Below are 57,671 nucleotides of genomic sequence, written 5' to 3' on the forward strand. Positions count from 1 at the left end.
GCACGCCGCCGGCGGAATCCTGAATGGCCCAGCGGTAGCCGGTGGTGGGGTTGCTTGGCAGGGTCAGGATCAGGTTTTGTCCGTTTTTGAGCTGGAGCGGGCAGGCGCTCTGTTTTTCCACGCTGACGTTTTGCTGCGGGGCACTGGCGCACGCGGCCAGCAGGGCAAGGCTCAAGGGGAGAAGCAGGCGGGCAGCGGTCATGAAGACTCCGTTGATGTGCGACGAAGGGCGAGCATAACCGAAGATGCGACAGGGTGTGACAAGAGGGCGGCGACGGACGCCATCGCGCGCAAGCCCGCTCCCACATCTTGGCCGCCTTCCAAAGGATGTACTCGGTCAAGTGTGGGAGCGGGCTTGCGCGCGATGACGCCCGCCCAAGCGCTAAAGGACGATCAGAACAGCACCTTGGCCACATCCGCAAAGCGCTTGGCGAAGTGGACGGTCATCCCTTCCTTCAGATACTCCGGCAATTCCTCAAAGCTGCCGCGATTCGGCTCCGGCAAGATCAGCTCGTGAATCTTCTGGCGCCGCGCCGCGATCACCTTCTCACGCACCCCGCCAATCGGCAGGACATGCCCGGTCAGCGTCAGCTCGCCGGTCATGGCCACGCCTTTCTTCGGTGGCTGGTTGCGCGCCAGCGACAACAGCGCACTGGCCATGGTCACGCCAGCGCTGGGGCCGTCCTTCGGCGTGGCGCCTTCGGGGACGTGCAGGTGGACGAAGGCTTCATCGAAGAACTTCGGATCACCGCCAAACGATTTCAGGTTGGAGCTGACGTAGCTGTAGGCGATTTCAGCGGATTCTTTCATCACCTCACCCAACTGCCCGGTGAGCTTGAAGCCGCGGTTGAGCGTGTGGATGCGGGTCGCCTCGATCGGCAGGGTCGCGCCGCCCATGCTGGTCCAGGCCAGGCCGGTGATCACGCCGACGCCAGACAGCACTTGTTCGTTGCGGAACACCGGGATGCCCAGGGAGCTTTCCAGGTCCTTGGTGCCGATCTTGATCACCGCGTCCGGCTCATCCAGCAGCTTGACCACCGCCTTGCGCACCAGCTTGCCCAGTTGTTTCTCCAACTGGCGCACCCCGGCTTCGCGGGCGTAGCCGTCGATCAATGCGCGCAGGGCGCCGTCGCTGATGGTCAGGCTGTTTTTCGACACGCCGGCTTTTTCCAACTGCTTAGGCCACAGGTGGCGCTTGGCGATGGCGACTTTTTCTTCGGTGATATAGCCCGACAGGCGAATCACTTCCATGCGGTCCAGCAGGGGGCCTGGGATCGAGTCGAGGGTGTTGGCGGTACACACGAACAGCACTTTCGACAGGTCCAGGCGCAGGTCCAGGTAGTGGTCGAGGAATTCGACGTTCTGTTCCGGGTCGAGGGTTTCCAGCAGCGCCGAAGCCGGGTCGCCCTGGAAGCTCTGGCCCATCTTGTCGATCTCGTCGAGCATGATCACCGGGTTCATCACTTCCACATCTTTGAGCGCCTGCACCAGCTTGCCGGGCAGGGCGCCGATGTAGGTGCGGCGATGGCCCTTGATCTCGGCCTCGTCGCGCATGCCGCCGACGCTGAAGCGATAGAACGGCCGCCCGAGGGATTCGGCAATCGATTTACCCACGCTGGTCTTGCCCACGCCCGGCGGGCCGACCAGCAGCACGATGGAACCGGCGACTTCGCCTTTATAAGCGCCCACCGCGAGGAATTCGAGGATACGACTCTTGATGTCGTCCAGCCCGGCATGGTGTTTGTCCAGGACCTTGCGCGCATGTTTCAGGTCGAGCTTGTCCTTGCCGTACACGCCCCACGGCACCGAGGTTGCCCAGTCCAGGTAGTTGCGCGTCACCGCGTATTCCGGCGAACCGGTTTCGAGGATCGACAGTTTGTTCAGTTCTTCATCAATGCGTTTCTGCGCCTGGGCTGGCAGCACTTTGCCTTCCAGGCGCTGTTCGAACTGTTCGACGTCGGCGCTGCGGTCGTCCTTGGTCAGGCCCAGCTCCTGCTGGATGACCTTGAGCTGTTCCTTGAGGAAGAATTCGCGCTGGTGCTCGCCGATCTTGCGGTTCACCTCGGCGGAGAGTTCTTTTTGCAGGCGCGCGACTTCGACTTCCTTGCGCAGCATCGGCAGGACTTTTTCCATGCGTTTGAGCATGGGCACGCAGTCCAGCACTTCCTGCAACTCATTGCCGGTGGCGGAGGTGAGGGCGGCGGCGAAGTCGGTCAGCGGCGACGGGTCGTTGGGGCTGAAGCGGTTGAGGTAGTTCTTCAACTCTTCGCTGTACAGCGGGTTGAGCGGCAGCAGTTCCTTGATCGCATTGATCAGCGCCATGCCGTAGGCCTTGACCTCATCGGTCGGCTCGGTCGGCTGGTGCGGGTATTCGACTTCCACCAGGTACGGTGGGCGATGGTGCTTGAGCCAGGTGCGAATCCGCACGCGGGTCAGGCCCTGGGCGACGAATTGCAGTTTGCCGTTTTCGCGGCTGGCGTGGTGGACCTTGACCAGGGTGCCGTACAGCGGCAGCGCGGAGGTGTCGAAATGCCGCGGGTCTTCGGGCGGCGTGTCCATGAAGAACAGGGCCAGGGAGTGATGGTCGGATTTGCTCACCAACTCCAGGGTTTCGGCCCACGGCTCTTCATTGACGATCACCGGCAATACTTGCGCCGGGAAGAACGGTCGATTGTGAATCGGGATGATGTAGACCTTGTCCGGCAGGTTCTGCCCAGGCAGGGCCAGGCCGGTATTGGACGAGTGAACCTCGGCGTTTTCAGGGTCGGCGTATTCGTTGGCGTCGTAATCGGGGGTATCTTGCTGGTCGCTCATGGGGCACCTGCATCAGGAAGTATGCAAGTTAGATGGGGCGGGCCAGCGGCGGTTTCAATGGCGGGGGCTAGATAGCAACATATTGCATGAAATTACTGCAGAGACCCGGTCAAGGTGAGAGGGGGCTTGCTCCCACAAGGTTAACCGCATGCCGTCAGCTGATTTTGTGCAGGTAGGCGGGCAGGGGCTGTTCCGGCAACACCGACAATACCTTCAACCGCTGCAACATCCGCTGCCGCGCTCGTTGCAGGTGCTCGCGCAGGTTCAACGCCGCCGCATCGAACGCGCCGTGCAGCAACAATTCAAGGATCAAGCGGTGTTCGGCGAGCATCGCCGGGTCGGCGCCGATCCCCAGCAAGCGATAGAAAATCCGACTGATGATCATCGGGCTCTGGCCCTGGCGGATCAGCGCGGCGATCTTGCGGTTCTGCAGGCCGGCCAGGCAGCGTTGGTGCAAGTCTTCTTCGATCTGCTCGATGGCTTCGAGGCTGCATTGCGGGCTGTCCTGGGCGTCGAGCACGCGTTGCAACATGGCTTCGAGCAGCGCGCGGTCGAGGTTCGGCGCGCTCTGGCGCAGTGCTTCGGGCTCCAGGCAGGCGCGCAGTTCGTAGTCTTCGGTGACTTCCCGCGCCGTCAACGGCCCGGCCAGCCATTGGGAGTAGGGCTCTTTTTCCACCAGGCCACGGTCGCGCAGGCGCATCAGCGCTTCACGCACCACTGCGCGGCTGACGCCATAGTGGTCGGCGGCGGCTTGCTCATCCAGGCGATAATGGCCAAAGGCTATGCAGGTGGACAGCGCCGCGCCGATTTCCTCGACGATCCGCTCGCCCAACGGCCGTGTATCCACCAACTCGTCCTCGTCGTTCAGGCCCAGGTGCGCAGCGCTCAGCGGCAGGCGCAGCGGTTCCATGGCCACGCCCTCGGGGTTGATCAGGTAACCGCGCCCGTTGAAACGGCAGATCAACCCTTCGGCATGCAGCAGGTCCAGTGCCTTGCGCACCGGCACGCGGCTGGTGCCGAACAATTCGGCCAGCGGCGCTTCGAGCAGGACCAAGCCGTGGCGGGCGGTGCCGTTGACGATCGCGTCACGCAAAAGCTGGTGAATCATCGCGTAACGGGAGGCCGAGGCGGACACTGCTTTCATCGTGTTCTCTGAGGTAAAGAGGTCTGGTGTATGTAGGACGAAGCCGGGGATTCTCTCATAGATGCGCCTGTCACTCCGCGCCACGTCGGTGGCACTTTTTTGGGGCCTTGAATCTAGGACTGTTACTTTTCTGCACTAAAATGTACTTATTAATAAAAGATACATTATTGGCTTGGGCGTGGGTTGCAGAGTCCGCGCCAGGTTTTTTTGCTTCCTACAAAACCATCTAGCCAGGCGCTCTGGTCGATAAAGCGCAACCGCGGGAAAAGCCATCGACACAGACTGGCACGAAAGCTGCCTTTGTTAAATGTACATTTTATTAATATGTACGTTTTGTGAGGGTCAACCTGATGTCAGACGCCACTTCAATGGCCGAGGATTTCGCCAGCGGTCGCAGCGACCCGGTGCAAGCCCTCGAACAGGCGCTCGACCACGCGAGCCGCGCGGCCGCGGTGTTTATCACCCTGACCGCCGACCGCGCCCGCCGCGAAGCCGAAGCCGCCGCCGCCCGGTGGCGCGCCGGCCAGCCCTTGAGTGTGTTCGACGGCGTGCCCCTGGCCTGGAAAGACCTGTTCGACGTGGCCGGCAGCATCACCACCGCCGGCGCCGCCTACCGCCGCGACGCGCCCGCCGCCTTGCTCGATGCGCCGAGCGTGGGCCTGTTGTGCCGCGCCGGGATGGTCAGCGTGGGCAAGACCAACCTCAGCGAGCTGGCCTATTCCGGCCTTGGCCTGAACCCGCATTTCGGCACGCCGCACAACCCCCATGGGCGTGACCAGCCGCGGATTCCCGGCGGTTCGTCGTCCGGTTCGGCGGTGGCCGTCGCCGCTGGCATCGTGCCCATCGCCATGGGCACCGACACCGCTGGTTCGATCCGCATCCCCGCTGCCTTCAACGGCCTGGTCGGTTACCGCAGCAGCAGTCGGCGCTACAGCCGCGACGGTGTGTTCCCGCTGGCCCGCACCCTCGACAGCCTCGGCCCGCTGACCCGCAGCGTGCGTGATGTGCTGGCCATCGACGACCTGCTCAACGGCCGCCGGCAAACCCACCGCGCCCGCAGCCTCAAGGGCCTGCGCCTGGTGCTTGAGCAACGCCTGCTGGATGACGTGCAACCGGCGGTGCGCAACAACCTGCTGCGCGCCGTCGAGCAACTCAACGCCGCCGGCGCGCTGATCGACGTGCGCCCGTGCGCCACCTTCCAGGCCACCCTGGAACTGATCCAGCAGCAAGGCTGGCTCGGCGCGTTCGAAGCCTTCGCCCTGCACGAAGCGCTGCTCGACAGCCCCGACGCCGCTCGGCTCGACCCGCGTGTCCGGCGCCGCCTCGAAGCGGCGCGGTCGCTGCCGGCCAGCCGCCTGCTCCAACTGATCGACGCGCGTCGCCGCCTGCAACAGCAACTGGTCGACGAACTCGACGGCGCCCTGTTGATCACCCCGACCGTCGCCCATGTCGCCCCGGCGCTGGCAGCGCTGGAAGTCGACGACGAACGCTTTGCAAGCACCAACCTCGCCACCCTGCGCCTGACCATGCCCGGCAGTTTTCTCGACATGCCCGGCGTCACCTTGCCCAGCGGCTGCGACGCCCTGGGCTTGCCCACCGGGCTGCTGCTCAGCGCCCCGACGGGGGAAGACGCACGCCTGTTGCGGGCGGCGCTGTCCGTCGAATCCCAACTGACTATCTAAGGAGACACCCCCATGGCTAAAGACATCCTCTGTGCATTCGGCGTCGACGTTGACGCCGTCGCCGGCTGGCTCGGTTCCTACGGCGGCGAAGACTCGCCCGACGACATTTCCCGCGGCCTGTTCGCCGGTGAAATCGGCACGCCGCGCCTGCTCAAACTGTTCGAGCGCTACGGCCTGCGCACCACCTGGTTCATCCCCGGCCACTCGATGGAAACTTTTCCCGCGCAGATGAAGGCGGTGGCCGACGCCGGTCACGAAATCGGCGTACACGGCTACAGCCACGAAAACCCGATCGCGATGACCGCCGAGCAGGAAGAAATCGTGCTCGACAAGTCCATCGAACTGATCACCCAAGTGACGGGCAAACGTCCGACTGGCTACGTCGCACCGTGGTGGGAATTCAGCAAGGTCACCAACGAGCTGCTGCTGAAAAAAGGCATCAAGTACGACCACAGCCTGATGCACAACGACTTCCACCCCTACTACGTGCGCAAGGGCGACAGCTGGACCAAGATCGACTACAGCCAGCACCCCGACACCTGGATGAAACCCCTGGTACGCGGCGAAGAAACCGACCTGGTGGAGATCCCGGCCAACTGGTACCTCGACGACCTGCCGCCGATGATGTTCATCAAAAAGGCGCCCAACAGCCACGGCTTCGTCAACCCGCGTCACCTCGAAGAAATGTGGCGCGACCAGTTCGACTGGGTCTACCGCGAACACGAACACGCGGTGTTCACCATGACCATCCACCCCGACGTGTCCGGCCGCCCGCAAGTGCTGCTGATGCTCGAACGCTTGATCGAACACATTCAGAGCCATGCCGGCGTGCGCTTCGTCACCTTCGACGAAATCGCCGATGACTTTATCCGTCGGCAACCGCGTACCTGATCCCCAGCCCTTGTAGGAGCGAGCTTGCTCGCGAAAAACCTGAGAACACCGCGTGCATCCAGGATGCCCGCGTCATCGTTGATGATTTTCGCGAGCAAGCTCGCTCCTACAAGATGGGTTCAAACCGCGTAGCTGATCCCCCCACCTTTGAGGCGCGATTCATGTCCATCTACAACAAGCTTGACCTGACTGGCTGGAAACCCCGGCAACTGACGTCCCAGGAAGTGCGCTTCGCCACCTGGATCGCGTTTTTCGCCTGGGTGTTTGCGGTGTACGACTTCATCCTGTTCGGCACGTTGCTGCCGGAGATCGGCCGGCACTTCGGCTGGGGCGAGGTGGAGCAAGCTGAAATCGCGACCTGGGTGGCGGTGGGCACGGCGGTGGTGGCGTTTGCCATTGGCCCCGTTGTCGACAAGTTGGGGCGACGCAAAGGGATCATCTTCACCGTGGCCGGTTCCGCAGTGTGCTCGGCGCTGACCGCGATCGGTGGGGCGTGGGGCAAGTCGCCGCTGATTCTGATCCGTTCGTTGGGCGGTCTGGGCTATGCCGAGGAAACCGTCAACGCCACGTATTTGAGCGAGCTGTATGGCGCCTCGGAAGACCCCCGACTGACCAAGCGTCGCGGGTTTATCTACAGCCTGGTGCAGGGCGGCTGGCCGGTCGGTGCATTGATTGCCGCCGGTTTGACCGCGCTGTTGCTGCCGATCATCGGCTGGCAGGGGTGCTTCATTTTTGCTGCGATCCCGGCCATCGTGATTGCGATCATGGCGCGCAAGCTCAAGGAGAGCCCGCAGTTCCAGATCCACCAGCGCATCAGCGAGCTGCGTAAAAGCGGCGCGGTGAGTGAAGCGCAAAACGTTGCCGTGACCTATGGCGTGGACTACGACGAGCACAGCAAAGCCGGCCTCAAAGCCGCCTTCCGAGGCCCGGCCCGCCGCGCCACCCTGGTGATCGGCGCCGCGCTGTTGCTCAACTGGGCGGCGATCCAGGTGTTCAGCGTGCTCGGCACGTCGGTGATCGTCAGCGTTCACCACATCTCGTTCGAGAACTCGCTGATCATCCTCGTGCTGTCGAACCTGGTGGGTTACTGCGGTTACCTCAGCCACGGCTGGATGGGCGACAAGATCGGCCGCCGCAATGTCATCGGCCTGGGCTGGATGCTCGGCGGGCTGTCGTTCGCCGGGATGCTGTTCGGCCCGAGCAACATGGCGATGGTGGTCGGGCTGTACAGCCTGGGCCTGTTCTTCCTGATCGGGCCGTATTCGGCGGCGTTGTTTTTTATCAGCGAAAGTTTCCCCACCAGCATCCGCGCCACCGGCGGCGCGATCATCCATGCCATGGGCCCGATCGGTGCGGTGGTCGCGGGGTTCGGCGCGACGCAAGTGTTGTCCGCCGGCAGCGACTGGCAGACCGCCGCCCTGTGGTTCGGCGCCGTGCCGTGCTTTTTGTCCGGCGTGCTGATGTTCGCCGCACGCCATGTGCGCCCGGAAACCGTGCAGTAAGGAGTGTTCGATGAACCGTAAAGTTGCCTTGATTACCGGTGCCGCCAGCGGCATCGGCCAAGCCCTCGCCGTGGCCTATGCGCGTTGCGGCGTGGCCGTGGTGGGCGGGTATTACCCGGCCGATCCCCATGACCCGCGCACCACCGTGTCCTTGGTGGAGCAAGCGGGCGGCGAGTGCCTGATGCTGCCGCTGGACGTCGGCGACAGTGCCTCGGTGGACGCCTTGGCGGCCCAGGCCGTGCAGCATTTTGGCCGCCTCGATTACGCGGTGGCCAATGCCGGTCTGCTGCGTCGGGCGCCCCTGCTGGAAATGACCGATCAGGTGTGGGACGAAATGCTCAATGTCGACCTGACCGGGGTGATGCGTACCTTCCGCGCAGCGACCCGGCATATGCCCGCAGGCGGTGCGCTGGTGGCGATTTCGTCGATTGCCGGCGGCGTATATGGCTGGCAGGAACACAGCCATTACGCGGCGGCCAAGGCCGGTGTGCCGGGGTTGTGCCGCTCGCTGGCGGTGGAACTGGCGCCGTTGGGGATTCGCTGCAATGCGGTGATCCCGGGCTTGATCGAGACGCCGCAATCGCTGGATGCGCAGAACTCCCTCGGGCCGCAAGGCCTGGCCAAGGCGGCGCGGGCGATTCCGCTGGGCCGGGTGGGCAGGGCGGATGAAGTGGCGTCGCTGGTGCAGTTTTTGACCAGTGACGCGTCGAGCTATTTGACCGGGCAAAGCATCGTCATCGACGGTGGCCTGACCGTGCGCTGGCCCGACTGACCCCACCTGGGTTCTGTGTTTTTTCAGGAGTTTGTGTATGCCCCAACTGACTAACCGCCGCGCCGTGATCACCGGCGCCGGCAGCGGCATCGGTGCCGCCATCGCCCGTGCCTATGCCGCTGAAGGCGCGCGCCTGCTGCTGGCCGACCGCAATGCCGTCAGCCTCGCCGAAACCGCCGTCACCTGCCGCAACCTCGGCGCGCAAGTGTTCGAGTGCCTGGCCGATGTCGGCACCGTCGAAGGCGCCCAGGCCAGTGTCGACCGTTGCGTCGAACATTTCGGCGGCATCGATATCCTGGTCAACAACGCCGGCATGCTCACCCAGGCGCGCTGCGTCGACCTTACGATCGAAATGTGGAACGACATGCTGCGCGTCGACCTCACCAGCGTCTTCGTCGCCAGCCAGCGCGCCTTGCCGCACATGCTGGCGCAGGGCTGGGGACGGATCATCAACGTCGCCTCGCAACTGGGGATCAAGGGCGGCGCCGAGCTGACCCACTACGCCGCGGCCAAGGCCGGGGTGATTGGCTTTACCAAATCCCTGGCGCTGGAAGTCGCCAAGGACAACGTGCTGGTCAACGCCATCGCGCCGGGGCCCATCGAAACGCCGCTGGTGGGCGGCATCAGCGACACCTGGAAGCGCGCCAAGGCCGCCGAACTGCCCCTGGGCCGCTTCGGCCTGGCCGACGAAGTGGCGCCGACCGCCGTGCTGCTGGCCAGCGAGCCGGGCGGCAACCTGTTCGTCGGCCAGACCCTGGGCCCGAACTCCGGCGATGTCATGCCATGAGCGGGGTATAGCCATGTGCGGACTCTGCGGGCTGCTCGGCGAAGACCTGCACTGGAGCGACCCCCTGGGCGACGGGTTGCCCCGGCGCCGCGAACGCCTGCGCCGGATCGCCGCGATCAACCAGGTGCTGGCGGTGTTCCGGCTCAAGGTCGAAGACTTCCAGGGCGCGTCGTACCTGCTGCTCGGCGCGACCGGCAAGCAGGCGTTGGCCAGCGGCCTGGATCAACTCTGGCAAGCGGCCGAAACCATGCTCGGGCGCCAGCTGGACCCCCTCGACCCGCAACTACTCGATCACTTGGAATGCCCCCTGTAGGAGCGAGCTTGCTCGCGAAAAGCCCGAGAGCGCCGCGTGCATCCAGGATGCCCGCGTCATCGTTGACGATTTTCGCGAGCAAGCTCGCTCCTACAAGGGGCGGAGGTAACATATGAGTATTGCCCTCAACGTCATCACCGGCTTCCTCGGCAGCGGCAAGACCAGCTTGCTCACGCGCCTGCTGCAGGGCGAGAGCCTTGGCGACACGGCGCTGCTGATCAATGAGTTCGGCGACGTCGGCATCGACCACCTGCTGGTGGAAGAGGTCGCGCCGGACACGGTGCTGCTGCCCGGCGGCTGCGTGTGCTGCTCGATTCGCGGCGAACTCAAAGACGCATTGCTCAGCCTGCGGCGCCGATCCTCGCGACCCTCAACAACGACGTGCAACTGCGCGGGCGTGTTCATATCGGCCTGGATCAACTCTGGCAAGCGGCCGAAACCATGCTCGGGCGCCAGTTGGATCCCCTCGACCCGCAACTACTCGATCACTTGGAATGCCCCCTGTAGGAGCGAGCTTGCTCGCGAAAAGCCCGAGAACGCCGCGTGCATCCAGGATGCCCGCGTCATCGTTGACGATTTTCGCGAGCAAGCTCGCTCCTACAAGGGGCGGAGGTAACATATGAGTATTGCCCTCAACGTCATCACCGGCTTCCTCGGCAGTGGCAAGACCAGCTTGCTCACGCGCCTGCTGCAGGGCGAAAGCCTCGGCGACACGGCGCTGCTGATCAATGAGTTCGGCGACGTCGGCATCGACCACCTGCTGGTGGAAGAGGTGGCCTTCAAGCGGGTGATCCTGGAAACCACCGGCCTGGCCGACCCGGCGCCGATCCTCGCGACCCTCAACAACGACGTGCAACTGCGCGGACGTGTTCATATCGGCCTGGATCAACTCTGGCAAGCGGCCGAAACCATGCTCGGGCGCCAGCTGGACCCCCTCGACCGCAACTACTCGATCACTTGGAATGCCCCCTGTAGGAGCGAGCTTGCTCGCGAAAAGCCCGAGAACGCCGCGTGCATCCAGGATGCTCGCGTCATCGTTGACGATTTTCGCGAGCGAGCTCGCTCCTACAAGGGGCGGAGGTAACATATGAGTATTGCCCTCAACGTCATCACCGGCTTCCTCGGCAGTGGCAAGACCAGCTTGCTCACGCGCCTGCTGCAGGGCGAGAGCCTTGGCGACACGGCGCTGCTGATCAATGAGTTCGGCGACGTCGGCATCGACCACCTGCTGGTGGAAGAGGTGGCGCCGGACACGGTGCTGCTGCCCGGCGGCTGCGTGTGCTGCTCGATTCGCGGCGAACTCAAAGACGCATTGCTCAGCCTGTTGCAACGCCGCGAGCGCGGCGAGATCCCGGCCTTCAAGCGGGTGATCCTGGAAACCACCGGCCTGGCCGACCCGGCGCCGATCCTCGCGACCCTCAACAACGACGTGCAACTGCGCGGACGTGTTCATATCGGCCTGGTCATCACCCTGGTCGACGCCAGCCACGCGGCCCTGCAGGAACGCCTGCACCCGGAATGGCTGGCCCAGGTGGCGGCGGCGGATCGCTTGCTGCTGAGCAAGACCGACCTTGTGGACGACTGCACGCCGCTGCGCCTGCACCTGCAGGCGCTGAACGCGGGCACGCCGATCCTTGATAGCCGCGACATCCACAGCGGCGATCAACTGCTGCTCGGCGCAGGTCTGCGCAGCGCCGAACCGGCCGCCGAAGTCAGGCGCTGGCAACTGCACCGGACCACCACCGCCCGCCACGGCGCCGCGCAAGTCTGCTGCCTGAGCTTCGACCGGCCGCTGGATTGGGTCGGTTTCGGAGTGTGGTTGTCGATGCTGTTAAGATGCCATGGCGAACGAATCCTTCGCGTCAAAGGACTGCTCAACGTGAACGCAAGCTCGGCCCCCATCGTCATTCATGGTGTGCAGCACTGCCTGCATGCGCCGGTCCACCTGCCAGCGTGGCCGGGCAGCGACCGCCAATCGCGCCTGGTGTTTATCCTGCGCGGCCTCGACCCGGTGCTACTGCGCCGCTCGTTTGAGGCGTTTTCACGGCGGTTCGCGGCATGATCACCTTAAGAGTCCTCGGTACGTCGGTGACCTTGCTCGAATGCTTGCGCGTGCGGGCCGAACAGGAACTGGGCATTCGCCTGGTGTACCAGGTGCATGACGTCGAACAGGCCCAGCGCATCGCCGTGATGCAGCCCGACAGCTACGACCTGTACGACCAGTGGTTCCACAACGTCGACTTCGTATGGCCCGCCCGCGCGATCCAACCCATCGACACGCGGCGCATCGCCTTGTGGCACGAGATCAACGACCTGCCCAAGCGCGGTCGCCTGTCGCCCAGCGACCGCCTGGGCAGTGGCAGCGTGCCCAGCGAGCGGCTGTTTGTGCAGCACGATGGTAGCCTCGGCAGCACGGTCACCGAACGCATCAGCATGTTGCCGCTGACCCACAACGCCGACAGCTTCGCCTACCGCCCCGAGCGCCTGCCCGAGGCGTTCAGCCGCAGCAACGAAAGCTGGGGCTGGCTGCTCGACCCGCTGTTGCGCGCGCGCACCGCGTTGCAAAGTGACGCCGCCATCGGCGCGCTCGATGCCGCGTTGGCGGTGCAGGGCGCCGGGCTGGCGAGGTTCAGGGACATCGGCAACATGAGCATCGAAGAGATCGACGTGCTCGCCGATATCCTGGTGCGCAAGCAGAAGGAAGGGCACTTCGCGGCGTTCTGGTCCGACGATGAAGAAGCCGCGCAATTGATGCTCAGCCCGAACATCGATATCCAGAGCCTGTGGTCGCCGACCCTGATGCGCCTGCATCGCGCCGGGGTGAAGTACCGCCTGGCGGTGCCGCGTGAAGGCTATCGCGCCTGGTTCGGCGGCCTGTCGTTGTCGCGCCATGCCCAGGGCCCGGTGCTCGACGCGGCTTATGCGTACCTCAATTGGTGGTTGTCCGGCTGGCCGGGCGCGGTGATGGCACGCCAGGGTTACTACATCGGCAACCCGGCACGCAGCCGCGATCATTTGACCAGCGCCGAATGGGACTACTGGTACGCCGGCAAGCCCGCGCGCGAAGAGTTACCGGGCAGCGACGGCCTGCCGCTGATCGATATCGGCGAAGTGCGCGACGGCGGCTCCTATGAACAGCGCATGGGGCATATCGCGGTGTGGAATTCGGTGATGGATGAACACAACTACCTGGTGCGGCGCTGGGGGGATTTCATGCGCGCGCGAGGCTGATGCCAACCAAAAAAGGCGGCTACCTGTGAGGGTAGCCGCCTTTGTTTTGCTGCAGGTTTTGCTTAATCCGGCAGTTTGAACGCCATCACATAGTCACCCTGCTTGGTGCCCAGGGAGCCGTGACCGCCGGCCATGACCAGCACGTATTGCTTGCCGTCCTTGCCGGTGTAGGTCATCGGTGTGGTTTGCGCACCGGCTGGCAGGCGACCTTCCCACAGTTGCTTGCCGTTTTTCACGTCATAGGCACGCAGGTACTGGTCGAGGGTGCCGCTGAGGAAGGACACGCCACCGGCGGTGGTGAAAGTGCCGCCCAGGCTAGGCACGCCCATGGTCAGCGGGAGCGGAACCGGCGAGCTGTCGCGCACGGTGCCGTTCTTGTGCATCCAGATGGTTTTGTGGGTGGTCAGGTCGACCGCCGCCACATAACCCCACGCCGGTGCCTGGCACGGCAGGCCCATCGGCGACAGCATCGCTTCGAGGATCACGCCGTAGGGCGCGCCTTTGTTCGGCTGCACGCCTTGGGTTTCGCTGATGCGCGGGCCTTGCTTGGCAATGTCGGCGGCCGGGATCAGTTTCGATTTGAACGCCATGTAGTTCGGGTTCACGAACGCGATCTGGCGCACCGGGTCGACGGAAATGCCACCCCAGTCGAACACGCCGAAGTTACCCGGATAAACGATGGAACCTTGCAGCGAAGGCGGGGTGAACGCACCGTCGTAGCGCATGGATTTGAAATCGATGCGGCACAGCATCTGGTCGAACGGGGTCACGCCCCACATGTCACGCTCTTTGAGCGGCGGTGGCATGAAGTTCAGATCAGACTTCGGTTGCGTCGGCGCGGTGTGATCGCCCGCGACTGCGCCTTGCGGCACGGCCACTTCGTGGATCGGCACCACCGGTTGGCCGGTGGCGCGGTCCAGCACGTAGATGCTGCCTTGTTTGGTCGACGCCATCACCGCTTGTTTCACGCCGGCTTCGGTCTTGATGTCGATCAGCGAAGGCTGGCCGCCCACGTCCATGTCCCACAGGTCATGGTGGGTGAACTGGAAGGTCCACTTCACGTGGCCGCTGTCGATGTCCAGGGCGGTCAGGCCGGCGCTGTATTTTTCCGAGTCTTCGGTACGGTCGCCGCCGTATTGGTCGGGCATCTGGTTGCCCATCGGCAGGTAGAGCATGCCGAGTTTTTCATCCACAGAGAACATGGACCACATGTTCGGCGAGTTGCGGGTGTAGGTCTTGCCTTCGGCCAACGGGGTGGTGTCGTCCGGGTTGCCGCTGTCCCAGTTCCACACCAGCTTGCCGGTGTGGACGTCGAACGCGCGGATCACGCCGCTGGGCTCGTCGGTGGAGACGTTATCGGTGACGTGACCGCCGATCACCACCAGGTTTTTGGTCACCGCCGGTGGCGAAGTGGAGTAGTAACCGCCTGGGGCGAAGCTGCCGATATTGGCACGCAGGTCGACCTGGCCTTTGTCGCCGAAGTCTTCGCACATCTTGCCGGTGTCGGCGTTCAGGGCGATCAGGCGGGTGTCGGCGGTCGGCACGAAGATGCGTTTCGGGCAGGCGTTCGGCGCGGCAGCCGGGCTGGCGCTGCCGGTCGGGCTCTGTTCGGAGGCGTAGGCGGCGTCATCGTGATACGACACGCCACGGCAGGTCATGTGCGCCCAACCCTTGAAGTTTGCGGCACCTTCGGTGCTGATCTTCGGGTCGAAACGCCAGATTTCCTTGCCGGTATCCGGGTCCAGGGCAATCACCTGGCTGTGCGGGGTACACACGTAGAGCATGCCGTTGACTTTCAGCGGGGTGTTTTCCGCGGTGGTCTCGCCCGGGTCGTTCGGGCCTGGGATGTCGCCGGTGCGGTAGGTCCACGCTGGAACCAGTTTGTGGGCGTTTTCCGGGGTGATCTGCGCCAGGGGCGAGTAGCGATCGCCGTAGGCCGAACGGCCGTAGGAATTCCAGTCGCCATCGGCCTGGGTCGGCGCGGCGCTGGCCATGCCCGGTACTGCGTCGCGGTCCAGTTGGCCTTTGATTTCACCCGGGTGGGTGAATTGGCTGGCCACGGCGGCAGCGCCGGCCAGGACCACGGCCACGCTCAGCGCGCCGGTGCCCAGCGGTGCCGATTGGCCACGCAGCAACGGACGGCGAAACCATGGGAGCAGCATGACGATGCCCAGGGCGAACAGCAATGCCAGGCGCGGTACCAACTGCCACCAGTCCAGGCCGACTTCCCACAGTGCCCACACGGTGCTGGCGAACAGTACCAGTGCGTATAGGCCTAGCGCGGCGCGGCGGGTGGCCAGCAGCAGAAGGCCGGTCAGGGTGATGCCGATGCCGGCCAGCAGGTAGTACAGCGACCCGCCGAGCAGGCTCAGCTTGATACCGCCGGCCAGTAAGGCCAGGCCCATGATCAGCAGCAAGACGCCTAGCAGCCTGGGCAGTAGGCGGCTTGGGCTTGAGGCACCATCAGTGCTCATAGTGTGTTTCTCCGTGACGTTGGAATTATGTGTCCCCGTGTGTCTTCACTGTAGATGACGATTTGGCACGGGCTTGGTTCAGCGTGAGTCGGTTTTTCCTGGGGATAGCGGGGGGTATCCACAGGGGGGTGATTTATTTTTAGGCGCGGTCGGGTGTGAGACAGCGCTGTCTTTGTGGCGAGGGGTATTCGGTAAGTTGGGGTTGACCGAGAGTGAATCGTTTCAGGTTATTGCCGCCAAGGATAATGCGGTGGGGCGTTGAGAGAAAGTGAAAATCGCAAGATGCATTATTTCGGATTTGGTAACAGTGACAGAATGTCGCTGTGGGATGAGGGGGTGGGGTTGTTGTTAGGGGGGCTGGTGGATGGCCTTGGGGGAGGGGGCATATCCGTTTCTTCGGTAACGGCGGCTATGGGTTCCGCCCTTACGGCGGGTCACTTTGGAAAAGCCCCAAAGTAACCAAAGGGCTCTTGCCCCACCACTCGGCACCTCGCCTAGGCTCGGTGTGCCCGAACGCAGGCTTGAATCCGTGGGCCGCCGTCATGGGCCATCCCTGGCCCAGGACGGCTAACCCGGCGTCCTGCCGGGTTACCCACGGATTCAAGCCTGCGTTCGGCCAGCGTGGTTTAACGGGGCGCCTCAGATCAAGATCAAGATCAAGAGCCTCGCTTCGCATTGTGGAGTGCTTTGGATCAAAAGCGGATCAAGAGCCTCGCTTCGCATTGTGGAGTGCTTTGGATCAAAAGCGGATCAAGAGCCTCGCTTTGCATTGTGGGGGGCTTTGGATCAAAAGCAGGTCAAGAGCCTCGCTTCGCATTGTGGGGTGCTTTGGATCAAAAGCGGATCAAGAGCCTCGCTTTGCATTGTGGGGGGCTTTGGATCGAAAGCGGATCAAGAGCCTCGCTTTGCATCGTGGGGCGGTTCTTTTTGGATAGTTAGAAGGTGGTGCGCAGGCCCACTTGTACGCTTCTGCCTGCTGCCGGGGCGATGTCGCGCAGGATCGAGCTGGCATAGCGCACGGTTTGGTTGGTCAGGTTTTCGCCATTGACGAATGCCAGCCACTGGCTGCCGCCGACGTTGAAGCGATAGCCGGCGCTGGCGCCCAGTGTGGTGTAGCCGTCGGTGCCGCTTTCGTTGGAGGGCACACGGCCTTGTCCGGCGGCGTGTTCGATGTCGATGCGCGCTTGCCAGCGGTCCAGTTCCCACAGCAAGCCGCTGTTCAGGCGCAGCGGTGCGATGCGCGGCAGGGCTTCGCCGGTGTCGAGGTTGGTGGCGCGGGTGTAGTCGCCCGACAGTTCCAGTGCGAACTTGCCGTAGGCGCCTTCGCCGAGCTTCCAGTGATCCTGGGCTTCAAAGCCGGCGAAACGGGCGCGCACTCCCGAGTATTCGTATTCGGGGATGCCGCCGGCGTCTTCTTCACCTTCGTCGTTCAATGTGCGACCTGTGCCCAGCAGGCCGATGTAGTTGGAGAAACGGCTGTAGAACACGCCGAAGCTGCCCTTGTGCGTGCCGTTGTCAAAGCGCAGTGCGAGGTCGCTGGATACGGCTTTTTCTTTCTTCAGGTTGGCGTTGCCCAACTCGTAGGTGCCGGTGGCGACGTGAGCGCCGTTGGCGTACAGCTCGTAGAAGGTCGGCGCGCGCTCGGTGTAGCCCAGGGTTGCGGCCAGCGACCAGATCGGCGTGAGGGTGTACACCGCGCCGGACGACAGGCTGCCGGCGGTGAAGTCGTTGGTCTTGTCGGCATTGGCGAAGCGCGCGTTGCCTTTGCTGTCCGGGTCGACGCTGGTGTGCTCCAGGCGCCCGCCGAGGCTGAGTTTCAGGCGCTCGGTGGCCTGCATTTCTTCGAGGATGAACAGCGCGCCGGCGTTGGTGTCGGTCTGCGGCACGAAGGCTTCTTCGCCGAGGGCCGAGAACTCGTTGCGGGTCACTTGTGCGCCGACCACGCCGTCGAAGGGGCCGAGCGGCTGGTGGCGCGCTTCAACCCGGGCTTCATAGCCTTTGTTCTTGAAGATCGTGCCGGTTTCGCCGCCTTCGATTTCGCGGTGCTCGTAGTCGGTGTAGCCGGCGTCGAGTTTCACCGAGGTGAACGGGCCCTGCAGGTTGCGTACCTCGGAGGCAAACGCGTAGTGGTCCTGCTTCATGCGGATCCGCACAGCCTGTTCGGCGGGTGAGCCGTAGTTGCTGTCGTAGGTGCTGTAGGACAGCCCGGCATAACCGTCGTCCCAGGTGTAGGAACCGCCCAGCGCACCGCCGTCCTGGCGCCCGTCGCTGTTGCCCAGGCGGCCGTTTTTGCCGGGGCCGTCTTCGGCTTCCGGAGCGTGGCGGCTGCGGGCTTGGCCCGGGATTTTGAGGTCGTTGAATTCCCGCGCATTCGCGTCCAGGTGCAGGGCGAAGGTGCCGTTGCCGGCTTCGAGTTTGCCCGCGCTGCTGCGCGTGGTGTCGGCGCCGCCGTAGCGTAATTCGCCAGCGCCGTGGATGCCTTCGATGGCTTCGGTGGGGATGCGATTGTCGAAGGTGTTGACCACCCCGCCGATGGCGCTGCCGCCGTACAACAGGGCCGCCGGGCCGCGCACGATTTCGATGCGGTCGACGTTGACCGGGTCCAGCGGCACGGCGTGGTCGTAGGACAGCGACGACGCATCCAGCGCGCCCACGCCGTTGCGCAGCAGGCGAATGCGGTCGCCATCCTGGCCGCGGATGATCGGTCGGCTGGCGCCCGGGCCGAAGTAGGACGACGACACGCCCGGTTGCTTGTTCAGGGTTTCGCCGAGGCTGCCTTTTTGCTGCAGGGTCAGCTCATCGCCTTCCAGCACGGTGGTCGGCGAAGCCAGTTGCGCGCTGCCCAGGGGGTTGGCGGTGATGACTTGGGGTTGCAGTTCCAGCGCATGGGCTTCGGAGCAGATCAGCAGGGCGGCGGCGAGGGGCGACAAGCGCCAGGCAGAGGAGAGGGACATCGGACATTCCTTGGCAAACGACAAAAAGAGAAGGCGGCAAACGGTAACGAACAGCTTACGGTTGATAACTATCGTTACAATATAACATCTCTTTTTGCCCTGAAAAGGGCAACTTTTCCCCAGGGGCTATATTCAATGCGGTGCTTCCACCTGTTCGCCCCGTCGGCTAAGGTGCGCGGCTGTATTTCCTCTTTTTGCAAAAGGCCTGGCATGACCGCGACAAGCAACGACCCGCTTCACGGCGTGACTCTGCAACACGTCCTCACCACCCTGGTGGAACACTACGAATGGAGCGGTCTGGCCGAGCGCATCGATGTCCGCTGTTTCAAGAGCGACCCGAGCATCAAGTCGAGCCTGACGTTCCTGCGCAAAACCCCGTGGGCGCGGGAGAAAGTCGAAGGGCTGTACGTGAAACTGATGCGTACCAAACGCCCGTTGGACTGAGCCCATGAAACGCTGTGTGACGGCGGCGGCCCTGGCCGGTTGGGTGGGGTTGGCGATTCAGCAATACCTGATTTTCTATTCGCGCTGGTCGACGGGCGCCAGCCTGTTGGGCGGGCTGGTCAACTTCTTCAGCTTCTTCACCGTGTTGACCAACACCCTGGTGGTGGTGGTGCTGAGCTACGCCGTGGTTGATCGTGATTCAGCGGCGAAGCGGTTTTTCCTGGCGCCCAGGGTCAGCAGCGCGATTGTCGCCAGCATCGTGCTGGTGAGCCTGGCCTATAACCTGTTGCTGCGGCACCTGTGGCAGCCCGAAGGGTTCCAGTTCATCGCCGACGAATTGCTGCACGACGTGATGCCGCTGCTGTTTGTCGTCTACTGGTGGCGCTGTGTGCCCAAGGGCACGTTGCAGTGCAAACACATTGGCCTGTGGGTGTTGTACCCGTTGGTGTACTTCGCCTATGTGCTGCTGCGCGGGGATTTGCTCGGGCAATACCAGTACCCGTTTTTCGACGTCGGCACCCTCGGTTATCCACAGGTGTTCGTGAATGCCGGGGGGATCCTGGCGGGGTTTGTGCTGATTGCTCTGGCGGTGGTGGGGTTGGATAAAAGCATCAAACCCCACGGATGACTCACTCTTCCTCACTGCCCTCGGCGCGCCAGTAGCCGACGGCCTTGAGGAACGCTTCATCGACCTTGTGCGTATCCAGCAGCACCCGGCGCACCTGGCGCGAGAGCTTGGTTTCCATCGCGACGAAGGTGTACAGCGCACCGCTCGGCAGCGTCAGTGCGCGCACGGTGTCGAGCAGGTCGGTCTGGCCGCGCACCACCCAAATCACTTCTACCTCGGCCGCGCTTTGCAGTGCTTGCCGTTCCGCCGCATCGGCGATTTCGATCACCGCCAGCACCGTGCGCCCGGCCGGCAGTTCTTCGAGGCGGCGGGCGATGGCGGGCAGGGCGGTTTCGTCGCCGATCAGCAGGTAGCTGTCGAAGATGTCCGGCACGATCATCGAGCCCCGTGGGCCGCCGATGTACAGGTGCTGGCCGACTTGAGCCTGCTCGGCCCAGGTGGAGGCGGGGCCGTCGCCGTGCAGCACGAAGTCGATGTCCAACTCGCCGAGGCTCAGGTCGAAACGCCGTGGCGTGTAGTCGCGCATGGCCGGCTGCGGGCCATCGCCCTTGATGCTGAAGGTCGGGCTTTGCAGCGCGGCTTGCTCGGCGGCGTTCTGCGGGAACATCAGCTTGATGTGATCGTCACTGCCCAGGCTGACAAACCCCGCCAGTTCGGGGCCGCCGAGGGTGATGCGGCGCATGCGCGGGGTGATATCGACCACCCGCAGCACGTCGAGGCGACGGCGTTTGATCTCGTGGCTGACGCGATGGATGACGGGCGTATTCATTGATTTTCCCCCTGGACAGCTTGAACGGCCGGGCCGTCGACGATGGCTTGTGCGGTGCTATTGAGCAGCGTGGCGACCCGCGCGATTTCTTCGGCGCTCCAGCGTCCGTGGTGCAGTTGCAAGGCATGACGCAGGTTATGCACCGCCTCGTGGATTTCGGGCGGGCGATCATGGCCGCGCAGCGAGCGTTTGCTCACGTCGATACGCATTCGCACGCCTTCCAGTGCAATCGCCTGCTCACTTAAAGAAAGACGACCGGCGTCGGTGATGGTGTAGCGTTTTTTTCCGCCTTCGGCATCGCCGCTGATCAATTCGCTTTCTTCAAGGAAGGTCAGGGTCGGGTAGATCACACCGGGGCTGGGGCTGTAGGCGCCGTCGAACAGGCCTTCGATCTGGCGGATCAGGTCGTAGCCGTGGCACGGCTGCTCGGCGATCAGCGCCAGCAACAGCAACTTCAGGTCGCCGGGGGCGAACACGCGTGGGCCGCGACCGCCGCGTTCACGGCCGGGGCGTTTTTCGAAGCCGTCGCGGCCGTCGCCGTGGGAATGGGGATGATGCTCTCTCATTTTGGGTCTCTCCGTTTTGGTTAAGATATAACTTAAGATATATCTTTATACTGTTCAAGATCAGTCGACCAACGGTCGCGGCCTACTTAACTACCACCGTCCCGCGTGATGCGCCCAGCATGCTGATGGCTCTTCCCATGTGCATGGAGCCAGTGCGATGAGCACATTGATTTCTCCCCCCTACTCGCCAACCTCCTTGGAAATACGCGGTTATCTGCATCAGATCGGTCACCAGTTGCTCGAAACCGACACCCCGTTACTGTCCAAGCGGCCGCTCCCCGTCGAGTTACAACAGCTTGAAAAACTCAACCAGACGCTCACGGCGCACGCGCGCGCTCACTTCGACCGCTGTCGTGCGCTGTATGCCGATGTGGCGCAGGCCGACCTGCACAGTGACGAGGGCAAGCAACGGCTGGCGACGCTCAAGCGCGACCTCACGGCGCACTTGCAGAAACTGGACGAAACCGGGGTGTTGGGCGGCCAAAGCCTGCGCACGTTCATGGCCAACGACGCCGGCCTGGTCGCGTTGGAACTCGAAGCCAGGCTCAACATCCAGGACTCTCTGCTGCATCGTGAAGAGGCCCGCCTGGTGCAGAACCTGGGGCTCGGGCCGAGCTTTCGACCGGGCATCTATGCGCTGACTTTCAGCTATCGAGCCCAGACGATCGAGTTCGCCGGGGCCTTTGTGTTGACCGAAAAAAACACCCCCGTGGTCGCGCAGCTGACCCCGGCCGACGATGCCGGCTACGTCGTGCTGTTCACGCCGGCCCGCGGCTTCGAGTCGTTCAGCTCGCTGGCCGAGATGAACCGCCGACTGCGCGAGACGATGGCGGTCGGCAGTTGGCGCAAGGAGTTCATGCGCCTGCTGCCGCGCCGGTACTGGGGGCTGTCCGTCATGGGCGTCTGGCCGCTGCAGTTGGTCCCCATCAACAGCGAACCGCTGTGCGAACACACCTACGACGCCAGGCTGGCCAAACGCGCGCTGGATATCGATTGGGCCTTGAGCCTGGACGCCAACCCCGACCATAGCGCCCGACAGCTGCTTGCCGAGTTGGACGACGCGATTCGCGCGGCCTTGCCCGACCTCAGCCCGCGCCTGGAATTGCGCGCCCAGCGCCTGCTCGACCGTTGCCTGGAGCACAGCGCCCCGGCCTGGTATCGCAACGCGCCGAGCCACCAGCGCGAGGCCCTGGCGCGGCAGCTGAGCGAGTACGACGAGGCCCGCCAAGCCCTGCTGAACCTGTTCGGCCATGCCGCCTCGCCGCAGGCCCTGGCGCGCTATCAGTTGCTCGAACAACTGGCCGCTGACCTGGAAATCACCGACCTGGACCCCGACCGCCTGCAAGTCCGCACGCGCCGCAGTGTGGCCAGGGTCGGCGCCTACGAGCAGAAACACAACCTGACCGCGCTGGCGCTGCGCGGCCTGCACACCGGCGACGAACTGCCCGGCTCGGCGTTTTTGCTCAATACCACCCTCACGTATGCCGACGCGCCACTGCCCGAGCGCTATCAAGACCTGACCCCGGCCTATCTGGTCAGCCTGCTCGACAGCCTCAAACCGCGTGCGGAGTTTGAGGCCGTGCGCCGCGAGTACTACGCCAAGCCGCAGATCCACGCCGCCATCGAACAGATGCTCGACCGCCGCATCAATGCCCTGGCCTACACGGCTACGCTGCAAAACCACATCACCGAGGCCGACTATCAACGCGTTACCCGCCTGCGTCGCGGCACCGACGCGCAACTGCACGCGAGCAGCGTTGCGCTCAATGGCTGTGTGCTCAAGGACCTCTGGCTGCTGCGCGAGCGCGACGAGCAGGGCGCGATCCAGCGCTTGCTGCTGTGTACCCCCGAAGCGCCGCAGGCCCAGCAGTTTCATGGGTTCGACACGGAAACCGGCTGCCAGGCGCATATCCTCGGCTGGTGCGCGGACGAAACCATGCGCGCTTATCTGCTGGGGCAAGTCGCCCTCAAGTCCCGTGCGGGTCTGGAAACGTTCATGGCTGGCCTGGGCTTCATTCCGGCGCGCCAGGAATATCGCCACGTCACCTTCAGCCAGGCGGCCGACCACGCCGATTGCCTCAAGGCCCTGCGCGCCCAACTGCTGGAGGTGCAGACCGACGATTACCACTGGGGCACCCCGACGTGGTACCGGGCCGCCACCGAGGCCCAGCGTCGACAACTGACTCAACTGGCGGAAAACGCCGAAGGCGCGGCGAACACCTATGCGCAAAACCCGTTATCCGACGCCCGCTTCATCAGCTTCGAGCGCTTCCTGCATGCCCAGGCCAAGACGCAGCTCAACGCCCTGCTGGGGCGCCAGCGGCAAAACGATGTCGACCCCGATACGGTGTGGGTGCATTACCCCAAAGACTTCCCGGCGTTGACGCGCCCCGCGTCGGTGTCCTACACCCGCCTGTATCGCGATGGTTATGAGGATTCGCTGGGGTTTCTCGACGCCAGGTTCGACACCGTCGCCACCTTCATGGGCCCGGCCGGGGTCGACCTGAGCAAGCTCACGCCGCGCAACGTCGCGCTTTCGGTCCGCGGCGTATGGATCGGCCAGCGCTACGCCGATGAAGTCCAGGCCAAACTGCAAAACCCGGCCAGCCCCGGTTATGCCCTGCGCCGCGACGCAACGCTGGCGATCAACCAGTTGCAGTTGCACAGCGCGGCGCTCGAATCGCGCCTCAAAGGCCATATCGCCCAGGTCGATCTGGATTGGTTTGAACGCGCCATCAAGAGCCTGGACGACACCTCGGTCGAGACGCGCAGCATCTACAACGTACATCGCCTGATGATCGACGGCGACTGGGTGATCGACACCTTGCTGTTCAGCCACGGCGCGAATCCGGTGTTGCTCTATACACCGCAGGCGCCGGACGGCGTGTTCTTGCGCGAAGCCCGGCTGTTCAACTACCTGCTGAAAAAAGTCGACGGCATGCTCGATTACTTCAGCGCCCGCGTCGGTGTGCAGTCCCGGGTGCGCGTGCGGCGTTTTCTGCAAACCGCCCAGGCCGGCCTGCCCGCAGACCTCAACAGCACCGACCTGAGCCTGGCGCGCTACGACGCGATCGAGCGCGTGCCGCCCGTGCTCGACCTGCGTCACCTGCTGCACGACATGAAGCTGCAACGCAAGATCGACGACGTTGCCGCCACCACGGTCAATCGCACCGACATGATCATGGGCCTGGTCTGGAGTTGCCTCGAACCGCTGATCGCCATTGCGACCGCACCGTTCCCGGTGTTGAGCCTGAGCCTGGGCCTGCTGCTGGCGCTCAAGGACGGCATGCTGGCCCTGCACGCCTACAACCAGGGCGACACCGATGCGGCGCTGCAACACTTCGTCGGCTACCTGAGCAACAGCCTCGGCGCGGTGTTCACCGACCTGCGCCCGGCACTCAAGTCCATCGGCCCGCTGCTCCGGCCGATGCGCCACCTCATGCGCCCAGCAGCGCCGCGCCAGGCCATGGCGTTGATCCAACAACTGCAGCCGCCGAGCCCCACGCTCGCCGGTATGCAGGCGGTGTGGTTCGAGGGCCGGCCGTTGTGGGCGGGCAAAACCCCCGATGCCCTGGGTCGCTATCTGCTGTTTCGCCAGGACCCGGTGAGCGGCAAACTCGTGTCGACCGCCCGCCTGGTCAACCAGAACGCCGAGGGCCGCTGGGTGCGCTCGGGCCTCACCGGCGGGGCGCCGAAACGCCCCGCGCCAAGCCCCCACGCGTTGCAGCGCTATGAAGTTCCGCCGGAGCTGGCCAAAGACTACGAAAGCGTTCTGAGCGTGGAGTTTCGCAACACCTCCAGCGTCGATGAGTTGTTGGGCGAGGGCACCCGCGACAGCCTGCTGACCTATGAAATGGCCCCGCTCCAGGCCCCTTACCTGCACGCCTACCTGCAGTTGCGCGGCGATGCCGACACGTTCTTCGCCCAGCTCAATCCCATCGTTCCCAGGGCCGATGTACTGGCCTTCGAAGCCAGCGCGAGCCATCGGCACATCCTGGAAAGCGCCTTCAAGGAAAACCCCGGCTTGGTGGTGGGCGCCGTGCCTGGCTCGCTCGCCGCCAAACAGCTGCTGATCGACAATATGCACACCCTCTACGAGCAGGGCGTGCGGCGCCTGTACATCGAGTACCTGCCGGCCGACCTGTTCCGGGGCAAACTGGACAAGTTCAACGCCGGCGGCAGCTACCGGCACATCAGCGAGTACCTGAAAAAAGTCGAGACAGCCCTGGGGATCGCCAACGACTCGCCGCATTCCTATCGCGCCCTGATCCTTGCGGCGCGCCGGCAAAACATCGCCGTCTGTGGGCTGGACGCGTCTACCGGCTACGAGGTGGACAAAGCCTTCAACCTGAAAAACGGCGCGCTGGTCAGCCCTCGGCCCAACGCCCAGCGAAACTTCTACTCCCACACGCTGATCGAGGCCGACATCGGCGCAAAACCCGGCGAAGGGTGGGTCGCCCTGGTCGACAGCCGCCGTCTCAACACGCACACCCAGACCCCGGGCCTGGCCGACCTGCAAAAGACCCTGAGTGTGCGCGTCGAAGACGTCGCCCCCGGCCAACCGGTGGGCATCTGGAACGATACGCCCGGCGCGATCGTCGACGACCCGGCGGCCAAAGCCGACTTCAAGCTGACCCTGCAAACCGCCTACACGGCGCCCCCGGCATTCGTCACCGCGCCTGGCCGCGCAAACGCGTACAGCGAGTTCGACATCGACTCGCGGTTCGTCCCCGAGCTGCATGAAATGGGCAAAGGCGCGCATGCGTTCGACACCCGTTATGGGTCGCTCAACCCGAAAATCGCCGCTGCCGAAAGCGCCTTCCGCAAGACCCGCGAGCGCCTGAACACAGCGGCGCAGGCGTTCTTCAAAACCCCTGAACTGCCCCCCAGGCCGACGTTGCCGGACCTGCCGGCGAACACCACGCCCGCCGACTTTATCGCGCAAAGCTACCAACACGCTCGGGGGCTGATTGTCTGCGAGAGCCACGTCGAGCAATCGAGCAAGGCGCTGCTGATCGATCAGATGAAGGCGCTCAAGCAGCAAGGCGTCAAAACCCTGTACATGGAGCACCTGTTCACCGACCTGCACCAGGCCGACCTGGATACCTTCCAGCGCACGGGCGTATTGCCCCCAGCGCTCAAAGACCGCCTGTGGACCCTCGACCGGGGCCACATGCCCGAGTACCGCGGGCCGCACACCTACACCAGCGTCGTGGAAGTGGCAGGCAAACACGGCCTGCGCATCCGCGCATTGGATTGCGTATCGAGCTACCACACCAAGGGCATGAGCGCGCCGCAGACGTCGCGCATTGCGATGTTCAACTTCTTTGCCGGCGAGGTCATCCGTCAAGACCAGGCTGCCGAGGGCGCGCACAGGTGGGTGGCGCACATGGGCAATGCCCATGTGCATTCGGTCGAAGGGATTGCGGGGGTGGCCCAGACGCAAGGGGCGATCAGCCTGCGGCTCTCAGATGTACCGGCGGGCACGGCCAGCGAGCTGCGCTCAGGGCTGCAATGGACCGTCGCCTACGGATCGTCGTTGTACCCCAACCGGCTGACGGCGATCCGCAGCGACTTCACCCTGGCTGTCGGCGTCCCTGGCATGCGTCCTCCTCGCGCCTATGTTCCCGCCGATCGTTCACGCTTGACGCGACCGGGGCAGTTCATGGTCGAGCAGCTTTCACTCCATGAAGTGAATCTGGTGCATCACTCGCGCAGCGGCGAGATCCTTTCCACGCCGGTGCAGATCGACGATCAAGGCCGCTTCTTCATCGAGCGCTGGGCAGAACTGAAGGACGAGCGGTTCAGCGCGTTCGAACGGCTGCTCTCGGCCCTCGATCAGGTGGTGAAACTCACCCACGTCCAGTAAACCTGACCCCCCCTGCCGGCGCGGGCAGGGGGGTGGAAAAGTCCAGATCCTACGTCAATAACACCGTCGTCAATCTAGGCGGTGGCCGTTGAAGGCGTAGAGTGATGCCCTCGTGTAGTTCCAATACTACAGATGTGAAGTTGTGCGTTAAGTGTCTCCTGATAACTGTACTGCTTTTATTGAATTATCTGTGTGTCATTAACGTCTTACAGTCGTTTTTTTAAAAATCGTATTTATTGCATTTCTTCCTCCAGCGTAATGGCCTATTGGCCTGCATGTTTCTCGGAGCTTGCCTGCTTACTTTTAAAGCGCATTGGTCGAATATTTCCCGGCGTTGAATGTTCAGCCAAACAATGAACATTGCGCCGCGCTGTTAGTTGGAAGTGAGTCTTGACTTGCTTTTTAGTTAACCGCCTTCCTTTAAATGACTACTAGGTATTCAAGCATGATCAAGAAGTTTGCTGTTCTGCTCCCGCTGGCTGTTGCGGTATTGGGTTCTTCGGCTGCCATGGCCGCCAACGATGCAAGCACCACGATCAACATCAAGGCCGACATCCCTACCAAGCAGTTCCACGCCCAGCCCCTGGACCCCAACTTCGGTCGCGACGAAATCATGACCTACAACACCGTGACCGGCGAACTGAGCACGCTGTCCTCGATGTTCACCCTGAAAAACACCGGTGGCTCGATCGACGCCTACCTGCAGGACGGCCCGGCGGCGCTCACCAACGGCACGGACTCGATCCCGCTGACCATCACCCTGGGCACCGTGGCCCTGACCGGTAGCCCGCAAGAAGTGGCCGCCGACGCAGAGTCCAACCCCGGCCTGCAAAAAATGATGACCATCAAGGCCGCCAAACCGGCGGACACCCAGACCGGTCTCTACACCAGCGTCGCCACCGTGATCTTCGACAACGTGCCGCGCACCGCTTTCTAAGCACCCGGCACGCGATAAGGCCGCGCCTTATCGATCACACCCACCGCCCGCAGGTTGTGTTCGCCTGCGGTCGGTTTCCAGATGGTTTGCAGTTCGCCATAGAGTATTAAGTTCATGTTCCCGATGAAACCCATCGCGGCGGCGCTGGCCCTGCTTGCCTGTTCGGCTGCCTGGGCGGCGGCTGATAACAGTTATACGCCACGCAGTTTACTGGCTCAGGCGAAAGGTTTGCCGAGCGAATTCGAAGAGCATTTTTTTGATGTGCCCCTGGCCGTGCGTATCGAACGCGACGAAGTCTTTCTGGGCGAGGCGATGGTGATACTTTCGCGCGATGACCGCCTCACGCTGCTGGACTTTACCGATATCAGCGACAGCCCGATACAACCCGCTGAGCGCGATACCTGGAGCCACTACCTGCAACAAGGCGCGGCCCTGGGAAGTTGCACGCAAACCTGCCCGGAGAAGATGTTGGCGGTGCATTACAACCTGGAAAACTCGCTGGTCTCGATCCTCACGGAGAACGCCGAGCACGACACCGATCATCAGCGTTATTACCACCAGCCCCAGGACGGCAGCACGGGCTTGATTGTCAGCAACCAGTTGAACCTCAACGGCGGCCAAGCGCAGGAACTCGGCGGACGTTTCGGGGTTGAAGCCAGCAGTAGCCTGGGGAACTGGAGCCATGCGCTCAACCTGCAACTGGCACGCCTCGGCGGGCCGGACACCCAGCTTTATCACGCACTGTATTCGCTGTACGCCCAGCGCGAATTCGAAGGCCAGTTCCTGCGCCTGGGCTATTTCACGCCCACCTCCGAGGGGCTCAATCGCCAGCCGCGCGCGTTCGGCGCCGCGCCGGATATCGCCGTGGGTGCGATGCTCGGCAGTTCCGACAGCCTGGCCATCAGCAACCCCAAGCCCAGCGTGTACCCGATCTACGTCACCTCCAACCGCCAGGGCTCGGTGGAGATTTACCGCAACGGCCTGCTGATCAACACCCAGGCGGTGGCCGCCGGTTTGCAGAGCATCGATACGCGGCCGTTGCCCGGTGGCATTTATGAAGTGGAAGTGCGCCTGGTCGAGGACGGCCAGGTCACCGCCACTACCCAGGAGTTGGTATACAAGCCCAACAACTGGCGCAACCATGACGAGCGCTGGCGCTACAACGTGTTCGCCGGCCGCGAAAGCACCTTGTTCAACAACTGGGAGCAACGCGACAAAGGCGACATGACCGCCGGCGCTTCGCTCAATTATTTGCTGCACCCGCGTGTGATCGTCGGCTTGTCCGGGCGCCAGGTGCAGGAGCGCATGCAATACGGCGCTTCCATCGACTGGACGCTGGCGACCCAGGCGAGCCTGTACGCCAACGTCTACCAGACCCAGGACCACGGCACCGGCATGGACGTGCAAGGCCTCTACAGTTATGGCGCCGGCAGCGTGATCGCCAGCCACAACCGCAGTTGGCTGGACACCCGCAACACCTACGACACGCTGCCCGACGGCACGCGGCTGCGCACCCGGCAAACCTTCGTCGGCCAGACCAGTACCTCGTCGCTGTCGATCAATCACCGCCTGATCAACCAGCATTCGCTCAATGCACGCCTGTCCCACAGCCAGGGCAACGTCGAGGGCGTCGGCCTGGACCTGGGTTGGAGCAAGCACGACCGGTTGTTCGGCAGCGATGCCAATTGGCGCCTGTCGCTGTTCGACCGCCCCGCCAGCCGCAGCACCGGCGACCGGCGCAACCGCGGCGTCGACCTGACCCTCAACCTGGCCCTCGGTGGGCCGGGCGAGCAGTGGTCGGGCAGCATCGGCTCGCGCACCTCGCGCGACGGCAAACGTGACAACAATGGCTCGCTGACCTACCGCAAAGACCTCAGCGGCCATGTGCTGCAGAACGTCTCGGCCACCGTGCTGACCGATACCTACGGCGTCGGCCTGTCCGGCATGACCAGCTTCCACGGCGACATGCTCGCAGGCGATGCGTTTGCCCAGCGCTCCTCCTTCAACGGCAACCTCACCGGCGGCCTCAACCTGCACAGCACCTTCGCCGTCGGCGGCCAGAAGGTGGCCCTGACCAGCCAGTACCACGGCGACGGCGCGGGCATGATCGTCGATGTGGAAACCGACCTCGACGACATCACCCTGCGCGCCGACGACCTCAGCGGTGGCAGCACCGAGCTGCGGCCGGGGCGCAACTTCGTGCCGCTCACCGCCTACCGGACCGGCTCGGTGGCGTTCGACTTCGACGGCAACCACCCGCCGGCGGCGAACATCCAGCCGCCGCGCAGCGCCTACCACATCAACAAGGGCGGGGTGGACTACCGCAAGATCCGCGTGATGAAAACCGTCACCGTGCTCGGTCGCCTGCTCGACCCGCAGGGCCGCCCGCTCAAGGGGCATCACGTGATCAACCATGCCAGCCGTGGCGTCAGCGAGGTCGACGGGTTCTTCTCGATGGAAATGAACGCCGGCTCGCCCACCCTGGAAGTGCGCCGGGGCAACCAGTTGCTCTGTCAGTTCCGCCTCGACCCGAGCAAGGCCCGCAGTGAAAACGATGTGCTGATGATCGGCGACCTGCGTTGCACGCCGGATACCTTGGCCGATGGCGCATTCGAGCGGCCGACGTCGGGGTGATTCGCACAGGGTGTAAGCCATGAACATCGATACGGATAGGCCTGTTCGGGCGCGGGTATTTGCGCTTCGCAAGTCGAGTGGGTTGGCTTCAGGCCAACCGTTAATGAGGTGTAAAGCAATGAAAGTATTAGCCGCAATCCTGGGCGTGTGGATGGTTTCCCTGGGGGTCCAGGCGGGCCCGAATATCAACGTCGGCGTGGTCTATGACTACCTGGACGGCAGCAAGAGCAGCTACCTCAAACGCATCTTCAACGGCGGCACCAGCACCGCGTTCGTCAAGGTCGAGATCCTCGAAATCGTCTACGACGCCAGCGGCGTGCCCCAGGAAATTCCCGTGCAATCCCAGGCTGACGCCAGCGCCCGCGATGGCCTGATGGCCAGCCCCGCGCGCCTGATCGTGCCGGCCAACGGCATGCAGGGCACGCGCTTGCTGTACATGGGCGAGCGCGCCAGCGAGCGTTACTTCCGGGTGCGCTACATCCCGGTGGTGCCGGAAAAAGAGGACGCGTTTGCCCTGTCCGAAGAAGAGCGTGAGGAATATCAAAAGACCCTGCAGGCCGGCGTCAGCGTGCTGGCCGGTTATGGCACGGTGTTTTTCGTGCGCCCCAAGGACACCCGCTACGACACCCGCATCAACGATGGCGCCACCCGCTATGAACTGCGCAACAACGGCAACAGCGTGATCGTGGTCGACGAATTCAAGAACTGTGTGGCCGGCAAGCCGACCGATTGCCATCCGACCACCAAGAACCACGTGCTGCCGGGGCGTGCCTTTACCTTCGATAAACAAACCGGGCGCCACTACACCTTCAAGCTGGTGGAAGGCGACACGCAGAAGAATCAAGAGGTGAAAGGATGAGCCGCTGGGCCGTGTTGGCGCTGTTGAGCGCGCTCAGCTTCAGCGCCCTGGCCGCCCGCGAGGAGGCGGTGTTCCAGGTGTCGGTCAAAGTCCCCACCAGTGACTTCTATGTATTGCCGCTCAACCCCGGTTTTCTGGAGCGTGAGCAAACCCTGAGCTGGAACCCGGTGACTGAAACCCTGAGTGCGCTGCGCGAGCCTTTCGATGTGAAAAACGTGTTGGGCGCGGTGGACGCTTACCTCGCCTATGAACCGGTGCTGTTCAACGGCCGCGACAACATTGCGCTCACCGTCACCTTCAATCAGCAGGTGCTGGGGCTCGACGCCATGCGCGTGGTGCCGGAAGCCGAGGCCCGTGTCGGCAAGCGAGTGCTGCTGGAAATTGCCGCGCAGAAGCCTGAGGACGGTTACCTCCCCGGTCAGTACTTCGGCAACGTGCAGATCATTTTCGATGCGTTGCGCCCATGAACCGGGGGCCACGCTTGAGTTTTTTCAGAACGAGTGAACCCATGCAAATCAAAAACAAGGTGTTGGGGCTGTGGTTGGCCGGGCTGCTGGTGGGGCTGCCCGCCGACGTAACGGCGGCCACCGTGGACATCCTGGCCTCGTTCCGGCCGGACCCCAGCCAGCCGGCGCGCAACGTGTTCAAAAACCACACGCCGCCGGGTAACAGCTATTGCACCTGGGCGCCGCAGTACTGCAACGAGACGCGCTACAGCATCGGTCTTCCGATCGATTTTCGGATGAGCGCGCCGATCGTGCCGGGTGGAGACGATCGCAATCATCTGTTGTTTCATGCGCCGACCGAACGCAGAAACATCACCGTCGTGCATGACGAAACGGGAGAGGCCGAAACCCTTCAGTTCCGGATCAGTGGCATTGGCATGGTGTTCCGGTGGCTGCGGCAGGACCCCACTGTGCGTTGGGAACACGATTATCCACCGCCACCGTGTCAATCCAGCGGGGTGAGTGTCGGCAACCAATGGCTTTTCGCGTTCACCTGGTTTTTGCCGGAAGGTGTCAGGGGGTGTGCGCAAAGAGCCGCCAGCCATATCCCCGCCGAGACATTTTGGTTCGATGGCCTCGGTTTCACCTACGAATTGGTCACGCCCGACCCCCTGGGGATGAGGGCCGGGACCTACCGCGGGCAGGTGACGTACAGCGTCGGGCCGCACAAGGACTTCGACCTGGGCAACGTGATGTTACCCAACGATGAGCAGATCACCCTCAATTTCATTCTTTCGGTCGATCACATCCTCAAGGTCGAGATCCCGCCGGGCGGTGAGCGCGTCGAGTTGCTGCCCCAGGGTGGCTGGCAAGGCTGGTTGAGCCAGGGGCGCAAACCGACGCGGCTGTTCAGGGACCAGACCTTCAACTTCTATTCCACCGCGCGCTTCAGGATCGGCATGGAATGCCAGTACGTCGAGGCGGCAGACAACACCTGCCGGATCCGTGACGCCAGGTCGGGGCGCTCGGTGCCGTTGCAGGTCGGCGTGACCATGCCCCACGGCATCGTCGACCCCGAGGGCCAGCCGGTCCAGCGCCGTCCGCTGCGGCTGGACGGCAGCGGCACGCACCTGTTGCTGTCGACGATGTTCGTCGACCGCAAGCCTGGCACCCTGCATTTCGAAGTGGCGCGCGACGATGTGGAGACGATGTTGCAGCCCGGTGAGTCCGGCACCTATGAAGGGAACGTCACAGTGATCTGGGATTCGGAGGTGTAACCCGCGGGGGTTGCAGGCGCGGGCATGCGCGCCTGCAGTGCCCTCACGTGTCGGACAACGGCGCTCGGTTACGCTGTTGAGCGGCGTTTTTCAGGGCTGTGCGGGTCAGGCCGCGCATCCAGTCTTTCTCCTTGTAGCCCAGGTCGTTGAGCAGGCGGTTGTAGAGCGCGTCGCTGATCGGCGTGTCGCTGAGCACGAGGTTTTCGGCCGTGTCCAGTTCGTCCGCCAGGGCCTTGAGCTGCTCGGCGAGCTGGGCTTTTTGCTGCGGCTCCCGTTCTTCGCGCCATTGCGCCTGCAGGGTTTGCAGGTCGTCCAGGCGGTAGAACTTCTGCGTGTACTCGGTGAGATTCTGTTGATAGCGGTTGTCGTAGGTTTCCTGCAGGAAGGTCTCCCAATACGGCTCAAGGAGGATCTGGTTGACCAGGCCGTCGCCCTGGCCCATTTCCCTTACCGTGGTGTACGCCTGCTGGATGCGGTCCGGGCTGACATTGGCGGTGTCGCGGTAGAGCATGTGGTCCGACAGCCAGGGCAAATCCAGCCTGTTGGCCAGGGCGGTCTGGTAGGCCAGGTGGATATCCACTTCGTCCACCTCGCCGGCCTCGCCGTCCACCAGCTCGGAGCGCAGGCGCTGGCCTTCGCCACCGGCGTCGATGGGCCGCAGGCGCCGGGCGACGTCCGCCTGGGCCACCAGGTTCAGGTGCTTGAGGCGCGCCGCGCCCTTGGCCAGGGTCACCAGCCGGCCTTCGAGTTCAGCCAGTGACGCGGAAAAGCGCCGGGCTTCGCTGGCCATGACCTCGATCCCCATCTCATTGAAAATCTGCGCGCCGCCGTCGCCGCACAAACCGGGGAAGCTCGACAGCTTGAACAAGCGCTCGCGCAGGGCGCTGTCGGCGTGGGTGGCGTTGATCAAGCGCCACACCCGTTGCGTCAGCTCCGCTTGGTTGCGGGCGTAGCGCTGCTGGTCCTGGGGGTTCTCGAAAAACTCGGGCGGCTCAAGCAGCTTGATGACTTCGAAAAAGCCCTGGGAGCCGTGTTCGTCTTCGACGGCGTCCCACAGCTGCTCGCGGACAAGCCGGGTGTTGGCGTCGACGCCTTCCAGCCAGGGATCGCTGCTGCCCTGGGGCTCATAGGTGCGATACGGGTCCAGCCCGGCCTCGCTGCGGTAGCGTTCGTACAGAGTGCGCTGATCGTCGTTCAGCGTGTTGCGGTCCAGGCGGGTGCGCGCCACGGTGCGCGCAGCCGTGGGTTCCGGCGTCAGGGTGGGCAGGGCGCGGATCGGGTTGCCGCTCAGGTTCAGGTCGAACGCATCGTTCCTGGGGTGGGCAAACAGGCCGCGGGGCCATTGGCCGATCTGTGTGTGGCTGAGGTCGAGGCGGCGCAGGTTGGGCATGCGCGTGATGTCCGGCGCGAGGCTGAGCGGGTTGTGGCTGAGGATCAGGACTTGCAGGCGGCGCAGGTTGCGCAGGCGCGTCACGTCTTCGGGGAACAGGGCCAGGCGGTTGCTCGCGAGGTTGAGGTTGCGCAGCAAACGCATCGCGCCAAGCTCGACCGGCAGGCTGGTCAGGTGGTTGTCGCTCAGGTCCAGGGAGTGCAGCGCCGGGAAGTGCTTGAGCAAGCCGCAATGGGTTTGCCCGACGCTGCTCTGGCTCAGGTCCAGGAATGTCACATGTTCAAAGTTGACGGTCAGCGCGGGCAGCGATTCGGGTAACGGCATGCCGTTCATGTCCACCCGAGCGCCGCGTTGGGTGCGGCCCCAATCGTCGGTGTATTCGGCGTAGCGGTCGGCCCAGGTCTGTTCGAGGAGCAGCGCCAGGCGTTTGCGGCTGGCCAGTTGTTGACGCTCCTGGACGCTGCCTTTGGGGTGATGGGTGGGCGATTGTTTCCAGGTCTGCAATTGGCTGTGCAGGGTTTGTTTCTCCAGGGTCAGGTCGTTCAGGGTGGTGCCCAGTTGGTCGGTGGGGATCGCCTCGATAAAGCGGCTCAGCCGTTGCTCGCTGAGGCTCGGAAACAAGCGTTGCAAGACCTCCCTGGCAAACGTCGCCGGGTGATCGGCAGGCGCGGCGCGGCAGCGGCTGAGCAGCGGGCCGCCGAGCAACTGTTGGGTGTGCCGCTCCATCACCCGGTGAGTCGCCGGCTCAGCAAGGAGCGTGCGGCGCTCGGCCAAGGGTTCCAGGGCGGTCATCAGCCAGCGCCGCAGGTCTGCACCTTCGCCGGGGCGGTAACCCAGCCCGCTGTGCGACGCGGCGGGCAGGCTCGACAACACGGCTTCGTACAGATTGGCCGGGCGGTGCAACGGTTGGCCGGCGCCGTCATAGACCGCATAACCGAGGCTGTTGTGGACCAACACCCGGCGAGTGGTGGCAGTGTCCGGGCCGGCCTGGCTGCGCAGAGGGCCGGTGACGGAGCCGTTGCGGATTTCAAGGTGCAGGTCGCTGAGCACGTCGGCGTGCAATTGCAGGGTCTTGAGCACCAGGGTTTCCGTGGCCGGGCTGGGCGACGCTGGTGGATAGAAGCCTTCATAGGCGCGTGCCGCCTCGGCGGCCACGTGCAGCTCGTCGGCCAGGTTGCGCAGGCGCAACGGCCCGCGCCGGTGCGCGGCCAGGGCCTGGCGTTCGGCGGGGCGGGCGGTGTCGAGCAGGCGGCGGGCCAGGCTCAGGTCGAGGTCGGGATGGTCGTGGCGCAGGCTGATAATGCCGGGGTCGTCGCTCTCTTCACGGGCGTGGTAGACCGCCGGGGCGATGTCGCGGCTCTGGCTCAATACGTAGTCGGCCAGTTGCTCGCGTAACGCGTGTACCCGCTGCGACTTCGGCACCTCGGCGCCCAGCAGGCGGGTGATTGCCGCTTCATCGAGAAAGCCCAGCACCCGTTCCGGCAAGTGCCCGGACAGCACTTCGCCGAGACTGATGCGCAAGGTGTCGGCGGCGCTGGCTTGCGCAGCGCCATAGCGGTGCGAGCTGCCGCTCAGGTCGGGCTTGAGGAACACTTGCAGTGCTTTGTTCCGGGGCCAACCGTCGAGTTCGGTGACCATCTGCTCGAACCAGTCCGAACTCGGGTCGGCGCTCAAAGCCTGCCCGGCGCGGATTTTTTCGCTGGCCGCCTGGATGGAGTCGGCCGCTTCGAGCCGTTTGAGGCCGGCATCGAGCAACGGCGGCAGTGTTTCGTTGTACTCGTACATGCGGCGTAGGGCGCCGTCTTCGGTGGCGCTGGCGACCCTTAGCTGTTCCAGCTGCGTGTCACTGAACGGTTGCACCCGATGCCCGAGACGTCGCAGCAACTGCGCACGCTCCCAGGTGCGCGGGCGTTCGCCCTCGTGGGTCGCCGCGCCGTCGCCGTTCAATTGCAGGCGCGGGCGGTAGGCGTTCGGGCGTTCGGGGTGGACCACGCGGTGCGCGTCGCCGAGCGGGTCGTATTGCACCTCCAGGTGATGCTCGCCCAGGGCCAGCAGGGTTTTGCCCTCATGCTGATGCAGGCCCGCGGGCGACGGTATCGAATCGGCGGGGATCGGGGTTTTCCGGGCGAACGCGCTGATGTCCGGGTTCCACAAGCGCCGGCTGCCGTCGGCTCGCTGCACCGGGACCAGGCCTTCGATGAAGGGCGAGAGCTTGAGCCGCGCCAGCTGACCGATGTGGCCGCCCGCGGCAAACAGGGCGAACTGGATCACGCTGTCGGCCACCCCCGCCACATGTTCCCAGGCTTCGGTGCGCCGGCCTTCGCTCCAGTCGACGACGCCTTCGCACACCTCGTCCATGATCTGGTAGGCGCTGTAGACCAGCATCAGTTCGCCGAGCACCGGCACGAAGGGCGTCAGCACCAGCAACGCGGCATTGAGGAGGTCGGCGAACATCTGCTCCAGGTTGTCCCACCAGGCCCAGCGGGCGTGGCGTTCGACGTCGGTGCTGGACACGGCGATAGTCCGCGCATCGTTGACGATTTTGTTCAGTTGCACGCGATACAGGTAGCTCCACAGGGTGTCCGCGTGGGGTGTCGGCGGGCGTTGGCGATAATCGTCCTGCCAGCGTTGCACGCTGAAGTGCAGGTTGGGGTCGCTGATCGGCGTGTCTTTCCAGCTCGGCCCGCTGTCGGTGCGGGCTTTTTGGTGCCATTGGATGTGGCTGAGGCGCGCATTGAGCCCGGCAAAAAAAGCCCCGCGCTCGGCATGGGGCACGAACTGGCTGAAGAACACCTGGTAGCGCGCCTTGTCGCGCAACTGACGGGTCAGTTCGGCCATGAACGCCAGGGGCGACGGGTATGCCTTGAGCGGGTGTTCGGGGTCTTCGGCGACATAGGCGATCACCCGAGGGCCTGGCGCGGCGATAAACAGCACGATGCCCACCAGCGCGACGTTCATCACGCTGAGGGTGTAGGCCTGGAGCGGGCTTGGCCGGTCGTTCAGCAGGTCAAGCATCGAACCGTGCGTCTCGGGCTCGAGGTCGCCCTTGGCCAGGGCCAGGTGGGCGGCGCTGTTCAGCGCGGCTTTGTGGCGTGCGACCACCTCGTCGTGAACCGTGCGGGCCAGCGGCGGGTTATTGAAGCCGAGCGCCTGACTGAGCTTGAGTTGATACTGCGCGCCGAGATCCAGCTGGCGGCAAATAGCTTTGAACCCCTGCGCCGTGAGGCGGGCGCCGCTGGTGCGGTGGGTGATCGACAGCACATCGCGCTGGCCGCGTGCATCGCTCGGGCCGAGGAAGGCGAAGTCGAGAAAGTCGTCGCTGGCGGCGAAGTTGCCCAGCGCCGCATCGAGCAATGACACGGTCTTGCTGGTCTGTGCGCCGCTGATGTTGATCTTCCACCAGGCCAGGTTGGCTTCGACATAGAGGCGCAGGTAGGTGTTGCGCACATCCACCGCGCCATAGTCGCGCAGGGCGTGTTTGAGCAATGGCTCGGCGAAGGCGTACACATCGTTCAACGCGGCGAGCCGTTGGTCCAGGCGGTTTTGCCGCTGCCAATGTTCGGCAATGGCGGCCTTGAGCGGGGCCGGTGCGGTCAGGCTGTTGAGGCGCGCGGTTTTCAATGCGCCGAGGCGTGCGGGCGTGGCCTGGGTGAGCCAGGCCGGCAGGGCGTCGCGGATGTGCGCGTAGTGGGCGCCGTTGAAGGCGCTGTCGAGTGACGGTAGAGCGGGCATGGATCAAGTCCTGTAAAGGGTGATCCATGAGTGTGTGTGGCGGCGTCGCGCCGCGGTGGCAGATAGGTAGTGCAGCCGGGCGTCAGGGTTGGCGGGCCAGGCACAGCGTCGGGTCGCCCGGTTGCAGCAGCGGGTTGAGCATCGGCGCCATGCCCTTGAGCACCTGCACCGGCAAGGCCGAGGTGAAGGTGAAGTGCTGCGCCGACGCCCCCGGCACAAACGCGGTGAGGGTGCCGAAGTGATGCGCGCCGATGTAGAACACGAAGGTCGCCGTGCGGTTGATCGATTTCGAACTGAGCATGCGCCCGCCGGGCCCCATGGCCTCGATGCGGTTATCGCCGGTGCCGGTTTTGCCGCCCATCGCCAGCGCCGTGCCGTCCGTCAGTTTGAAGCTGCCGGCCACCCGCTTGGCGGTGCCGGCGTCGACCACTTGCGACAGCGCGCCGCGCAACGCCGTGGCGACTTCGCTGGGCAGCACCCGTTTGCCGCGGTTTGGGTCGTTGACCACGCGGGTTTCATAGGGCGTGCCGCTGGCGAATTGCAGGCTGTCGATACGCAGCACTGGCAAGCGCACGCCGTCGTTGAGGATGATGCCCATCAGTTCCGCAAGGGCGGCGGGGCGGTCGCCGGAACTGCCGATGGCGGTGGCCAGCGACGGCACCAGATGGTCGAACGGGTAGCCCACGGCCTGCCAGCGCTGGTGGATATCGAGGAACGCTTCGATCTCCAGCATGGTGCGGATCCGGCTGTCACGCGCACTCTGGTGACGGCTCTTGAACAGCCAGCTGTAGACCTCCTGGCGTTCGAATTCACTGGCTTTGACGATTTCGTCGAAGCTCGCCTCAGGGTGGTTGAGCAGGTAGCCCAGCAGCCACAGGTCCAGCGGATGCACCTTGGCGATATAGCCCTGGTCCGGCAGGTCGTAGGCGCCGGGGCCGTAACTCTGGTAGAGCCGTTCGAGGCGCTCGTCGCTGAGCGTGTCGGGGGTTTTGAGGTTTTTCAGGTGCGAGCGCACGAAGGTGTTGAAACTCGCCTGGCTGGCCTGGGGCAGCAAATAGCGGTGGACGGCGGCCAGGCGGATCGCGGTGGGGTGCAGGCTGTCCATGAAGGTGTCGAGTCGGGCCTGGGTGTCTTTGTGGCGGTATTTTTTCCAGAACTTGAGCAGGAACGCGGTGCCTTCGTGGTCGGCGAACTTGGCCAGGTATTCCTGGCGGCGCGGGTCGTTGTCGTCCTTGAGCAGCCGTGCGCTGTTGTCTTCGCCCGAATAGGTGGTGTAGCGCACCAGGTCGCGCATCAGGCGAATGAACGGCAGGTTGATCGACTCGCGCAGGGCATCGCGCAAGGTCGGGTTGCGGCCGTTGTCTTCGTTGCGAAAGTTATGGAAGCGGTGCAGGCCGCCGCCGGTGAAAAACGCCTCGCCGGGGCTGGCCGAGTAGGTGCGGTCGAGGGCGGCGTCGAGCATTTTCGCCAGGTCGCGGTCGCTGTGCTGGATCAGGTAATTCAGCGCCCAGCGCGAGAGCACATCCTGCTCGGGCAGCTCGACGCTTTTCAGCTCGGCGGGCGTGCGCGCCTGGTAGCGTGCATGCAGCTCGGTGACGATCTGCAGGTAGGTGGTCAGCACCCGCAGCTTGGCGGTGGAGCCCAGTTCGAGTTTGCTGCCTTCGTTGATATCGAACGGCTGGTCGGTGTTGTCGGTCTGCACCCGCACGCGTGCGCCGTCGGGCGTCAGTTCGTAGAGGGTGAAGCTGTAGCGCACCTGCGGTGTGCTTTGCGGCGTCAGCAGGCGCGGGCCGAGCAGGCCCATCTGCGCGGCGAACGCCGGGTCGGCCAGGTGCTTGAGGTAGTCGGTGGCCTGGGTTTGCAGCGCGTAATGCAAGGTGCTGGTGGCCGACAGGTCGAGGCGGTCGAGGTCATACAGCGAGCGGTTGAGCAGGCTGGCGAGACGGCTGCGGGCGACGTTGATGGCTTTGTTGGTTTCTACCGGCTGGAGGGTCGGTTGCTGCTGCCAGTCGCGGTAGGTCACGTGGCTGGCGAGGGCGGCGGCGGACAAGGTGGCGGGGATCACCTGGTTCTGCGCGAGCAGGCGGATATGGCTGTCGGTCAATTGCGCCAGCTCTTCGCGACCTTTGGTCAGGTAGTGCGAGGGCCGGCGTTGGGCAATCATCAGCGACAGCACCTGGCGCAGGGCCAGGCCGCGTCTGGCCAGGCTCGCCGGGTCTTGTGCGCTGTCGCTCAGCGCCTGGTTGACCTGATTGAAGTCGGCGCCGTACCACACCCGCAGGCCTTCGGCCAGGCCATGCACTTCGCCGTGGCCCGGCACGGCGGACAACGGCACGCTGTTGAGATAGTCGCGCACGATATTGCGCCGACTGCCCGAGGTGTCCGGCCCGGCCTGGTAGGCCCGCACGCTGGCCGACATCATCTGGCGGATTTTCTCACCGCCGGACAAGGTCAAGCCGTCGGGCGAATGGCGATATTTCTCGAGCTGCGTGGCCAGGGTGCTGCCGCCGGCGGTCTGCCCCGGCAGATGCAGGAGTTTGGCCACTTGCGACCAGGCCGCCTTGGCAAAGCGCGGCCAGTCCACCGCCGGGTTGGCCAGCGGTTGCGTGGGGTCCAGCAGGTCGCGGTCCTCAATGAACAGCAGGCTCTGCACCACCAACGGCGGAACCTCGGCAAAGCTGGCGTAGAGCTGTTGCGGGTAGGTGAAGGCATACAGCGGCGCGGCGCGGCAATCGGTGATGCTCAGGCCGGCCTGGACTTTTTCCGCGTAGGGCACGAACAGCCCGTGCTCGGCATAGCCCAGCAAGGCCGGGGAGAAGCGTGTCTGGGCCTGGATCAGGTAATTGCGCTTGAGCAGGCGCGGTAGGAATTCATTCAGCGCGCTGTAGCCCAGGCGCCGGTCGAACGGGCCGTCGCCGGGGTACACGATGGCATCGCTGGCGCCGGGCTCCAGGCGATAACTGAGGGTGGCGGCCAACGGGCTCAGGTAGCGGGCCTGCAGGCGCGAGGTGTGCATTTCCACGCTGGCGGCCCAGCCCAATGCCAGCAGCGCGAGCAACAGCACCAGCCACACCAGGCGCCACCACCCGGATCGCCGGCGGGCGCTGTGTGGCAATGGCAGTTGATCCGGGCTGTCGGTCGGCAGCGCAGCCTGTTTCGAATCGGTTTGCCATAAAGCGCCCATAGTCGATTCATCCATTTACGCAGATTGATCGGACTTGGGTGAAGCTTAGTCGTTGGTGACGAAATGTGTCGGCTCACGGCTGCGGGCGTTTCACGCCATTGCGCAGCAGCGCCAGCCAGTTGCGGTCGTTGGCCTGGCCCCAGCGGTAGGTGCCGCGATCGTTGAAAAACACCGAAATGTCTTCCAGGTACCACATGTGCATTTTGACGTTGAGTTGACGCACATAGTCGCTTGCCGGGCAGACGATGGCTGCCCAGGGGTCGCATATCCACAGGCCGACCCAGCCCGCTTCGCTGAAGTCCAGGGTCGAGCCCAGCGTCGCCGGCGGGTTCCCCACCACCACAAACGCGTGGGCGGGCGGGCTGGTGCCCCAGACGCGCGCGGCGCCGCCGTTGAACCTGATCAGTTCGCTCGCCACGTGGGCCATCTGGTCGCAATTGCCTGCACCGGTCTTGAGGATCACTTCGGTGTAGTTGGGCTGGCCCGCCCGGCTGTACTGCCACATCACCAGCGGTTCGGCGATGGCCAGCCGTTCCAGCTCGTCGACCCCCGTGCCCACGATGTTGGCCGAGCCGATCCCGGTGCTTTTGACCAACGCCACGGTGCTGGCCTGGGCCTTGCTGGCCAGGTATTGATTGAGGGTCTGGCCAGGCTGGGCGAGGTAGGGCGGCCAGGTGTCGAGTTTCAAGGGTGTGACGGCCACGCTCATGCCCAGGCGCTGCCCCTGATCGCTGGCGTTGAGCAACAACTCGCGCTGCTTGATAACCCGCAGGCCGCGTGACTGCTCGAGTAGGCGCTTGAGTTTGGCCGCACCGAAGCCGCGCCTGGCCAGTTGTTGGCTCAGTACCTCCAGGGTGGGCAGTGTGACCAACGGGCGGTTATGCACAAACCCGGCGGCGCTCAAGTAGTCGAGCTTGCGCTGGCTGAATGCGCGGATCAGCTGTTCGGGTTCACCGCCGAGGTTGAAGTCCAGGCGGTTGAACAGCATCGCCGGAGCGGGGGCGATGGCGATGCCTTCGTAAAAGACCCCGGCGTCGGCCTCCACGATAATCCGCGTGCCTCCCGCCGGGGTCAGTTCGATCGCCATGGCACGCAGGGTTCGGCTGTCATCGGTGCCCACTGTCAGCCCGGTCAGCTCGACCACGCGCGTGTCGCGGTTGAGTTGATTGTCCAACTGATTGTTGGGCAGGCCGAATTGCGCTTCGTTGGCGATGAGCCGACCGGTGAGCTGGGGCTTGTAGGTCAGCGGCGCGGTCCTGGCCACTGGCGTCAGTTCAAAGCTGGTGCCTTGGGGCATCGCTTCGTACAGCCGGCGGTTGTGAACCAGCTTGCGCGGGTCAGGGCCGACGGCGGGGGCGGGGATCAGGCGCAGGTGCTCGATGGCCTGGGCGCGGCGTTGCTGGATCGAGGCGTTGAACGCGGTGAGTTTTTTGGTGAAGCAGATCAGTGGGATCGGGCTGCGTTTGCTGCGCGCCGCACCGCACAGGCTGTCGAAGCCTTCGGCGGCCTTGAAGTAGGCGGGCGAGGCCAGGTCGTCCAGGTGGGTCGGCGCCTGGTGCTCCAGGCGGAACAGGTTGTCGCCGTCGAGCAGGTCAGTGGCGTCGCGACGCGCAATCAGCAGCGGCTGGGTGGCGAACAGCCGTTCGCTGACCAGCACCTGCTGCCCGCGGGCGTTTTGCATCGGCGCCACGCCAAGGGCGCTGTCCAGGCGAAAGGTGTGGCTCGGCGGCCCATAGGGTTTGCCGGTGAACGGGTGGCACGGGTACCAGTGTTTTTTGTGCAGCAGCGCATTGATCCGCAGCAGGTCGCTGCCGCGCAGCAGCGTGCCGCTGCCGAGGTCGGCTCCGGCGAGCAGCCGGGGGTAGTCGAGCAGGAACCGGTCGGCGGTGCGACGTTGAACCTGTTCGATAGCCGTGTGGAGGATTTTCCGCGCGCCGCCGCTCAGCCGGATCACCCCGCTGCGAGCCAGCCTGAACAGGCCCGGAAGGCCGTCCAGCGGGTTCAGCGCGGTGTTGAGGAAGGCGCCGCTCAAACGGGCCAATTGCAGCAGTTTGATCGGCAACGGCGCGGTTTTTTTCAACACCGCCAGGGACGCCGTGAGAAAGCGCTGGGTGGGGAACAGCAGCGCCAACAGGTCGATAAAGCAGGTGTAGCCGCCGTCGATGACACGGCGGGTGTCGCCGGAACCGAGGTCCTCGGCGCAGGACCAGAACGGCACGAGGGCTTTGAGGCGTGTCCACAATCGATCCCAGCGCTGTTGCATCTGCTCGCGCTGCGTGGTCCCCCGGGCTTGCAGGTGCAAGGCGTCGACTTCGAGGAAGAAGTGCTCGCGCACGATGGCTTGGGCAATGGCGCGGTTGAGCGTCGAACCGTAGGTCAACGCCGTCGTCGTCGGCGGTTGGGCGGGGGGCGGGCTGGATGACCACAGCGTCTGCACAATGACCTTGGCGCGCACCCCCGGCCGTGGCGGGCGCCCGTTGGCATAGGCGTCCCAGTCCAGCGGCAGTTCATCGCCCATCAGCAGTTGGGTGACCGGGCGGGTGGCGTGGGGAGTGCCGGTGGCCACCGACATCAGCGTGCCGCCCTCGTGGAATGCCAGCGGTGCGCCGCGGCGTTTGTCGACGCGGTTCAACAGCGGGAACAGCTCGTATTCCTGCACCGCGCTGGGCGATGTGCCGCGCAGGATCACGCCCATTCGGGCGCTGCGCGCCAACGCTTCCTCCGGGCTCAGCAGGGCGAGGTCTTTGCCGGGTTCTTTTTTCAGCACCAACAGCTGCAAGTCGGCCTGTTGCAGGTGGTGTCGGTCGGCCAGCGGCAGTTGCGCCAGCAGGTCTTCGATCAGGCTGCTGTAGGCCTGCTTCAGGCGTTCGATGTAGGCCGCGAACGCGCTGTCGAAGCGTTGATGGATGTTGCCCAGGCGCCCGAACGATGGGCGTAGTTGTGCCAGGTCCAGTTGGGGCTCGGTGGACTGCCAGCGGCTGTCGCCCAGTTGGCCATCCATGTGCAACTCCACCAGACTGTGCAGGCTGTAGTTCCGGCGCTCGTGATGGTGCATCGGGAAGCGCAGGCTGCCGCCGGCGAGCGGCGGGACGGGGCGCCACAGGCAGGCTTTGTCCAGCAGCGTCTGGTTGGGGAATAGGTTTTTCAGGTCGGCCAGGGCAATGCTGCGGCGGGTCGGTGGCGCGTCGGCAAAGGTGATCAGGGCTGCCTTCAAGGCGTGCAGGCGTTGGCTGAGGCGCAGCTTCAGCGCGTCGATTTCATGCGCGAGGTAGGCGGTGTTGTCGCGTTCGGGCAGTTCGCCCACGGTGATGGCCCAGTCGAGCAGGGTGCGGGTGGCGAGGTATTCGCGCCACTGTTGTTGCTGGCCGGTCGTGGCGGGCATGGATGCCAGGGCGAGCATGTCGTGGTAGCTCAGCTGGCGCGGTGAGCCGGGCGCCATGGCCTGCGCGATCAAGACCCCTTGCTTGAAACTCATCCAGGCGATCGAGCTGCGAAAGCGCATCGTCGCGGGCAGCCCGCGCACCAGAAACTCCGGCGCGGCGCCGGCCAGCAACAGGTGGGCGGCGAGAGGCGCAGCGCGGGTGGAGACCTTGCAGGTTCGCACCAAATGCAGTTCCAGGTCTTGGCGCACTTCACCATGTGGCTTGCCCGCGTGGGCGCTCAGCTCGAAACCGGCGATGGGAGCGCCTGCTTCGCCGGCTCCAGGGTCGAGGTCGAGGATCAGGGCGCTCAACACCAACAGGTCGAGGCTGGTCTGGCTGGCGGCTTCGTCCGGGTGCTGGCCGTACCAGTGCAGCGCCGTCACCAGTTGTTGGCCCAACTGCCGCGCCGGTCCGCGCCGCAGCAGTTGTTTGAGCAAGTGGTCGGCCTGGGCGCGGATCGCGTCAGCACTCAGGTCGCCCAGCAGTGTGCCGCACAAGCGGTCAAGCAGGCGTGGGTGGCCATCGGGCAGGCCGTGATTGGCGGTGGCGAGAACGCTGTGGCGCTGTTCGCTGAGCAGTCGTACCGGCGAGTGGGGTGTGGCGCTCAACAGCCCATGATAGTCGCCGAACTCGGGGCGGCGGGGCAGGTTCATCTCCAGGGTTTGCAGGGTGTCCTGGGCTTCGTCGACGCTGGTCGGTGGCGCAAGATCATGCTGTTGCAGCAGTTGCTGGAGGGTGAAGGGGCCGCAGATGGGGTGCGGGACAACGGCGGGATGGTGCGGCGCGCCGGAGTCCGGTGCGGGGTGCAACGTCACGCTGGCCGTGTCGATCACGTGGTCGTTGGGCGGGGCTTGGATCAGGCCTTTCAAGCACTCGGCCATGACGTCGCGGTCATGGTCCTGAGCCAGCCACTGCTGGTGCTGCATCAGGGCGAGATCGGCGTTGGCCAGGTCGCTGACCGGCAGCGTGGTCAACGCCGTCGACTGGCGCAGCGTGTCGATCAGTACGCGGGCTTCGGCGGGTGTGTCGGGCACCGGCAGATCATGGCAATTGAGCAGTTGGGCGAGGCTGAACTGGCCGCTCTGGTGGACAAAGCTCCCCAACTGCTCGGCGACTTCGACCAGGTGTTCGAGCTGGCCGTCCAGGGGCAGCGCCAGCAGTTGTTCGATGCCGATATCCACCAGCCCGCCCCAGGCTTTTTTGCCGCTGAGCCGGCGTGTGGCGGGATCGAACATATACGTGCCGGGTTGCAGGCCGTCGACCGCTTCCAGCGCCAGGAACGACGGGTTGCGGGTGATGGCGTCGAGTAACGCGGCGCCGGTTTGCTGGGCGGTGGCCCAGAACGAACCGGAGTCGAGTTTGAAATAGCTCCTGTAGCAGGAAAACAGGCTGAAATCGTCGTCGTCGAGCAGGGCTTGCAGTTGGTCGGCGATCTGTTGCCGGTCTTGATTCAACCGCTTCAACCCGTCATCCAGCCCCGCCTTGGGCTCGGCGAAACTGTTCGATTGATCGAGCGCCTGGGAGATCACCCTGCGCTCGCCGCGATGCTCGGGGTAGGGATAGCCATAGAAATTCAGCACCGATTGCGCCGGCAGTTCGAGCGGCGCGGTTTCGAGCGGCACGTCCAGGCCGGCCAGGTCCACCGGCAGGCGCGTGGCCCAGGCCCGCAGGTGTGGGCGGCTGAGTGCGCGGCGGTATACCTGCAGCCAGCAGCCCAGGGTGGAGTGCTCGGGCACGATCACTGTGGTGGAGTCGCCGTTTGTCAGGTGATTGAACAACGCGCTGATCAATTGGCCATCGGCGGCCAGGCGTCGTGCCCGGCCTTGTTGGAGTACGTCGAGGGTGGTCGGCATGGGGAGATCCTTTCGCTGGGATTGCCGTCCTGGCAATCGAAGCACCCCATGGTGAAGGGGCGGCCCGGCGGCGGGTATGGCGATGCTTCCCGTTCGGCCGTGGCCGGCTTCCGCGTTGTCCGCCCGATGGGCTGAAAGTATTGAAGCAGAGCCTTCGGCTGGGTATATACGGCCTAGGTAGGGGCATGACGCTGCACCAAAGCTGTGCAATACTCGGCGCGCGTCAAACGGAGAAAATCCTTACGCTATCCAGGTAATGCCCCTCCACAAAAGCCGCTTTTACCGCGAGTTCTCGCTGAATCTTGCCGTTTATTAAGTGAAAAACCCTGGGTTGAGCTTTTTATACTGCACCCCCGCTGAACTGGCCATGGCCAGACGGGTTGGCCCATGAGGCGAACCCGGTGTGAGGCGTCCTGGCAGACCTGCTGCGACGTCGAGTACTCGGTGGCTTAATCCAATAACAAGACGAGGTTGTACCCCTATGCCAGTTGGCAACCACCTGCCTCATGGCGAGACCGCTCAGGGCGGCCCGCTGAAACGTGAACTGGGCGAACGGCATATTCGCCTGATGGCCCTCGGCGCCTGCATCGGTGTCGGCCTGTTCCTTGGCTCGGCCAAGGCCATTGAAATGGCCGGCCCGGCGATCATGCTCTCTTACATCATTGGCGGCCTGGCGATCCTGGTGATCATGCGCGCGCTTGGCGAAATGGCGGTCCACAACCCCGTCGCCGGCTCGTTCAGTCGCTATGCCCAGGATTACCTCGGCCCGTTGGCGGGCTTTCTCACTGGTTGGAACTACTGGTTCCTGTGGCTGGTGACCTGCGTCGCGGAAATCACCGCCGTGGCCGTGTACATGGGCGTCTGGTTCCCCGATGTGCCGCGCTGGATCTGGGCCCTGGCGGCCTTGATCAGCATGGGCACGATCAACCTGATCGCGGTCAAGGCGTTCGGTGAGTTCGAGTTCTGGTTCGCCCTGATCAAGATCGTCACCATCATCGCCATGGTCATCGGCGGCGTCGGCATCATCGCGTTCGGTTTCGGCAATGACGGCGTGGCGCTGGGGATTTCCAACCTGTGGGCCCACGGCGGCTTCATGCCCAACGGTGTGCAGGGTGTGTTGATGTCCCTGCAAATGGTGATGTTCGCCTATCTGGGCGTGGAAATGATCGGCCTCACCGCCGGTGAAGCGAAGAACCCGCAGAAGACCATCCCGAATGCCATCGGCTCGGTGTTCTGGCGCATTCTGTTGTTCTACGTCGGCGCATTGTTCGTGATTCTGTCGATCTACCCGTGGAATGAAATCGGCACCCAGGGCAGCCCGTTCGTGATGACCTTCGAGCGTCTGGGCATCAAGACCGCCGCCGGCATCATCAACTTCGTGGTGATCACCGCTGCATTGTCGTCCTGCAACGGCGGCATCTTCAGCACCGGGCGCATGCTCTACAGCCTGGCGCAGAACGGCCAGGCCCCCGCGACCTTCGGCACCACCTCGCGCAACGGCGTACCGCGCAATGCGTTGCTGCTGTCGATCGCTGCGTTGCTGCTGGGCGTGCTGCTCAACTACCTGGTGCCGGAGAAAGTCTTCGTCTGGGTCACCTCGATTGCCACCTTCGGCGCGATCTGGACCTGGGTGATGATCCTGCTGGCGCAGCTCAAGTTCCGTAAGAGCCTGAGCCCGGCGGAACAGGCGGGCCTCAAGTACCGCATGTGGCTGTACCCGGTCAGTTCCTACCTGGCATTGGCGTTCCTGGTGCTGGTGGTGGGCCTGATGGCGTACTTCCCGGACACCCGCGTCGCGCTGTATGTCGGCCCGGTATTCCTGGTGCTGCTGACGGTGCTGTTCTACACGTTCAAATTGCAACCGACCCAGGTTGCCCAAGGCGTCGCGCGCTCGGCGTAACGCTTGCTCAAGACGGCCTGTGGCGCACAGGCCGCCTTGATGCGCTCAGTCGCGCGGCAACGCGTGAAGGGCGGCGTCCGTCAACTGGCCGATGAGGCGGTTGCGCTCGGCGGTCTGCGTGTCGATCAGCGCTTGCAGGCGGTCGAGGTGTTCATCGGAGTGTTTGTCCGGCAGCTCCTTTTGCAAGAGCCCGATCTTGTAGCGGGTCACTTCCTTGATCGTCAAGAAGGGCGCGGGAAAGCGTCGTTCCAGGTAGTCGAGCCAGAAGTCGCAGGTTTTGTATGCGTTCACCAGCCCAGGGGAATCCTTCAACCCGCGCAGCATTTGACGCGCCTGTTGGACATCGTTGTCGACCACGCCGTACCCCTCCACTGAATACAACATTTGGTCCGCCTGGACCGGCAGGTTGAATTCCTCGCGCAACATCACCCGATAGAACAGGGTGATTTCGGCGGGGTCCGGCGAACGCCCTTGCGCGGTCAAGCGGCTGATGTGATCGTCGGCGAACTGGTCGAGCTGCTCCAGGTAATACACTTGTTTGGCCAGGCCGAGCAGTTCGCGGTCGATGCGGTTTTCGTCGTATCGAGCGAGGGTCTGATGCACTCGGTGCATGAGCTCCATGTTGTTGAACAGCAGTATGGCGCCGTCGCCACAGGTGCCCGCCGCATGGGTGTTGAGGAACACTTTTTCGCGCAGCTCGGTGGAGTTGCTCAGGCCATCGAGCAGGTTCCAGACCCGGAATGTCAGTTTTTTACGTGCATTTCCAGCGATGGTGTACTCCAGAGACTTGGTCAAGTCCGCCAACACTCTGAAGACATCATCGGGACGGGCGCCTTCATGGCTTGACAGACCGTTCCACAGTTCTCTGGCGCTGTCGTGTTTAAAGGGTTTCAGGTGGACCAGCCAAGGCAAAATGCCGCGTTCGGCGGGCGGCGTGTGGGCGATGCCGGGGAGGGAGCCCCCTACGGCCATGCCAATGTCGACTTGGTATTGCCTAATGCGCTGCAAGGTTTGGGGCGACAGCGGATTGTCATGCAGGAACGTCGAACGATTTCGGATGATGGCTCTGGGGTGGGTAAACACGCGCTCGGGAATGCTGGAGATCTGGTTTTCCTGCAAGTACAGGGTGTTCAGATTCGCGTGATCTGCGGCGCCGATCGGCCATTGTTGGGTATGGGTTGCTCTTAAATCCAAGGTCGAGAGTTGGCTCATTCGCGTGACGTCGAGCGTGATCCCCAGGGGGTTGTAACCCAGGTTGAGGTTTTCCAGGTTGACCATGGCGGCGAGGCGTGCGGCGGACTCCTCGGTTAAAACCAGCGCGTTGCCTTCCAGGTTCAGGCGAGTGAGTTGCGTCATCTGAGTGATGGCGCTCGGTAGCTCGCTCAACTGGCAGTCGATTTGCAGGGCCCGTAAGCCTGGGAAGAGCGCGAGGAATGCATGGCCCGAGGCGGGGAAGCTGTCCCCGGCGATACTCAGGTGCTCGATGTGCTCGAAGCCCCTGAACCCGTTGATAAAGGCCGCCGTGGGCAGATCGATGGTGTCCAGTTGCAATGTCAATGACTCCGCATGAAACAACCCATCGATGTAGACCTGTGGCGGCTCATCCCGTCGCCAGGCCCTGCGCAGTGTGTTGGCGATATGGCGACGACGGCCCAGATGGAGGCCCAGTGGGTCGGTTTCGTCGTTGTCGGTGTCACGAGGGGTGTCGCTCCAGCGGGTCAGTTCAATGTCCAGGAAGCTGTATTCGGCCTGGCGTCGGTCAAGCTCGATCAGGGCGGCCGGCTCATCCAGGTTGAGCCAGCGGATGAAGGCGCGGGCGGTGTCATTGTCGAACCGGGGGTAGAGTTCCTGGACCCTGCTCACCAGGTCCGGCGCGCGATTACCGCCGAATGGCCACAGCCAGTTCCAGACGGGGTACACCAGAAATGAGCGATCCAGGCCCATCGGCGGTTGCAGCCAGGGTTGCAGGTGCGGCAGGTCCAGCAGGCTTTTTATCGCCACGCGCTGGGACAGCGCCAGCTTGGCGATCTGCTCCTGAAGTGGCGCGAGGTCGTCTTCATGTGTGATTCCCAGCGTGCTCCGTTCGGTGTCGGTCAACGTCTGGATGATGGCTGACAGCAGGTTGCTGCCGCTGCCGGCGGGCGTGGCGAGAGGCGCTCCTTGTGAGTCGTAGGCGTGGTAGACCTGGTGTTGCTTGACCAGCACTTTTTGGCGCGTCCCGGCCGGGTTGCCGGCGGCTTCGATGCTGGAGCCGCTGAAGTGTCGGTCGCGGACTTCGATGCGCAGGTCGCTGGGCCAGCCGGGCACGGTGTTGAGCAGGTGCAGGATGATCCGGTCGCTGTCCGGGTTGATCAGGTTGTCCAGGTACAAGCCCTCGAAGGCGCGGTTCAGACGCACCTCGTGGGCGGTCAGTCGGGCTGTTTCGCCGAGGCGCAGGCTCACCTTGCCGTGCTCGTGCAGTTGCTTGAGTTCGCGGGGCGTTGCGTGGCCGAGGATGCTGTCGACGGTGTTGTTGGGTAAGTCGGCATGTGCGGCCTTGAAGCGTTCGCGCGCGACGTTGGGGCTGCGGTGCTCGCTCTCTTGGTAGAGCGAATTGAACAGATGGTTGGTTTCTTTCTCGGCGAACTCGACGATTTTTTTCACCAGTTTGAACAAGCGCTCTTCAGCGGAGCTGGGCAATTCGCCCAACAAGGCATTGATCAGCGTGTCGTAGCCGGTGAGTTGGTTCAGCAGGCGGGCGTCCCTGTAGTCTTGCTCGGTCACGAGGATTGTTTCAGCGTTCGGGCCCGCACTGGCCGGGTATTGATAGCGCACCTCGTTCCCGGGGCCGACGATCTGCAGTCTGTGGTTGTCCGGCCATCCCGGCAACGCGGAGATCACCAGCAATTGCAGGGCCGGCTCGGCTTCCTGGGTGTTGGGGTTCACCCGCAGTGCGTTGATGAAGTGTTGAATCTGTTGCTCGATCTTGAAGCGTTTGCAGGTGTCGGCCAACAACGGCGGCACCGGGTGGGTGGCACGGTGTACCTGGCGCAGCACGTGGTCCGGGGTGTCGGTCAGGGCGAGGATTTGACTGGCCCGTTCCTGTGTAAACGCGTAGTCCTCGTGCCCCAGGCGGTGGAATAGCTGGTGGGTGTCCCAGGTCATCGGGTTCTCGCTGGCCAGACGCCAGGTGCCCTGGCCGTTGTGCTCCAGGAGCGGGGTGTCGACACCGATTTTTTTCGGGTGCTTGAGCCGCCATTTGAACAGCGTTTTATCGAAGACGATGCGGAACAGGCTGCCGAACAGCGGCAGGTATTCGTTGCCCTCAATCATGAAGATCCCGTCGGTCCTGGGTTTGAGGCCTGGTGACAGCATTAGGTTGTGTTGGTAGGGCACCAGCGAGCCATTGACCAGGCTGACGTGACCTTGGGGGTTGCGTCGGGCGCTCATGTTGTCCCCCAGGGTTTTGCGCAGGCCCTTGGCGTCGGTGACACTGCTCATGCCCAGTTGTTGACGTTCGTGGGGGTGGAGCACCGAGGCGATGGCCAGGTAGAAGCTGTCTTGGGCGGGTGAGACGGGGATTTCACTGTCGTTGCGGATGTCATAGGCCTGGTAGCGACCGCCGGGGTGCAAGCGCAGGTTGACGGTGAGGTCGTCCGCACCGCTGGGCACGAAGGTCTCGCCCTGGCTGACATCCGTGACCACGAAGGGACGCTTGAGGGTGTCGCGGATCAGCGCGCCAGCAAATTCCCGGGCCCAGAGGTCGGTGTCGGCATTGAAGTCGCGGGGGTTGTACAAGCTGTCGATCACCGCGTCGATGCGCAACGCGGTACGTTGGCGATCGAGTGTTTCAACGAACGCTACCGGCAGGGTGCCACCGCTCAGAAACGCCTCTTGCTGGCGTGCTGTCAGCGGGTGCTCGGCGAGTAATCGCGCAAGGTTGGCGGCGGTCAGGGGCGGGTTCAGGTCGCGCAGTTTTTTCAACAAGGGCGTGACGGTAATCAAGGCCGGTGACACCTTGACCGGCAGAAACCGTCTTGCCGCCGGTGCGGCGGCGAGTTCCGCTTTTTCGTAGCCCCAGTAATCGAACAGCGCCGAAAACAGCGCGTGGCGCTCGAGGCTTGCCAATGCGCCAACCTGTTGGCGTACGCTGCTGACGCGCGCGTCCTCGGAGGCGTTGGGTTGGTCCTCTTTACCCAGGGCCGAGTCGCGTGGTTGCTGGCGGATGATCAGTTGAAGCAGGTGCTCGTTGCCCTCGGGGCCGCTGCCCGCGTCGTTGAGGTCTGTGTAGCTGCCATCCTCGCGGCGCTTGAGGTTGATGGCATGGGCACGTGGGGGTGGTTGCTCGGTTTTGCCGTAGGTCTCGATCCGCGTGCCTTGTGCATCGTGGATATGCAGCAGGGTGTCGGTCGGCCAGCCGTTGAGTTGGGTCAGCAGGCAGAAGACCGTGCTGTCGGCATGCGCCGGCAGTTGGCCGGGTTGGGGGAACCGCTCGATGATTTGCTGGATGACCTGATCGACCTGCAGTCGCCGGGCGCCTTCGATCAGGTTCAACGGTGCCGGCTGGGCGCGCCACACGCGGTCCAGCGTATCGCGAGTGGTGGCGGTGCTGCGTAGCATGTGTTCAAGGTCGGCCGACGGGATCGTCGACGCCCCGTTGGGCAGCATGCGTTGCAGCAACTCCGGGTTGGACAGGAGATGGGCATTGTGCAGATCGAAGGTCCAGGCCTGGAGCTCTGGGGCGAATATGATCGCTGGGGTGTAGCCGTCTTTACCGCGTGTGAGTACATAGCGTTTGTGCGCGTCGTCGAATTTGACTTCGATCAGCACGTCCATCTCGCCCTGGCGCAGTTTGGCGTAGAGGTGACCCTCGACCGTGTAAATGCCCAACGCGTTGGGCGTGATACCGTTGACCAGGCGCTGGTTGTCGTGGGCATACGGTTGGGCGTCGGCTTTCCAGAGCCCATGACTGCCGTCGGCGCGCGTGATTTTGTACGGGTTGCCGAGTTTTTCCAGATACGCGTGCATGCGTTGGCGATGGGCCCTTCCGGCGGTTGAGATCAGCTTGCCGCTGACGGCCAGGTCGGTGACATCGGCCAGCGCCGAGGCAAATCCGCTGGCTTCGCCCTTGGCCAGCTCATTCACGCCCTGGGCGGCGCTGTAGGTCAGGCTGCCCATGACCGCGAGTTGCATGACCCGGTTCATGCCGGTGACGCCGCCGGGCAATGGCGTAAGCAGCATCTGCAGCACTTCACCGGCAATCGCCGCCGCCGCATCTTTGAGGGCTTGCCAGTCTTTTTCCGAGCGGGTTTGCGCCAGTGTGTCGAGGTCTGACTGAAAGCGCTGGATCTGGCGATAGGCACACGCCTGCACCAGGGTGATTGCGCGCCCGGATTTGATGTCGGTGTTGAAGCGGATGTTGTCCAGGGTCTTTGTTGAGAAGGCCAGGTGAAAACCGTCGTACACATAAGCGCCTAACCAACTGAACCCCTTCAGATGCGGCGCTTTGTTGATCAGTGATCTGAACACCGACAGCCCGATCAAGGGCAATTGCCGGGAGAACCAGCCCAAGTCTTTTTTCGCGTGGCTGTCAGTGAGTTGTGTGCGAAACGCGTACTCGGCGGCCTGGGTATCGTCGTGGTATTGCAACGCCCCGCCGGGACGGAAAGGGAAGTAGGACAACACGCCCAGGCTGGCCACGCGAATCAGCATTAAGGGCACGGGGATGCAACTGTCCCAGGGGACGAAGGGCACGGAGATCAGGGGGGTGATACCGGAGCTCAGGTTCAGCGTGTCGAACGGCAATTGTGCACCAGTGCCTTCGATGGCGGCGTTGAGTCGCGTGTAGATCTCCAGGGTGACGCCGGTAGTGGCACGGTTGCGGTAGGCTTCGATTACGTCGAACAGCAGGCTGGCCTTGGCCGACGCCTCGAACAATGGGCGCAACGGCCCGCCCGGCGCCATGGCGGTACGGGCTTTGTCGCGCAACTGAGCGCCCAGGTCCAGCGTGCGGGCGGCTTCGATGAAGGCCAGTGCGCCCAGGCTTCTGTCGTTGTCCGGCCCCACGATATAGCTGGCTTCCACCAGGCTGAAACCCGAGTCCCCGTGAATGGAGTGGGTGAAACCGTAGTTCAGGCAGGCCGCTTCCCACAGCGACATGTGCTTGAGATGTTCAATGTAATGGAAGTCGTAATGGGCCCGACGATAGCGTGCGGCGGGCAGGGGCACGGTATTGAGCGGAAGGAGCGGCTGCGGCGGGTCCCAGGGGAAGCCCTGCTCCCGTTTCTCTTTGTAGCGGGTGAACAGGGTGTATTGCTCGGGATCGCGCCCGCCGATTTTTTCCCGCAGTTGCGCAAGGCCTTGAGTCTTGAAGTCGCGGGTCAGCGCTTGCTGGGCGTGTTCCAGAGCGGTCAAGGCGCTCAATGCTTCGCGTTGCAACCTGACGTAGCGGGCTTTTTCCTGTGGGTTCAAGCTGCTCATGGCTTGAATCACGTTGTTCTGAATCTGCTCAAGGGCTTGTTGCCGTGACCAGGAACTGCTGGACTGCAAGTTGCCTGATAACCCGTTGAGTCGTTGATAAGTTGACATCAGCCATACCCTTTCACGATAAGTGGAAGGGCATGGAAGCACCGTCGCGAAAACGGCCGGGGCTATCTATTTAATGATGACGTGGGCAGTGAGCGACGCGCTTGCAACCTGCTGTCCAGGCGTTTATTGAATTCCAGCCAGGTCGCCAGAGCGCCCATCAACACCGCGCCTGCCAACGCGCTGAATAGCTGCATGGCCAACGCGTCGCCGGCCAGGGCGTTGAGCATGTCCGCCAGCGGTGCGAGCAGCACGCCGAGACAGAACACCTCCAGGGAATAGCGGCCCATGCGGCAACTCTGTTGCGCCAGCCAATGGCGGGTCCAGCCGGCATGGGGCAAGAGCTTGGCGGTGACATAAGCCAGCGCCAGGAAGTGCACCAGGCGCACCGGCGACAGGTCGGTCTTGCTGATGGGGTACAGCCGTTCGCTGAGCCACGCGGGCATCAGCGCGTCATGCACCTCGGGCCAGCGCCAGGCCAGCGTGATGATCGCGGCCAGCAGCGAGTAGCCCGCCGCCGCCACAAACAGCGGCTGACGCAGCAGCGCGCGGCGCTCTGCCGGGCGTGGTTGGCAGGCATGAATCGCCGCCGCGCCGCCGAGCACAAACAGCAACTGCCAGGTGACGGGGTTGAAGTACCACACGCCATCGGCAATCGCCCGCAGGTTCCAGCCCATCCACGGCGCCAGCAGGTACACGCTCAACGACACGGCCACCACCGCCCAGGTCTGGCGCAGCAGCAACGGCAGCACCAGCGGCAACCCGCCGAGCAGCACGATGTACAGCGGCAGCGGGTCCATCAGGTTGGGCTTGAAGCGCAACAGCAATTCATCGGTGAGCGCCTGCTGCGGGTGGGTGACGAAGTGCGTCAGGCCCATCTCTTCGACCAGGTCGCGGGTTTCCACATGGCTGTTGGCGAAGAACACGATGCCCATCAGCATCGCCAGCAAAAAGATATGCACCACATACAGCACCCAGGCGCGCCGCAGGATTTTCAGCGAGGCGATCCAGTAGCCGTCGCGTTGCAGGACGTTGCCGTAGGCCAAAACGGCGGCGTAACCGGCGAGGAACACAAACACCTCTGCCGCATCGCTGAAACCGATGTTGCGCAGGGTGATCTGGCCGAGGGGGTTGTGGGGGACGTGATCCCAGAAAATGAAGATCAACGCCAGGCCCCGAAAAAAATCGATGCGCGGGTCGCGTCCGTTCAGCATGGCAGCGGGCTCTTGTACGAAAGGTTTAGTAATGACTGGCGCGCGCGGCTGTTGTCTTACGCCGCACGTCGAGCGGGCGCAGGTTGGCGGTATTTGTAAGCGATTGCAAAGGCTGGGTATTACTGAATGTCTCAATGGCGCGGGGGGCTACCTGTTAATTCTGACAGTAGACGGACCGCAGGCGCCGTGGCTTGCTAGAGCAAGGCCTGACGGGGCAACGGTATGACCAGATTGTGGAAGGGATTCTCCAGCTACACAGTGATTGGCATCGCCAATACGCTGATCCATTGGCAGCTGTTTTTCGTGTTCCGGGCCGCATTGGAGCTCAGCCAGGCGGTGAGTAATGTCCTCGCGTTTTGCGTGGCAGCGTCCTTTTCGTTTTATGTCAACGCGATCTACACCTTTGCCATGCCCCCTTCGCTGCCGCGTTACGCGCTGTTCATGGCCTGCATGGGCGGTGTGAGCCTGGGCGTGGGGTGGCTGGCGGATCGTTGGCAGGTGCCGGGGATTCTCACCGTGGCGGTGTTTTCGCTGATCAGCCTGGTGTGCGGGTTTTTGCTGTCCCGGTGGGTGGTGTTTCGCGAGCGTGGGCAATGAGGGTCTCGCTGGTGGTGCCTGTGTATAACGAGGAGCAGGCGCTGGGCGTGTTTTACCGCAGCGTGCGGCAAGAGGCCTCGTTGCACGAGCAGACGCTTGAGATCGTGTTTATCAACGACGGCAGTTCCGACCGCACCGCCGAGCATGCCCGGGCTATCGCCTTGGCCGATAGCGGCGTGGTGCTGATCAACTTCTCGCGTAACTTCGGCAAAGAAGCCGCGCTGTTCGCCGGGCTCGAATATGCCACCGGAGATGCGGTAATCCCGATGGACGTGGACCTGCAAGACCCGGTCGAGGTCATCCCGCACCTGTTGGCCGAATGGCAAAAAGGCGCCGACGTGGTATTGGCCAAACGCAGGGATCGCTCCAGCGACGGCTACCTCAAACGCCGCAGTGCGTCGCTGTTCTATCACCTGCTCAATCGTATTTCCTACACACACATTGAAGAAAACGTCGGCGACTTCCGGTTGATGGACCGCAAGGTGGTGGACGTGATCAAGGCCTTGCCCGAGCAGCAACTGTTCATGAAAGGCGTGTTGTCCTGGGCCGGCTTCAACGTCGCGATTGTCGAGTACGACCGCGCGCCCCGTGCTGTCGGCCAGAGCAAGTTCAACGCCTGGAAACTGTGGAACCTGGCACTGGATGGAGTCACCTCGTTCAGCACCTTGCCGCTGCGGTTGTGGAGCTATATCGGCGGCGGTATTTCGCTGCTGGCGCTGGTGTACGCCGGGTATCTGGTGGTGGACAAAGTGTTGTTTGGCAATGCGGTGCCGGGGTATCCGTCGTTGATGACGGCGATCTTGTTTTTGGGTGGGGTGCAAC

31 protein-coding genes and 3 pseudogenes (2 of these 34 running past the window's edge) are annotated in these 57,671 nt (G+C 63.8%); 21 read left to right on the forward strand and 13 right to left on the reverse strand.

The features are described from left to right. The 3 genes from ACP7E3_RS09520 to ACP7E3_RS09530 form a co-directional block, all read right to left on the reverse strand. A protein-coding gene (locus tag ACP7E3_RS09520) for a protease inhibitor I42 family protein (protein ID WP_017844552.1) crosses the window boundary here: on the reverse strand, positions 1-202 show its 5' portion. The gene continues 188 nt to the left of window position 1, outside the view; only the first 202 of its 390 coding nucleotides appear in the window; its start codon is at positions 200-202; its stop codon lies off the left edge, out of view. Positions 203-393: 191 nt separating this feature from the next. Continuing rightward, positions 394-2,814 (reverse strand): endopeptidase La, encoded by a 2,421-nt coding sequence (lon, locus tag ACP7E3_RS09525; protein WP_017844553.1) that lies wholly within the window; start codon positions 2,812-2,814, stop codon positions 394-396. 154 nt (positions 2,815-2,968) lie between these two features. Next, positions 2,969-3,958, reverse strand: a complete 990-nt coding sequence (locus ACP7E3_RS09530) for a GntR family transcriptional regulator (protein ID WP_046384581.1) — start codon at positions 3,956-3,958, stop codon at positions 2,969-2,971. A gap of 350 nt (positions 3,959-4,308) precedes the next feature. On the opposite strand from ACP7E3_RS09530, the gene ACP7E3_RS09535 reads away from it, so the two are divergent. Continuing rightward, positions 4,309-5,640, forward strand: a complete 1,332-nt coding sequence (locus ACP7E3_RS09535; protein ID WP_426122944.1) for an amidase — start codon at positions 4,309-4,311, stop codon at positions 5,638-5,640. Positions 5,641-5,652: 12 nt separating this feature from the next. Then, positions 5,653-6,531: a polysaccharide deacetylase family protein gene (locus tag ACP7E3_RS09540; protein ID WP_046488589.1), complete on the forward strand. Its 879-nt coding sequence runs from the start codon at positions 5,653-5,655 to the stop codon at positions 6,529-6,531. Positions 6,532-6,542: 11 nt separating this feature from the next. Here the strand turns inward: ACP7E3_RS09540 and ACP7E3_RS09545 are convergent. After that, positions 6,543-6,629: pseudogene (locus ACP7E3_RS09545) on the reverse strand (outer membrane lipoprotein carrier protein LolA); the annotation flags it as partial. Positions 6,630-6,692: 63 nt separating this feature from the next. On the opposite strand from ACP7E3_RS09545, the gene ACP7E3_RS09550 reads away from it, so the two are divergent. The 8 genes and pseudogenes from ACP7E3_RS09550 to ACP7E3_RS09585 all read left to right on the forward strand — a co-directional run bounded on the left by ACP7E3_RS09550 (position 6,693) and on the right by ACP7E3_RS09585 (position 13,136). Further along, positions 6,693-8,033: an MFS transporter gene (locus ACP7E3_RS09550; RefSeq protein WP_017844557.1), complete on the forward strand. Its 1,341-nt coding sequence runs from the start codon at positions 6,693-6,695 to the stop codon at positions 8,031-8,033. 10 nt (positions 8,034-8,043) lie between these two features. After that, entirely contained in the window at positions 8,044-8,805 is a 762-nt protein-coding gene (locus ACP7E3_RS09555; protein ID WP_017844558.1) for an SDR family NAD(P)-dependent oxidoreductase, read from the forward strand. Positions 8,806-8,842: 37 nt separating this feature from the next. After that, positions 8,843-9,592, forward strand: coding sequence for an SDR family NAD(P)-dependent oxidoreductase (locus ACP7E3_RS09560; RefSeq protein WP_017844559.1), 750 nt, complete (start codon positions 8,843-8,845; stop codon positions 9,590-9,592). 13 nt (positions 9,593-9,605) lie between these two features. Next, positions 9,606-9,905 carry a hypothetical protein gene (locus ACP7E3_RS09565; RefSeq protein ID WP_426122947.1) on the forward strand — a complete coding sequence of 100 codons (300 nt, stop codon included), beginning with the start codon at positions 9,606-9,608 and terminating at the stop codon, positions 9,903-9,905. Positions 9,906-10,017: 112 nt separating this feature from the next. Then, positions 10,018-10,370: pseudogene (locus ACP7E3_RS09570) on the forward strand (GTP-binding protein); the annotation flags it as partial. A 154-nt stretch (positions 10,371-10,524) separates the two neighbouring features. Beyond that, a pseudogene (locus tag ACP7E3_RS09575) lies at positions 10,525-10,839 on the forward strand (GTP-binding protein); the annotation flags it as partial. A 153-nt stretch (positions 10,840-10,992) separates the two neighbouring features. After that, positions 10,993-11,967 carry a CobW family GTP-binding protein gene (locus ACP7E3_RS09580; protein ID WP_046384577.1) on the forward strand — a complete coding sequence of 325 codons (975 nt, stop codon included), beginning with the start codon at positions 10,993-10,995 and terminating at the stop codon, positions 11,965-11,967. Further along, complete coding sequence (locus ACP7E3_RS09585; protein WP_026139746.1) at positions 11,964-13,136, forward strand: ABC transporter substrate-binding protein; 1,173 nt, start codon at positions 11,964-11,966, stop codon at positions 13,134-13,136. The genes ACP7E3_RS09580 and ACP7E3_RS09585 overlap by 4 nt, the downstream gene beginning before the upstream one ends. 62 nt (positions 13,137-13,198) lie before the next feature. On the opposite strand, the gene ACP7E3_RS09590 is transcribed toward ACP7E3_RS09585, so the two are convergent. Both ACP7E3_RS09590 and ACP7E3_RS09595 read right to left on the reverse strand, forming a co-directional pair. Further along, positions 13,199-15,610: a glucose/quinate/shikimate family membrane-bound PQQ-dependent dehydrogenase gene (locus ACP7E3_RS09590; RefSeq protein ID WP_046384576.1), complete on the reverse strand. Its 2,412-nt coding sequence runs from the start codon at positions 15,608-15,610 to the stop codon at positions 13,199-13,201. A 935-nt stretch (positions 15,611-16,545) separates the two neighbouring features. After that, complete coding sequence (locus tag ACP7E3_RS09595) at positions 16,546-18,564, reverse strand: TonB-dependent receptor (RefSeq protein ID WP_046384575.1); 2,019 nt, start codon at positions 18,562-18,564, stop codon at positions 16,546-16,548. Positions 18,565-18,774: 210 nt separating this feature from the next. Here ACP7E3_RS09595 and ACP7E3_RS09600 point away from each other — a divergent pair, with 210 nt between their 5' ends. Then, positions 18,775-19,008, forward strand: a complete 234-nt coding sequence (locus tag ACP7E3_RS09600; protein ID WP_010212838.1) for a VF530 family DNA-binding protein — start codon at positions 18,775-18,777, stop codon at positions 19,006-19,008. Positions 19,009-19,012: 4 nt separating this feature from the next. Then, the gene (locus ACP7E3_RS09605) at positions 19,013-19,636 is read left to right on the forward strand and encodes a Pr6Pr family membrane protein (RefSeq protein WP_017844565.1); all 624 of its coding nucleotides are present in this window, start codon (positions 19,013-19,015) and stop codon (positions 19,634-19,636) included. Between the two features lies 1 nt (position 19,637). Here the strand turns inward: ACP7E3_RS09605 and ACP7E3_RS09610 are convergent, their stop codons facing one another. Then, on the reverse strand, positions 19,638-20,405 hold the full coding sequence (locus ACP7E3_RS09610) for a siderophore-interacting protein (protein ID WP_177031884.1): 768 nt from the start codon (positions 20,403-20,405) through the stop codon (positions 19,638-19,640). After that, the gene (locus ACP7E3_RS09615; RefSeq protein WP_017844567.1) at positions 20,402-20,971 is read right to left on the reverse strand and encodes a PadR family transcriptional regulator; all 570 of its coding nucleotides are present in this window, start codon (positions 20,969-20,971) and stop codon (positions 20,402-20,404) included. The genes ACP7E3_RS09610 and ACP7E3_RS09615 overlap by 4 nt, the downstream gene beginning before the upstream one ends. A 157-nt stretch (positions 20,972-21,128) precedes the next feature. On the opposite strand from ACP7E3_RS09615, the gene ACP7E3_RS09620 reads away from it, so the two are divergent. The 6 genes from ACP7E3_RS09620 to ACP7E3_RS09645 all read left to right on the forward strand — a co-directional run bounded on the left by ACP7E3_RS09620 (position 21,129) and on the right by ACP7E3_RS09645 (position 32,993). After that, positions 21,129-26,840, forward strand: a complete 5,712-nt coding sequence (locus ACP7E3_RS09620) for a dermonecrotic toxin domain-containing protein (RefSeq protein ID WP_426122952.1) — start codon at positions 21,129-21,131, stop codon at positions 26,838-26,840. Positions 26,841-27,285: 445 nt separating this feature from the next. Next, positions 27,286-27,777, forward strand: a complete 492-nt coding sequence (locus ACP7E3_RS09625) for a CS1 type fimbrial major subunit (RefSeq protein ID WP_046384572.1) — start codon at positions 27,286-27,288, stop codon at positions 27,775-27,777. A gap of 114 nt (positions 27,778-27,891) precedes the next feature. Beyond that, positions 27,892-30,411, forward strand: coding sequence for a TcfC E-set like domain-containing protein (locus ACP7E3_RS09630; protein WP_426122954.1), 2,520 nt, complete (start codon positions 27,892-27,894; stop codon positions 30,409-30,411). A gap of 118 nt (positions 30,412-30,529) precedes the next feature. Continuing rightward, on the forward strand, positions 30,530-31,270 hold the full coding sequence (locus ACP7E3_RS09635; RefSeq protein ID WP_017844572.1) for a hypothetical protein: 741 nt from the start codon (positions 30,530-30,532) through the stop codon (positions 31,268-31,270). Then, a complete protein-coding gene (locus ACP7E3_RS09640) occupies positions 31,267-31,737 on the forward strand; it encodes a CS1 type fimbrial major subunit (protein WP_017844573.1) in 471 nt (156 codons plus the stop codon). Before ACP7E3_RS09635 ends, ACP7E3_RS09640 begins: the two co-directional genes overlap by 4 nt. Before the next feature lie 41 nt (positions 31,738-31,778). After that, a complete protein-coding gene (locus ACP7E3_RS09645; RefSeq protein ID WP_017844574.1) occupies positions 31,779-32,993 on the forward strand; it encodes a hypothetical protein in 1,215 nt (404 codons plus the stop codon). Positions 32,994-33,036: 43 nt separating this feature from the next. Here the strand turns inward: ACP7E3_RS09645 and ACP7E3_RS09650 are convergent, their stop codons facing one another. The 3 genes from ACP7E3_RS09650 to ACP7E3_RS09660 all read right to left on the reverse strand — a co-directional run bounded on the left by ACP7E3_RS09650 (position 33,037) and on the right by ACP7E3_RS09660 (position 46,574). Further along, entirely contained in the window at positions 33,037-38,115 is a 5,079-nt protein-coding gene (locus ACP7E3_RS09650; protein WP_426122957.1) for an NEL-type E3 ubiquitin ligase domain-containing protein, read from the reverse strand. A gap of 82 nt (positions 38,116-38,197) precedes the next feature. After that, the gene (locus ACP7E3_RS09655; RefSeq protein ID WP_426122959.1) at positions 38,198-41,299 is read right to left on the reverse strand and encodes a transglycosylase domain-containing protein; all 3,102 of its coding nucleotides are present in this window, start codon (positions 41,297-41,299) and stop codon (positions 38,198-38,200) included. A gap of 73 nt (positions 41,300-41,372) precedes the next feature. Then, positions 41,373-46,574, reverse strand: coding sequence for a hypothetical protein (locus ACP7E3_RS09660; RefSeq protein ID WP_426122961.1), 5,202 nt, complete (start codon positions 46,572-46,574; stop codon positions 41,373-41,375). 481 nt (positions 46,575-47,055) lie between these two features. On the opposite strand from ACP7E3_RS09660, the gene ACP7E3_RS09665 reads away from it, so the two are divergent. Continuing rightward, positions 47,056-48,474 (forward strand): amino acid permease, encoded by a 1,419-nt coding sequence (locus ACP7E3_RS09665; protein ID WP_017844578.1) that lies wholly within the window; start codon positions 47,056-47,058, stop codon positions 48,472-48,474. 45 nt (positions 48,475-48,519) lie between these two features. Here ACP7E3_RS09665 and ACP7E3_RS09670 read toward each other — a convergent pair whose 3' ends face one another. Continuing rightward, positions 48,520-55,041: an NEL-type E3 ubiquitin ligase domain-containing protein gene (locus ACP7E3_RS09670; protein WP_426122963.1), complete on the reverse strand. Its 6,522-nt coding sequence runs from the start codon at positions 55,039-55,041 to the stop codon at positions 48,520-48,522. Positions 55,042-55,103: 62 nt separating this feature from the next. Then, positions 55,104-56,252 (reverse strand): OpgC family protein, encoded by a 1,149-nt coding sequence (locus ACP7E3_RS09675; protein ID WP_426122965.1) that lies wholly within the window; start codon positions 56,250-56,252, stop codon positions 55,104-55,106. A 222-nt stretch (positions 56,253-56,474) separates the two neighbouring features. On the opposite strand from ACP7E3_RS09675, the gene ACP7E3_RS09680 reads away from it, so the two are divergent. Continuing rightward, complete coding sequence (locus ACP7E3_RS09680; protein WP_046384565.1) at positions 56,475-56,849, forward strand: GtrA family protein; 375 nt, start codon at positions 56,475-56,477, stop codon at positions 56,847-56,849. Continuing rightward, a protein-coding gene (locus ACP7E3_RS09685; RefSeq protein WP_046384564.1) for a glycosyltransferase family 2 protein crosses the window boundary here: on the forward strand, positions 56,846-57,671 show its 5' portion. It continues 149 nt past the right edge of the window; the window shows 826 of its 975 coding nt (coding positions 1-826); it begins with the start codon at positions 56,846-56,848; its stop codon lies off the right edge, out of view. The genes ACP7E3_RS09680 and ACP7E3_RS09685 overlap by 4 nt, the downstream gene beginning before the upstream one ends.

The sequence above is a fragment of the Pseudomonas sp. PSPC2-3 genome (assembly GCF_049898265.1).
Classification (GTDB): Bacteria; Pseudomonadota; Gammaproteobacteria; order Pseudomonadales; family Pseudomonadaceae; genus Aquipseudomonas; species Aquipseudomonas veronii.

What these genes read in the sequence shown, in the direction of transcription:
- ACP7E3_RS09645 (WP_017844574.1), top strand. Translation starts at nt 31,779, where the DNA reads ATGCAAATCAAAAACAAGGTGTTGGGGCTGTGGTTGGCCGGGCTGCTG.
- ACP7E3_RS09600 (WP_010212838.1), top strand. Translation starts at nt 18,775, where the DNA reads ATGACCGCGACAAGCAACGACCCGCTTCACGGCGTGACTCTGCAACAC.
- ACP7E3_RS09605 (WP_017844565.1), top strand. Translation starts at nt 19,013, where the DNA reads ATGAAACGCTGTGTGACGGCGGCGGCCCTGGCCGGTTGGGTGGGGTTG.
- ACP7E3_RS09640 (WP_017844573.1), top strand. Translation starts at nt 31,267, where the DNA reads ATGAGCCGCTGGGCCGTGTTGGCGCTGTTGAGCGCGCTCAGCTTCAGC.
- ACP7E3_RS09650 (WP_426122957.1), bottom strand. Translation starts at nt 38,115, where the DNA reads ATGCCCGCTCTACCGTCACTCGACAGCGCCTTCAACGGCGCCCACTAC.
- ACP7E3_RS09680 (WP_046384565.1), top strand. Translation starts at nt 56,475, where the DNA reads ATGACCAGATTGTGGAAGGGATTCTCCAGCTACACAGTGATTGGCATC.
- ACP7E3_RS09580 (WP_046384577.1), top strand. Translation starts at nt 10,993, where the DNA reads ATGAGTATTGCCCTCAACGTCATCACCGGCTTCCTCGGCAGTGGCAAG.
- ACP7E3_RS09590 (WP_046384576.1), bottom strand. Translation starts at nt 15,610, where the DNA reads ATGAGCACTGATGGTGCCTCAAGCCCAAGCCGCCTACTGCCCAGGCTG.
- lon (WP_017844553.1), bottom strand. Translation starts at nt 2,814, where the DNA reads ATGAGCGACCAGCAAGATACCCCCGATTACGACGCCAACGAATACGCC.
- ACP7E3_RS09655 (WP_426122959.1), bottom strand. Translation starts at nt 41,299, where the DNA reads ATGGGCGCTTTATGGCAAACCGATTCGAAACAGGCTGCGCTGCCGACC.
- ACP7E3_RS09585 (WP_026139746.1), top strand. Translation starts at nt 11,964, where the DNA reads ATGATCACCTTAAGAGTCCTCGGTACGTCGGTGACCTTGCTCGAATGC.
- ACP7E3_RS09595 (WP_046384575.1), bottom strand. Translation starts at nt 18,564, where the DNA reads ATGTCCCTCTCCTCTGCCTGGCGCTTGTCGCCCCTCGCCGCCGCCCTG.
- ACP7E3_RS09530 (WP_046384581.1), bottom strand. Translation starts at nt 3,958, where the DNA reads ATGAAAGCAGTGTCCGCCTCGGCCTCCCGTTACGCGATGATTCACCAG.
- ACP7E3_RS09560 (WP_017844559.1), top strand. Translation starts at nt 8,843, where the DNA reads ATGCCCCAACTGACTAACCGCCGCGCCGTGATCACCGGCGCCGGCAGC.
- ACP7E3_RS09635 (WP_017844572.1), top strand. Translation starts at nt 30,530, where the DNA reads ATGAAAGTATTAGCCGCAATCCTGGGCGTGTGGATGGTTTCCCTGGGG.
- ACP7E3_RS09565 (WP_426122947.1), top strand. Translation starts at nt 9,606, where the DNA reads ATGTGCGGACTCTGCGGGCTGCTCGGCGAAGACCTGCACTGGAGCGAC.
- ACP7E3_RS09550 (WP_017844557.1), top strand. Translation starts at nt 6,693, where the DNA reads ATGTCCATCTACAACAAGCTTGACCTGACTGGCTGGAAACCCCGGCAA.
- ACP7E3_RS09630 (WP_426122954.1), top strand. Translation starts at nt 27,892, where the DNA reads ATGTTCCCGATGAAACCCATCGCGGCGGCGCTGGCCCTGCTTGCCTGT.
- ACP7E3_RS09535 (WP_426122944.1), top strand. Translation starts at nt 4,309, where the DNA reads ATGTCAGACGCCACTTCAATGGCCGAGGATTTCGCCAGCGGTCGCAGC.
- ACP7E3_RS09615 (WP_017844567.1), bottom strand. Translation starts at nt 20,971, where the DNA reads ATGAGAGAGCATCATCCCCATTCCCACGGCGACGGCCGCGACGGCTTC.
- ACP7E3_RS09555 (WP_017844558.1), top strand. Translation starts at nt 8,044, where the DNA reads ATGAACCGTAAAGTTGCCTTGATTACCGGTGCCGCCAGCGGCATCGGC.
- ACP7E3_RS09625 (WP_046384572.1), top strand. Translation starts at nt 27,286, where the DNA reads ATGATCAAGAAGTTTGCTGTTCTGCTCCCGCTGGCTGTTGCGGTATTG.
- ACP7E3_RS09660 (WP_426122961.1), bottom strand. Translation starts at nt 46,574, where the DNA reads ATGCCGACCACCCTCGACGTACTCCAACAAGGCCGGGCACGACGCCTG.
- ACP7E3_RS09665 (WP_017844578.1), top strand. Translation starts at nt 47,056, where the DNA reads ATGCCAGTTGGCAACCACCTGCCTCATGGCGAGACCGCTCAGGGCGGC.
- ACP7E3_RS09670 (WP_426122963.1), bottom strand. Translation starts at nt 55,041, where the DNA reads ATGTCAACTTATCAACGACTCAACGGGTTATCAGGCAACTTGCAGTCC.
- ACP7E3_RS09620 (WP_426122952.1), top strand. Translation starts at nt 21,129, where the DNA reads ATGAGCACATTGATTTCTCCCCCCTACTCGCCAACCTCCTTGGAAATA.
- ACP7E3_RS09610 (WP_177031884.1), bottom strand. Translation starts at nt 20,405, where the DNA reads ATGAATACGCCCGTCATCCATCGCGTCAGCCACGAGATCAAACGCCGT.
- ACP7E3_RS09675 (WP_426122965.1), bottom strand. Translation starts at nt 56,252, where the DNA reads ATGCTGAACGGACGCGACCCGCGCATCGATTTTTTTCGGGGCCTGGCG.
- ACP7E3_RS09540 (WP_046488589.1), top strand. Translation starts at nt 5,653, where the DNA reads ATGGCTAAAGACATCCTCTGTGCATTCGGCGTCGACGTTGACGCCGTC.